The organism is Meiothermus sp., from assembly GCF_026004115.1.
Classification (GTDB): Bacteria; Deinococcota; Deinococci; order Deinococcales; family Thermaceae; genus Meiothermus.
In genome coordinates, this window is record NZ_BPIM01000001.1 from 2,797,978 (window position 1) to 2,854,645 (window position 56,668).

A 56,668-nucleotide genomic window follows, 5' to 3' on the forward strand; every position below is an offset into this window, starting at 1 on the left:
TCAGTGTCGGCCAGGGCGATCACGGGAATACCCAGCTTGCGGGCTTCCTTGACTGCAATGGCCTCCTTGGTGGGGTCAACCACAAAGATTGCGTCGGGCAGGCGGCGCAGCTTGCGGAAGCCGCCCAGGTTCTTTTGCAGCCGCTCGAGCTCGTGTTGGAGCTTGACCTGCTCGGTCTTGACCCGCTCCTTGATGTCTTCCGAGGCGAAGAGGGCCTCGAGCTCGGTGAGGCGGTTGACCTGCGCGGTGATGGTGCGGAAGTTGGTGAGCATCCCGCCCAGCCAGCGCTGATTGACATAGGGCATTCCGGCGCGGTCGGCTTCCTGCTGAATAATCTCCTGGGCTTGCTTCTTGGTGCCTACGTAAAGGATGGTGGCCCCCCGCATGGCCAGGTCTTGCACGTACTTGAAGGTGCGCTCGAGCTCGACCATGCTTTTTTGCAGGTCAATGATAAAAATGCCGTTGCGCTCGGCGTAGATGTAGCGCTTCATCTTGGGATTCCAGCGCTTGGTCTCGTGGCCGAAGTGCACACCGGCCTCGAGCAGTTCCTTGATGCTTACGTTTGCAGCCATGTTTTCTCCTAACGGGACGGTTGGAGCGGGCGTTGATTTGTGCTGGCTGCGCTTTTGCCCTGGGTACCGTTCCCTAACCCCAGGCCGCGCTTGGCACACCCAAAAAAGAAGTATACCCGAGCGATGCCCTTTACGGAAGCCCTGTTCCTTGCTATACTTCTTGGTGCTGTTTAGCGCCTGGGGGCGTAGCTCAGCGGGAGAGCAGGTCCTTTGCAAGGACAAGGTCGGGGGTTCAAATCCCTTCGCCTCCACCAGAAAAGCCTATATTCAAGCAGTTTGACGATAGCAAAATGCGCATTGCTCTGGTAATACCAGATTCTGTTGGTTCGTTGCCGTTCGGTAACGAACCAATCCGACCGAAGGGAGACGCTTTCTTCGCCGACCGACAGGGAGGGGTGTGCCCTAGGATTCAAAAAGTCAACCTCTGGGGCTTTTGGTTTTGGATAGTGTCTTTTTGAGTCCGGCATAAAACCACCCCTTCCTCCCCCAACGGGAAAGGCCAGTTCGGGGCACAGCACCCCGCCAGGTCGCCTACCCATGCACATTTTTTTAGCAATACCAACCGTCTGAAGCGCTCCTGGCTAAGGTTTGCGAGGTTCACGAACCGACCCTGCCATGCCTGGATGATTAATTGGCCCTCCTGGCCTTCATCTGATATACTCTCACCTTGCGTGACCCGAAAGGGTCGCTACATTGTGTTGTACCTGGCTGTATCGCATGCAAAGCTGCGGCAGTGGGTACAACCAAACCAGAAAGGAGGTGAATATGCCGCAGTACGAAGTTAACGTGATTCTCAACCCCAACCTCGATGGGGCCCAGGCAGCCTTGGAGAAAGACATCATCAAAGCCGCCCTCGAGCGCCACGGTGCCCAGATCAAAAACGTAGACGACTGGGGTAACCGCCGCCTGGCCTATCCCATCCAGAAAGACCCCGAAGGCAACGTGCTTTTCTACACCGTGGAAATGGCTGGGGGCAGCAACGCCGCGCTGCAGCGTGAACTACGCTTGCGCGATCATGTACGTCGTGTGACCATCCTCCGCGACCGTCCCGAATGGCGAAACAGCAAGAAGAAAAAATAAGCTGTTTGGCCCAACCTGAGTTCTGAGGCCAGAGACCGTAACGGAACTCAAAGGCTATAAGCAAGTAGCCCAAAGCCAAAAGCTAAAGGCACACTGCAAAATGCCGGATGTAGACTATAAGCAAAGACCGAAACGAAAAAGGACTGATTGATATGGCTCGAGGCCTCAACCGCGTTACCCTCGTAGGCACCCTGACCCAAGACCCCGAACTGCGCTACACTGCCGGTGGACTGGCCGTGATGGAACTCAACCTGGCCGGCAACGATGTGGTTACCGATGAGCAGGGCCAGACCCGTGAACCCGCCTGGTATCACCGGGTTAAGCTGCTGGGTAAAAGTGCAGAGTTCTGGGGCGACACCCTGAAAGCGGGCATGGCCATCCTTGTGGATGGCAAGCTCGAGTACCGCGCCTGGGAGCAGGACGGTCAGAAAAAGAGCAGCCTGGACATCCGCGCTGACCGCATAGAGATTGTGAGCCTGGAAGGCAAGCGGGGCCAGGTGACCGTTACCGATGCCCGTGGACAGGAGCGCCTCAAGGACGGCCTCAACCACGTGATGCTGGTGGGTAACCTGACCCGGGACCCCGAACTGCGCTACACCCCTCAGGGAACCGCCGTGACCCGTCTTTCGCTGGCCGTGAACGAAAAGTTCACCACCCGCCAGGGGGGCGAACAGGAAAAGGTGCACTATGTGGAAGCTCAGGCCTGGCGCGAGCTGGCCGAGTTTGCGGCAGAACTCAAAAAAGGAGACGGAGCGTTCCTAATCGGACGCTTGGTGAACGACTCCTGGACCGCTCAGGACGGCACAAGGCGATACACCACCCGTGTGGAGCTTTCCCGCCTCGAGCGACTTGCCCGTGGAACTGGACAAAGTACAGGTGGAAACAGTTCCCAAAGCGCTGCAACTGCAGCCAAAGGCCGTACGGGTAAGGTAGATATTGATGAAGGCTTGGAAGACGATTTCCCACCTGAGGAGGATTTACCGTTTTGAGCACCAAGAAGATGTCCAACCGTGGTGGCCCCAAAGGCGACCGCCAAGACCGTGAACGGGGTGAGCGCGGTATGCGCCGTGGCCGCAAGCCCAAAGTGGCCGCAGCCGTGGGGGCCTTCGACCTCAACGATTTTAAGAACGTGGATATCCTCAGGCGTTTCCTGTCTGAGACCGGCAAGATTTTGCCCCGCCGCCGTACCGGACTCAACGCCAAGGATCAGCGCAAGCTGGCCCGCACCATCAAGCGGGCCCGCATGATGGGCTTGCTGCCCTTTACCGAGAAGCTGGTACGGAAATAGGGAGAGTGGAAGATGAAAGTGATTCTGCTTGAACCTATGGAGAACCTGGGGGATGTGGGGGCAGTTGTCAATGTGAAACCGGGCTATGCCCGCAACTACCTGCTGCCTCGGGGGATCGCTACCCTGGCCACCGAGAGCAACCTCAAGACCCTGGAAGCCAAAATTCGTGCCCAGGCCAAGAAAGCCGCCGAGCGCAAGGCCGAGGCCGAGCGCCTGAAGGAGCTTTTGGAACCCATCACCCTGACCCTCAAGGTTAAGGCCGGTGACCAGAAAATTTATGGCTCTGTAACCACCCGCGAAATTGCCGCCGCCCTCGAGGCCCAGCACCAGATCACCATCGATCCCAAAAAGCTGGCCCTGGAAAAGCCCATCAAAGACCTGGGCGACTATGCCCTGGCCTACAAGCCCCACCCCGAAGTCCCCATGACCCTCAAGGTCTCGGTGGTGGCCGACAAGGCATAATCTTCCGTAGCCCAAAAGCTGAAAACAGTGCTGTTTATATGCCGCCCGATGGGCGGCTTTTTTTGTCGAACCCTGAAAATACGTCGGGGCGAGATGAGCGCTATCATTTGGATATGGTTTGCTATTCCTCTTAGCGGATTCAAAAAGATAACCATCCAAACCAAAGATCCTCCAGAGGCTATCTTTTTGAATCCTAGAGCACACCCCTCCCGAACGGTCGGCGAAAAAAGCGTTTCCCTTCCAAAGGGGCTTACGCCCTCCGCTACGCGGATAACTTCGGCCCTGTTAGTTCGCCGCCATCCGGCGCAGAACTAACCGAATCTGGTATCAATACCTCGAATCTGGTATGACTTGAGCCAGTCAAAGCACTTTAAGCGATTTTAGACGCTCGGCATAAACAGCACGGGCTCGTTCTGCCAGTGGGGTGGACAGAATCCAGCGAAGCCGGGCGGCATCCGGGGTTTTGTCGTACCAGAGGTTAAAGACCTCCAGCAGCGTTGCGTTCTGGGTGGGGGCTGCTATTTTTTCGATGGATTGACCGCACTGAACCTGGCCCTCCTCGAGCACCCTGGCATAAAACCCTGGACGAGCTGCCTTCCGAAACTTCTTGACGAAACTGGGGTCGCCCATGCGGGCGGCCAGCGTGGCGCAGGGAATGCGAGGGGCGGATACTTCGAGCAAAACAGGGCCCACCTGAAAACGGTCGCCAATTCGCAGCGGTCCCTCGCCAAAGCTCGAGAAGGTCAGGTTCTCGCCAAAAGTGCCGGGCTCGAGCGCCTGGCCCAACTTTTCCACCCACCAGTCGTAATCCTCTGCGCTGTACACGTACACGGCCTGGTCGGGGCCGCCGTGATGCTCTTGGTCGGCCACATAATCGCCCATAAGCCCCAAAGCGGAGATTTGAACTGACTCGACTGGGTTTTTGAAGATGCCCGTGGTGGTGGTATGGGGGCCGACAGGCAAAAGCCGGGGCTGGCCGAGGTGGATGGAGAGCAAATGCACGGTACCCACTCTACACAATTTGTCCCTTGAACGTGAGGGATCTCGGCTCGTAAGAAATGCGTTGTAGGAAACCTGCTTATTTCGTTCCATATGACCTTGGCGAAAAACCTCCTTTTCCTCCCCCAGCGGGGTAGGTCGGGTGGGGGCGGTGCTTATCTATAGCAGAGCCCTCTATCATGCCCTCTTCTTTCGAGCAGCGGCATTTAGGGTTATTCTTTGGAATATTGGGTAACGAAATAAACGGATTTCTTGAATATTTCTTGCATTCTTAACGCACGCAACCGCCCCTTTAGCTAAAAAGCGCGATCAGACCCCAAGCTGCTTCCCGCGAACCAGGAAGATGGCCAAGGCACGCCAAGCCAGCAGCAGTACCAGGGTGGCACCCAGGGTTATCGCCCAAAAGACCAGATAGCCCAGATCAAAGGGTTTTTGCAGCACCATGAAGCGCAGCCAGACCCCGGTGCTGACCGCAATGGCCCAGGTGTAGAGCAGGTTTTGCCAGGTAGGCCGGGTGTAGGTGCGCAAAAACGGTGCAACCAGCCACCAGACCAGCAAGATGGGCAGTGCGTTGCGGACGATGCCAGAAAGGCTTACGGGCTCGCCGTGGCTTTGCAGGCCGATGATGGCGAAAAGCACGATACAAATCGCATCGCCCCAGGCCAGCAGGCGAGCTGTTTTGCGGGTTTTTACGGTGATAGACATACCTGGGAATGAGTCAAGGGGAAGGCACCCTCCCGCCTACTCGGCCTTCACGGCCTCAAAAAACACCTTCTCGGCCCGGTAGGAGCTACGCACCAGGGGGCCGCTGAAGACCTCCAAAAAGCCTTCCTGGTATCCCCAGTCGCGGTACTTGGCAAACTCCTCCGGCGTTACGTAGCGCTCAACCGGCAGGTGGTGCTGGGTGGGGCGCAGGTACTGCCCGAAGGTCACGATATCCACCCCCACCGCCCTCAGGTCACGCATAGCCTGGCGAATCTCCTTGTCGCTTTCGCCCAACCCCAGCATCAGGCTGGACTTGGTGAGCACCTCGGGGCGCACCTTTTTGGCGTGCTCCAGCACCCGTAGGGTCTGGTCATAGCCGGCCCGGGGGTCGCGAACCTTGGGGGTCAGGTGCCGGACGGTCTCGAGGTTGTTGGCAAAAACATCCTGCCCTCCTTGCAACACCGTCTCCACGTCGGCCAGGTTGCCCTGAAAGTCTGGGGTGAGGGTCTCGACCCTGACCGCGGGATCGAGCCGCTTGATCTGCCGAACCGCCTCGGCAAAATGCGAGGCCCCGCCGTCGGGCAGGTCGTCGCGGTCGACCGAGGTGAGCACCACGTACTTGAGGCCCATCTCGGCTACCGCCTGGGCCACATGCAGGGGTTCCAGGGGGTCTACCCAGCCCCTGGGGTTGCCGGTGTCTACTGCGCAAAACTTGCAGGCCCGGGTACACACACTGCCCAGCACCATGATGGTCATGGTGCCGTGGCCCCAGCACTCACCGATGTTGGGGCATAGGGCCTCCTGGCAGACTGTGCTCAGGCGCAGGCGTTTGGTGAGCTCCTTGAGACGCTGGTAGTTGGGCCCGGTGGGCACGGTGGCGCGCAGCCAGGCAGGCTTGTTGCGGTCTACAGGCTCCGGGCGCTCCTGGGCGATACCGTTGGGTATGACCTTGAGTTCTATCAGGCCGCCGTGCTGGAAATCCTCGAGCTGAACGGTTTTGAGTTTGCTCATGCCGGTTCCTTTAGCGTGTCGGGCAGGGCAGGCGGTTGGTCGAAGCTTGTAAACACTTGCGCAAAGGCCGCTACCACCCGCTCCATTACTTCACTCATGCTAACCTCTCGGGCCAGGATTTTTTGGAGCGAGGTTACACCCTTGTCCTTGAGGCCGCAGGGCACAATCAGGTTGAAATCGTCCAGATGGGTGTTCACATTCAAAGCAAAGCCGTGCAGGGCCACATCCTGCTTGACCGCCACCCCAAAAGCGCAAAGCTTTTCTTCGATATCGGGCCAGCTCGCTACGGGCGCGGGTTTGCGAATCCAGACCCCGGCGTAGCCCGGTGTGGTGTAGGTCTCGATGCCGTATGTGCCGGCGACCTGCACGATAACCTGCTCGAGCTGCCGTAAAAATCCCCGTACCTGCCGCCCCACGGGAAAGATGGGGTAACCCACCAGCTGGCCCGGGCCGTGGTAGGTCACGTCGCCCCCGCGCTCGATGCTAAAAAGCTTGATCCCCTGCGCCCGGTACTGCGCCTCGCTCAAAAGCAGGTTCTCCGGTTTGGCCGCCCGGCCTAAGGTGATGGTGCGCGGGTGCTCCAGCAGCAGCAGGGTGGGCTTGCGTTGCCCACAGGCCACCTCGGCATGCACTTTTTTTTGATACGCCCAGGCTTCGGCATAGGGTACAAGCCCGAGTTTTTCCACCTCGAAGGCGGTGCTCATACCCCTAAAGCATACTCCTGGCCCGTCCATCGCACAGGAACGAAGTTACAGAGGGTTGAGTGAGCCAGTACGTGTCGGGTGCATATTGATTGTCGCTTGGAGCTGTACTCGATGATGCTGCCTGCGGCTGTCTTCTTTGCACGCGAATCACCGCACCTGTAGGGCCTGGAAGGCTTCCTCGTACTCCAAGCGGTTCAGGCCCCGGCCAATCACCACCAGGCGCGAGGGGGCGCTGGGCGGCGTCTGGGCGTGCTCGAGGCTAAAAATTTCCCTGACCGACTGAAAAAGCACCTGCTTCTCGAAACCCCGTACGCTCAGGAAGCCCTTGGCGCGGAAAACCCTGTCGGGACGGGATATCAGGTACTGGTCAATGAACTCGTTTACTTTCTGGCGCTCCAGGAGCCTTTCTGCCGTAAGGGTAAAGGTTTGCACATCGGGCGTATGGAGGTGGGTGTGGTGCTGGGGTTTCCAGTCTAAGTCGAAGGCCCGCTTGTGCAGCACCTCTTCGGGGTTGACCTTTGAGCGGGCCGTGCTGTAAATCTGAGCCAGGGGGTTGATTTTCCGGATGAGGTTTTCGGCCTCGGCAATTTGTTCGGGGGTGGCCAGGTCGGTTTTGTTGAGCACCACCGTGCTGGCGTAGGCCAGTTGCACGGCGCCCTCGGGGCCGTCGCGCAGGGTTTGCTCGAGGTTGCGGGCATCGGCCACCCCAATGATGCTGTCCAGTTCGAATTTTGTGCGGGCAAACGGATCCATTACGGTCTGGGCCACCGGCACCGGGTCGGCCAGCCCCGAGAGTTCAATCAGGATGTATTCGGGTTTGTCTTTGCGTCCAATGAGCTTGAACAGGGCCGAGACCAGATCCTCGCGCCCCACGCAGCACAAACAGCCATTGGATAGCTCGGCGATGCCGTCGGTATCCACATTTTCGATGAGAGAGCCATCTATACCGGTTTCGCCAAACTCGTTAACGATAATGCCAAACCGCTGCTGGCCGGTGGCGACGAGATGATTGACCAGGGTGGTTTTGCCCGCCCCCAAAAACCCCCCAACCACACTGACCGGAATGCGCTTTTGAAACTGCGTCATGGCTATACCATACTAAAGCGCGTTACACAGAGCCTATTTACGATTCACATTTGAACGCGCAGTCTAATGATAATATATTATCAAAAAGGAGTCCAGGGTGCAGATCAAGTCTTATCAGGTCATTCGCTTCGAGTATCAGCTCATAATTGACGGCCAGGTGGTGGATCGAAGCCCGGAAGGCCACCCCCTCACCATCCTGACCCACTTTGCACCCAACCTACCCGCGGGCCTGGAACATGCCCTGCTGGGTAAACAGCCAGGAGCATATCGGGCGGTGCTGCCTCCAGAGGCGGCCTATGGCCCCTACGACCCGACCAAGCGGGTGGTGGTGCCGCGGGGTGATTTGCCCGAAGAGCCCCGACTGGGCGGCGCTTTTGCCGCGGAAGACGTGGATGGCCAGGCTTTGCTGTACCGTGTGGTGGCCGTTGAAGGAGATTCGGTGACGCTCGAGGCCAACCACCCATGGGCGGGCAAAACCTTGGAGTACCGCTTTGTCATCCACGCAGTACGCCCGGCTGAAAAGGAAGAGGTGGCCCACGGCCATGTGCATGGTGAAGGAGGGGTGGTGCATTCACCGAGCCCGGAATAGGATGTGGGGCGGCTTTTCGGTAGGGAAGTCCCGGGGTCTAAGCATAGGATAATGCTGTATGGTACAAGTACTGGTAACCGGTGCTTTGGGCCAGGTGGGTTCGGAACTGGTGCCCGCGCTGCGTTTGCAATACGGAGCCGACGCCGTGTTGGCGACCGACCTGCGCAGGGGTTCGCCCCTGCACCCTTCAATGGAGGGCCCCTTCGAGCAGCTGGACTGTACCGATGGAGCCGCTTTGCGGGCGCTACTGGAGCGCTTCCGCATCCGGGTGATCTACCACCTGGCCGCCATTCTTTCGGCCAGGGCCGAAGCCGAGCCCCAGTTGGCCTGGCGGGTCAACATGGAGGGGCTCTACAACGTCCTGGAGGGAGCGCGACAAGTGGGGGCACAGCTATTCGTGCCCAGTTCGATTGCGGCCTTTGGATCCAGTACACCCAAGGACCCCACGCCCCAGGACACCCTCCAGCGCCCCAACACCCTCTACGGGGTGACCAAGGTGGCGGGCGAACTTTTGTGCGACTACTACGTAGAGCGGTTTGGCCTGGACGTGCGGGGGCTGCGCTATCCCGGTTTGATTTCCCACACCGCTCTTCCGGGTGGGGGCACCACCGATTATGCGGTGGAAATCTTTCATCATGCGCTGAAATGGGGCCGGTATAGCTGCTATTTAGCTTCAGACACCCGTCTACCCTTGATGTACATGCCCGATGCTATCCGGGCTAGCCAGGAACTCATGCTGGCCGACCCCGCAAGGCTTCGCCATCGCAACGCCTACAACGTGGCGGCCTTTAGCTGTACCCCCGCCGAACTGGCCGCAGAGATTCAAAAACATCTTCCCGAATTTTCCATAGACTATGCAGTTGACCCCGTTCGACAGGCCATCGCCGAGTCCTGGCCCCGCTCCCTGGACGACCGCGCCGCTAAAGAAGAATGGGGCTGGCAACCACAGTACAGTCTGGCTGCCATGACCACCGATATGCTCGAGAAACTCTCTCAACGAGCGCTTAGGGAGGCTTGAAAATGCCTTTGAACCGCCTGAATCTTGTTTTGCAACAGGCCGTAGCGGCACTGGAAACAGAAGGTCGCCGAAAAGGCCACGAAGCGGTAGTTGTGGGGGTTTTACCACCACTGGGAGAAAAAGGGCCGCGCTATTTGTTGGAGGGATATGGCGATCAGCCTTTTATACGAATGAACTCCAATAGCTACCTGGGGCTATCCAGGCATCTGGCCCTAAAGCAAGCCGAGGAAGAGGCCCTCGAGCGCTTTGGGGTGGGGCCAGGAGCGGTACGCTTTATTAGTGGCACCTATAAGGCGCATGTGGATCTCGAGCTTGACTTAGCCCGCTTTCATGGCCGGGAAGCCGCCATGATTTTTTCCTCGGCTTACGCCACGGTGTTGAGTGTGGTGGTGCCCCTGACCACCGACCAGACGGTTCTGATTAGCGATGAGCTCAACCACAACTGCATTATCAACGCGGTGCGTCTGGCACGCCCCCTGGAAAAAATAGTTTATAAGCACCTGAACCTGGGCAGTCTGGAACAGGCTTTGCAAAAAGCCATCGAGATAGGAACCCGCCGTGCGTTGGTTCTAACCGACGGGGTATTCAGTATGCGCGGCTCGCACGCTCCCTTGGCAGAAATGTCCGCCCTGGTACAGCAATACGATAGCCAGTTCGCCGAGAATGCCCTGCTGGTGGTGGACGACTCGCACGGGGTGGGCGCTTTTGGCCCCACAGGACGGGGCACCGAGGAATACACTGCCGCCAGGGCCGATATCCTGGTTGGGACGCTGGGCAAGGCCTTCGGGGTGAACGGAGGATATGTGGTGGGCCCCAGCAGCCTGATTGCCTATTTGCGGGAAACCTCGCCCATGTACATCTACTCCAACCCCATCACCCCCGGCGAGGCCGCTGCCGCCAGGGCCGCGCTGGAACTGCTACAGGCCCCAGAGGGTCAGGAGCGCTTGCGCCACCTGCAAGCCATGACCCAGCGTTTTCGCCAGGGGCTTCTTTCCCTGGGCTACGAGTCTTTTCCGGGGGCACATCCGGTAGTTCCACTGGTGTTGCGGGATGGAGCCTTAACCAACCGCCTGGTACGCTATCTGCGCGAGCGCGGCGTTCTCGCCACGGCCATCGTGTATCCAGTCGTACCCAAAGGTGAAGACTCCATCCGCTTCCAGGTTTCTGCCGAACACACCCAGGCCGATATAGATGAGGTGTTGGGTATTTTGCAGGCGTTCAAGCAGAATGTCTCAGGCCCATCGTAGCCGGTTTTTGGCGCTTTCCCTCGGACTTAAGGCGTTTGTCAACGGCCTCAAACTATGGATCAACCCCACAGGGACTTGCTCTTGGCCTTCGGCTCCGGTCTCCTGGTCAACAGACCGAACCGACGCCTGCTCGTTTTCGAGCATGGCAAAAAAATAGTGCTTGGCGAAACACATTCAAGGTCACGTAAACCCCCAAAATAGCTGGACAATACGGTGCTAGTTTTTATAGCCCTCTATCATGGCGGCAACTATGGATCGCGTGGCGGTGTTTATTGATGGCAGCAACCTGTACAAAGGTCTGGTTTCCACGCTAGGAACCGACTATCGGCTGGATTTTGTCGCTTTTGTCTCGGCGCTTGCGGCGGGGCGTTCGTTATTGCGGGCCTACTATTACAATGCGCCTTTGCCCAGCGAAGACCCGGCGGCCAAAGCTCACCAGAGCTTTTTGAACTATCTGAAGCGGGTGCCCTATGTCATGGTACGGCTGGGTCGGCTGGAGCGCCGCGGCGAGGGTTTTGTAGAAAAGGGTGTGGATATTCAGATCGCCATAGACATGCTCAAGCTGGCCTATGCCGACGCCTACGATGTGGCGGTGCTGGTTTCGGGTGATGGTGATTTTGCCGAGGTGCTCAAGGTCATTCAGGATATGGGCAAGCAGGCCGAGAATACTACCTTCCAAGTGCTCTCGTCGTACCGCCTGGCCCAGCAGGCTGACAAATATTTTCCCCTGGACGAACTTCCCTGGGAGCGTCTGCGGGCCAGGAGCTTTGAGGCCGAGGCACTACCTTTTCAGGATTAGAGTGGTTCTGTAACTGAAAGTGGTAATCCCGCATTCAAAATGCTGTGCGAACCGGTTGCTGATGGAGATTCGCCGAAAAACCTAGGGAACTGCAATGGAACGCCTTACTTCGGTTCCCAAACCGCGATTACGCTGGGGTCAATGGGGGAGATCAGATGAGGCTGCTGGAGGTGGGCGGCTTCCCCCTTGCGCAGGTGTAGGTAGTTTTGGTCGGGCAGGTCGATTACTACTTCCCCCTCGAGCAAAAGATACAAGCGGGCCTCGCTTACCTGCTCGGGCTGGGTGAGCAGATAGGCGCGAAACCCCTCGAGGCCAGGGAACCGGGCTTCTCCCAGCCTTTTGGCCAGCCGCACAAGATGGAGTTTCATGGTAGGGCAGGGCGTGGCTGGCGGGCCTCAGGCCCCGACCGCTTCCTTACGGGCTTTGCCATACTCCATGCGCAGCTTGAACATGCCCTGGCGGAAGAGCTTGAGGGCCTTGTCCTCCGATTTGCCCAGGGCTTTGGCAACCTCGGCCACGGCTTTTTGCTGTCCCTTGCTGCGGCGAACGATATCGCTCTGTTCGGCGGTCAGGCCCGCCTGGCCGATAAAGCGCTCGAGGTCGGCCCAGGTTGCACTGGGTTGGCTGGGTTTCGTTTTTTTGGCCTTACCTCTGGCTCTGGCTTTCACCTTAGGCCCCTCTCCCTTGCGATCAGCTTTGCTTTTACCGTACTCCATGCGCAGCTTGAACATGGCCTGGCGGAAGAGCTTGAGGGCGGCTTCTTCGGGAAGGTTGAGCTCTTTAGCCACCGCTGTAACAGCCTTCTGCTGGCCCTGGGTGCGCCGGGCTACCTCGGCCTGGTCGGGTGGGAGGCCGAGCTGGGCGATGAGGGGCTCGAGGTCGGCCCAGGAAGCGGGTTGTTCGGTGGATTTTGCGACACGCTTGCCCCTGGCTCTTAATTTGCCCCTGGTCTCACGCTCGGCCCGACGCTCGTTCAGGGCTTGTAGATCGGGGCCGCCATAGCGCTCGCAACTGGGGTTGGAGCAGACTCGCTTACCCGAGCGGCCCTTGGCCATCTCATTCCAACCGCAGATGGGGCATTTCTCAGCTACCAGCGGATCAAAAACTAGGAAGTCGCAGCTCTGGTTGCTGCAGCGATAATAGGGCTTGCCCCGCTTGCTGGTTTTTTGCACCACCTCGCCTGCATGGCACTTGGGGCATTCAATGCCGGTCGAAGGGGCTTCGTCGCGGGTGTATTTGCACTCTGGATAGCGGTTACAGCTAATGAACGTACCATAACGCCCGTGCCGGCGCACCAGTTGCCCTACGTGGCAGGCCGGGCAGGCCTCGCCGATGAGCTCAGGTTCCTTCTTGAGCTCCAGCCGTTCGGTGTACTTGCAATCCGGATATCCGGTGCAGCCCAGAAACTGGCCGAACCTCGAGACCCGCAATTCCAAAGGACGCCCGCACTTTGGGCATAGTTTTTTTGGAACCTTGTGGTAATCCTTCAGGAAAGGCTCGTAGAACTCTCGCACCACCTTGGGCCAGGGGGCTTTGCCGGCCTCGATATCGTCGAGGCGGGTCTCGAGCTGGGCGGTGAAGTCATAGGCCACCACGTCGGGGAAACTCTGCACCAGGTAACCCGTCACCTCGCGCCCCAGCGGCGTGGGTTTGAGCGATTTGCCGGAGCGCTCGAGGTAGCCACGGCGCTCGAGGGTATCAATGGTCGGGGCATAGGTTGAAGGCCGCCCAATCCCCATTTCTTCAAGCACCTTGACCAGGCTGGCGTCGGTATAGCGCGGGGGAGGCTCAGTAAAGTGTTGCTCGGGCTTCAGGTCCAGCAGGCTGGCCGCAGCGTTTTCTCGCAGGGGAGGCAGCAGGTTCTCCGCATCGTCGCCTTCCTCACGCCCATAGACCCGCAAGAACCCGTCAAACTTCAGCACCGACCCCACCGCTCGGAAGACCAGCTCATTGCCGGTCACGTTCACGGTGGTCTGGTCGAAGATGGCAGGGGTCATCTGTGAGGCCACAAACCGCTGCCAGATGAGCTGGTAAAGCTTAAACTCCTCGTCTTCCAGGTGCTTCCGGACGGAATCGGGGGTTCGGGTGACCGAGGTGGGGCGAATGGCTTCGTGGGCATCCTGGGTAGTGACAGCCTTTTTGCCCGCGTAGGTGTTTGGTTTGTCGGGCAAGTAGCCAGGTCCAAAGTGGCTGGGGATGAATTGCCGCACCTCGGTGAGGGCTTCCTCTGAGACCCGTGTCGAGTCGGTGCGCATATAAGTGATAAGGCCAACCGTGCCCTCGGGCAAATCCACACCTTCATACAGCTTTTGCGCAACCCGCATGGTTCGGCTGGCCGTCCAGCCCAGGCGGCTGCTGGCGGCTTGCTGGAGGGTGGAGGTAATGAAGGGTGGGGAAGCGTTGCGTCGGCGCTCCCGTCGTTCAATACTGCTAATCTGGTAGTTCTTGATCGCCCGGGCCTGTTGAGCGACCGCCCGGGCCTGGCTTTCGTTGGTAATCAGGAATTTCTCGCCACTCTGCACCCGCTCCTGTCCCACGCTGTAGAGCATGGCCTTGAACTTCTGGCCCTCCGACTCAAACTGCCCCTCCAGCGTCCAGTACTCCTGCGGCACAAAAACTTCAATTTCCTGCTCACGCTCCACCAGTAGCCTGAGTGCCACCGACTGCACCCTCCCCGCCGACAGCGCTCTGCGCCGAAACTCCATGCTGAGCACCGGCGAAAGCTGGTAGCCTACCAACCGATCCAACACCCGCCGGGCCTGCTGGGCATCTACCAGGCTCTGGTCAATGGGCCGGGGCTGTTGTACCGCCGCCCGCACGACTTTGGGGGTGATTTCATGAAACTCGACCCGTAAGGGGTTTTGGGGATTCAGCCCCAGCAGCCGGGCCACATGCCAGCCAATAGCTTCGCCTTCTCGGTCGGGGTCGGTAGCGATCAGCACCCGCTTACCCCGGGCGGCTTTTTTGAGGTCATCCACTACCGGCTGCTTATCCTTTTTAACTTCATACTGCGGTGCGAAGTCTGCTTCAAGATTAACACCCAACTCACGTTCGGGCAGGTCGGCTACGTGGCCCTTGCTGGCCCGTACCTCATAGCCTGCCCCCAGCATTTTCTGAATGCTCTTGGCCTTGGCGGGTGACTCCACAACAATCAGGGTCGAATCCGGCATACGGCTCAGTATATGGACGAAGGGCTGGTAGTTTGTCAAGGGCAGGAATCACGGGGTGGATTTGAAGTGTAGATGAAAAACCAGTCTCAAACGTCTCTTTTGGCATTTCTTGTGGGGTCTCATACGGGGTTCAAAAAGACAGTTCTCAAATGCAATAAATCCCAGAGGCTGAATTTTTGAATCCTAAAGCACACCCCTTCCTGTCGGTCGGCGAAAAAAAGCGTCTCCCTTCCAAAGGGGCTTACGCCCTTTGCTATGCGGATAACTTCCAGGGGGCGGTATCGCCCTCCGCTACGCGGAGAACTTCGGCCTTGTTAGTTCGTCACTGAAGGGTAACGAATCAACCGAAGCTGGTTCATATGGGCGAAAAACCCGGGAAGCTTTTGGGCAGCAGCCCACGCTCGAAAGCGGCTTTACTAAGTTCTTCGCGGAAGTTGGGGTGGGCAATACTAATAAGGGCTTGGGCCCGCTCGCGTAGGCTCTTGCCAAAGAGTTCGGCCACCCCATATTCGGTCACGACATAGTGGACATCGGCCCTGGTTGTCACAACCCCTGCGCCGGGTTTGAGCAGGGGAACAATACGGCTCAAGGTGTTGTTCTTGCCGGTGCTGGGCAGCGCAATGATGGGTTTTCCACTGTTGCTGGCTGCTGCCCCTCGGATAAAGTCGAGCTGCCCACCGAAGCCGGAGTAGATACGGGTGCCAATGGAATCGGCGCAGACCTGACCGGTGAGGTCTACCTCGAGGGCTGAATTAATGGCAACCATGTTGTCGTTACGAGCTACATTGAAGGGATCGTTAACCCAATCGGCGGGTCGCATCTCGAAGAGGGGGTTGTTGTGCACAAAGCGGTAAAGCCGTTCGGAGCCCAGCACGAAGGTACCCACTACCTTGCCCGGCAGCAGGCTCTTGCGCTGTCCGGTCACGATGCCTTTTTCCAGGGCCTCCATCACCCCATCGGAAACCATCTCGGTATGGATGCCCAGGTCTTGCCGTCCGATTAGGTTGGCCAGCACAGCATCGGGGATGGTGCCAATCCCCATCTGCAAGGTACAGCCATCGTCAATAAGGTCGGCTACATATTTGCCAATTTTGGCCTCGACCTCTCCAAAAGTGTCTCTGGGTAACATCGGTAGGGGAAAGTCCACCTCCACAAAGGCGGCAAATTTGGAGACGTGCACAAAGGTGTCTCCCAGGGTACGTGGCATCTGCGGGTTAACCAGTGCAATGACCCGGCGGGCATTCTCTACTGCAGCCTTTGCTGCAATGATTTCTACACCCAGGCTGACAAAGCCAAACTCATCTGGGGGCGAAACCTGCACCAGGGCATAATCCAGGGGCAAAACCCCCCGCTTGAATAGCCAAGGAACCTGATGCAGCATAACCGGTACATAGTCGGCCCGCCCACTGTTGACGGCCTCCCGGTCGGCGGGACCTACAAATAGCGAACGTCGGCGAAAGTGGCCCTCCATCTCGGGGGCCAGAAAGGGGTCGGAGCCCATTTGAAGCACGTGAACCAGTTCAACGTTCTCCAACTCGCCTTTCCGCTGGGCCAGGGCTTCCAGGAGGGGAGTAGGGGTGGCAGCATTCCCCGAGACGTAGATCCTCGAGTTGCTCTTGACCATTCCGGCGGCCAGTTCTAGGTCAACCAGCTTGCTTTGATAGACCTTTTCTACCTCGCTGCGTCCCAGGGCCTTGCCCGTACGTGAAATGGTTTCCATGAACCCATGCTAGCGCTGCCGAGGCGGGACAGATGACCGGGGAATTGATCAGGGGGTATGGGGCAAGGGCTGGGGGAAAAAATGAGTGATTGATCGTAACGCGAATATAACGCTCGAGCCGCTAGCCTATGGGACATGAAAGAGGAAGTCATGCGCCCGAAGGCGGTGACACTCATTGTTCGAATGTGGCAAGGGCCCGATGGCACCGTGAAGGCATCCGTCAAGCCTGCCGATGGGGGGAAGATAGAGCACTTCCCCGATCTAGCGGCCTTGCTGCACTACCTCGAGCAGGCCCAGCAGGCGTTTGATGATAACCCGGGGGAATCTCGAGGTTTGCGTTAGGTTCCAGATTTAGCTATAGACCTGCTTTCAGCCAGTTGTTTGGCCTTTCCGTCTGGCAAGATAAAGCCGGCGGAGACCACGTACTTCAGCGCATCTTCGATGCTTATATCGAGCGGGATCACGTCAGCTGTTGGAACAATTACGGCCATGCCAGAGGCTGGCACAGGACTGGTCGGAACCAGTACCACGGTATAACCCTCTGGTAAAGGTGACAACCTCTTACCTACCTCTGGACTGGCGATGAAGCAGAGAATATATACGCCCTTTCGTGGATACTCGACCAAAGCTGCTCGCTGAAATTGAACTTCTGGTTGCCCCAACAAGGTCTGAGATATTTGCTGAACCGCGTTGTACACCTCGCGTATAAGCGGGATGGTTTTGATGCTACGATCAATGGCCCCGAAAATTAGACGGCCAACATAGTTGCCCGCTAGCGCCCCTACCAGTGCCACGAGTCCCAGGGTTGCGACAATCCCCAAAATCGGTAAGAAAGGCAACAACCACCGTGAGGGTTCGGCATCTACGGCCCGCAAGATACTTCCGATGATGTTATTCGACCAGTTGTAGACCCACACCAGGACATAAACGGTCACGGCAATGGGAAGCGTGGAAAGCAGACCGGTCAGGAAGTAGCGGCGGAGTCTGACACCCATATTTATAAGAGTTTAAGGCCGGCGGGACTCTTGAATAGGTTTTCCCTCACCGGTACCCTCATACAAGGGTTTTACCACACCTCGAGGTGCGCTGACCGAGTGTTCTGATACCAGATTCGGTTAGTTCGTCGCCGTATGGCAGCGAACTAACCTGACTGAAGTTATCCGCGTAGCGGAGGGCGATACCGCCCCTTGGAAGGGAGTGCTCTAGGATTCAAAAAGATAGCCTCTGGGAGTCTTTGGTTTGGATAATTATCTTTTTGAATCCGGTATGACAGCGTGTTTGCAATGTATCTACCTGCCACAAATGGGGGTACTGTGTTTTGACTCGGCTGAGTAAGCGGGCCTCAGGGATCTGGTCAGCTCAGTCTGGCACAATATCGAGCCCCTCTTCTCATCCAAGGCTGCTACACTCAGGCTCGTGAATGCCTTTGCTGATTGGCTTTTTGTGGTGGTGTGGTTGGTGGCGCTATTGGCCACCTTCATCCCGGTGGTGCCTGCCGGGTTCATCATCATCGGTATGGCCTTGCTGCACGAACTGCTGGTGGGGTTTAGCGAGATTTCCCTGTCGGTCTGGATTGTTCTGGCCATTTTGACGGTCTTGTCTTCGCTGGTGGACAATATTGCGGGTGCGTTGGGGGCCAAACACTTCGGCGGCAGCCGTCAGGGGGTGTGGGGTGCTTTCATCGGGGGTATTTTGGGTATTTTTATCCTGCCTCCGCTGGGGTTGTTTCTGATGCCTTTTGTGGGCGCATTTGTGGGCGAACTGGTAGCGGGTCGCACTGCCGAGGCTGCCTTGCGTGGGGCCTGGGGGGCTGTACTGGGCCTGTTGGGAGGGCTGGCTGGCAAGTTTTTGATTCACCTGTTGATGGGCCTTCTGGTCATCCGGGCTATTTTTTAGGCCTCGGTTGGCTTGGTTGGAGGATTTTGCTTTACGCTCGCACAAGCTTGTTTTGCGCGTCTCAGGTAGAAAGTCAAGTTTTTCTTCGGTCTCGTATTCAGCTTGGGCTTTCGGCAATTCTTCTGGTGTTTGAGATATTGTTCGAGCTTCTTTCCATGTCTTTGGACTGTACGGGCTATACTTGGTCTTCAGATGGGGTATGTACTCATCAGTCGAAAAGGTTGCCACCTCTGCGAGGAAGCCGAGGCCTTGCTGGCGGCACAGGGTATCGCGTATACCTTTCAGGACGTGGATGCGGATGAGCACCTGAAAAAGACCTATACCTTCCGGGTTCCGGTGCTTCTGAAAGAGGGCAAGGTTGTGCTCGAGGGCAAGTTTACTCCCGAGCGCTTATCAAGGAAATTATCTTTATAGCTGGGAGGCTTTGAATGGATCCAATCCTGATCGAAATCGGTTCGCTGCAAATACGCTGGTATGGGCTTTTTCTGGTACTGGCGATTTTTGCTTCCTTTGAGATTGCTAAGCGAATTCTGAAAGGTTGGGGTTTTGACCCCGACCGCTTTGAACAAATTGCCTTTTGGGCTGTAATCTGGGGGGTTATTGGGGCCCGGGTGGGTTATGTAATTACCAGTCCGGGCGATTTTAGCAGCAATCCAGTTTCGGCCCTTTATATCTGGCAAGGGGGTCTTTCCTTCCACGGTGCCATTATTGGTGGTCTGATCCCGTTTATTTACCACCACTACCGCAGTAAAATACCGGTCTGGGCCTATCTCGATGCAGTGGTGCCGGGCATTGCGATTGGTATTGCCGCGGGACGGCTTGGCAATATCATGAACGGCTCCGACACCGTGGGGCGCCTGACCAACTGGCCCATTGGGTTTACCTGGCCTGCTTCGGCCAGCGGATTTCCTGGGGTGTGCCCCGGCATCAACGATATCAGTGAGGTGGTTCGGTGTGCGCCAGAGGCCATTGTTCGCGGCCCGGTTCACTTTACCCAGCTTTATGGGGTCTTGATTGGGGTGGTGTTACTCCTTCTGTCCATCTACTGGTTGCGGCAGAACCGGGCCTATGGCTATGTTTTCTGGCAATTTGTGCTCTGGTATAGCGTATTGCGCTCGGTGTTCGAGGAGACCTTCCGTCTCAACCCGTTGTGGATTAAGGCATATGTGAACGAGCAGGCTGGTATCGGACTTTTTACCGCGACCCAGATTATCTCCATCCCGCTGACGATTGTGGCTATCTTCTTCCTAATGCGATGGAAGGGGCAGCGCGAGAACCCTCCCAGCCCGCCAGGGTTGGTTCCGGCGGGGCCAGCGCCCAAGCCTGGCCCTTCCAAAAGGCATAAAAAACGTTAGAGGCTGTTCTGATTCCAGACTCTCGAGTTTGCGTGACGGGAAAATAGACCCTCGAGCCCCCCTTTTGGCAATACAATCGGAGAGATATGGCACATGCTGTGGTGATTTTGGCAGCGGGCCTGGGAACCCGCATGAAGTCCAAACTGCCCAAAGTTCTGCACCCCTTGCTGGGAAAACCCCTGGTTGGCTACTGCATTGATACAGCGTTTGCCAGCGGCGCCGAAAAGGTGGTGGTGGTCATCGGCCATGGGGCCGAGCAGGTGCGTCAAACCTTTGAGGGCTACCCCAACCTGAGCTTCGTGGTGCAGGAGCAACAACTGGGCACGGCCCACGCCCTGGCCCAGGCTCAGCCTGTGCTGGCTGGCTTCCAGGGCCCCGTTGTGGTAACTCAGGGCGATACCCCTCTCACCCGGGTCGAGACCCTTACGGGGTTGGTGGCTGCCATGCAGGCCGAGGGGGCCGGGATGGCCCTGCTCACCATGTGGCTCGACGACCCCACCGGTTACGGGCGCATCCTTCGAGACGAACAGGGCCAAATTCTGGGCAATGTGGAGCAAAAGGATGCCACCTCTGAGCAGAGGGCCATTCAGGAGATCAACCCCGGGGTCTACTGTTTTGACCCCAGCCTGTGGGAAAAACTAAAGCAGGTTGGGAATCAAAATGCTGCTGGCGAATACTACCTCCCCGACCTGATTCGTATTTACCGCGAGGCGGGTCAGAAGGTTGCATCGGTAGAGTCTAAGGACACGGGTGAGCTGCTGGGGGTGAACTCCCGCGCCCAACTGGCCGAAGTGGAAAGGGTGTTGCTCCAGCGCCTGCGGGCCGACTGGATGAACCGCGGGGTGCGGATGATTCAGCCCGAGACCATCTACATAGAGCCCAGCGTGGAGCTGGCGCCCGACGTAACCCTGTGGCCGGGGGTGATTCTGCGGGGCCAAACCCGACTGGGCGAGGGGGTAGAGGTCGGGGCCTATGCTGTGCTCACCGATACGGTGGTGGAAGCCGGAGGCAAGATTAAGTCGCATACGGTTTGCGACGAGGCCTATGTCTCGAGCGGGGCCGATGTCGGGCCGTTTGCCCGCCTGCGGCCCAGGGTCTACCTGGAAGAGGGGGCCCACGTGGGCAACTTTGTCGAACTAAAAAATGCCCGCCTGGGTAAGCGGGCCAAAGCCGGGCACCTGGCCTACCTGGGCGACGCTGAGGTGGGGGAGGAGTCCAACATTGGTGCTGGGGTGATTACCGCCAACTACGATGGCCAGCGCAAACACAAAACCACCATCGGTAAGCGGGTGTTTGTGGGCTCCAACAGCGTCTTGATTGCTCCCGTAACACTGGCTGACGGATCGTTTATTGCCGGAGGCAGTGGCATCAACCAAGACGTACCCGAGGGCGCACTGGCCATTGCCCGTGAGCGCCAGCGAAACATTGAGGGTTACATGAAACGCAAACGGGGAGAGGGTTGAGGTACCCCATGATCTCCTTGGGTTCCAGAAACTTTTTGGTAGACCCCTTATTTTTTACGCTTTTTTGATGCAGGGTAGATAACCTTTCAGATGAAATTCAACCAACGGAGTAAACTAAGGTTGGGAGTGAGCTATGAACCTGGGAATGACGGAAATTTTGATTATCTTGCTGATCGCCTTGCTGCTGTTTGGCCCGCGCAAGCTGCCCGAGCTGGGGCGCAGCCTTGGGCAGAGCATCCGTGAGTTCCAGCGAGGCGCCAAGAGCATCCGTGAGGAGTTTGAAAAAGCCGCCGACGTGAAGGAGTTCAAAGAAATCAAGGAAGAAATCAGCAAGCCTCTGGAGGAGATCAAGAAACCCCTCGAGGCCAGGGAAGAGCCTAAATCCTGAAGGGGACTGCCATGCGTGAAGCCCCTTTGATGGAACACCTGGAGGAACTGCGAAACCGCCTGATCTGGGCCATTGTGGCCTGGGCCGTGATGACAGCGGTGGCTTTTACCTTTCGGGTACAGATCCTGGAGGCCTTGCGGCGCCCACTGGATGCCTACAATGCAAGCGCTTCGCTCAAAGCCGAGCTTATCGTCTTGAACATTACCGAGCCCTTCCTAACAGCTTTCAAAGTGGCGGCTTTTGGTGGTTTGGCATTGGCCCTGCCCTTTATCGTTTACCAGATCTGGGCCTTTATTGCGCCTGGTTTATACGCGCACGAGCGCAGGCTGGCGGTTCCCTTCATTTTGGGCGCGGGTTTTAGCTTTGCCCTGGGGGCTGTGTTTGCCTACTTTGTGCTCCTGCCCTTTGCCGTGCCTTTTTTGCTGGGCTTTTTGGGGGATGTGGTCACACCCCAAATCTCCATCGGGATGTACATGGGTCAGGTGGTTACGTTCCTGGCCTTAATGGGCATTCTTTTCGAGATGCCGGTGGTGAGCTACTTGCTAGCCCGTCTGGGATTTCTTACCAGCCGCTTTCTGGTGAGCAACTGGCGCATTGCGGTGGTGCTTCTCGTTACCCTGGCAGCCCTCATTACACCTACGGTGGATGTGGTCAACCTTAGCCTGGTTTCCATCCCCCTGATGGTGCTCTACGGTTTTTCGATTCTGCTGGTCAAGTGGGCCGAGCGAGGGCGCCCCAAAGAGGTTGAAGCTGGTGCCGTTTAGCACTGGTTTTGGGTTGCTATAGTCGAACATACATAAGGTCTTCAGGACAGGACTTTTCTGGAGGCTTGCCTCAGTCCGTACAGAAGGGCTTGCCTCAAAACGTTCAGCTTGGTATACCATTGGGTTCATGGATCAGCGCATTCTAGACCTGCGTAAGGAAGTAGACCAGATCAACCGCGAACTGCTCAGACTGCTTTCCGAGCGGGGCAAGCTGGTGAGCGAGATTGGGCGGGTACAGACCGAGCTGGGGCTGGCCCATTACGACCCCAAGCGCGAAGATGAAATGTTGGCCTACCTCACCCTGGAAAACCCCGGCCCCTACCCTGCCGAGACCATTAAGCGGCTGTTTAAGGAAATCTTCAAAGCCTCGCTGGACTTAGAAGAGCAGCAGGACAAGCAGAAATTCCTCTATTCACGGCAGGTCAAGCCCGAGGACACCGCCGTAAAGGTGGGGGATGTGGTTTTTGGGCAAGGTAAGGTGTTGGTAGCCGGGCCTTGTTCCATCGAATCGGAAGAGCAGATGTTGACTACCGCCAGGTTCCTGGCCAGCCATGGCATCAAGGTACTGCGGGGAGGCGCCTATAAACCCCGTACTTCCCCTTATGGCTTCCAGGGGATGGGAGAGCCCGCCCTGAAGCTGGGCCGGCAGGCGGCCGATGCCAACGGCATGGTGTTTGTGACGGAGGTCATGGATACCCGCGATGTGGAGGTGGTCGCCGCAGTATGCCGATATTCTGCAGGTGGGCACCCGCAACGCCCAGAATTTCGCCTTGCTGCGTGAGGTGGGCAAGGCCAACAAGCCGGTTTTGCTCAAACGTGGTTTTGCCCAGACCATCGAAGAGTGGTTCTACAGCGCTGAATACATCCTCTCGCAGGGCAATGCCGAGGTGATTTTGTGTGAGCGAGGCATCCGCACCTACGAAAAATGGACCCGCAACACACTTGACCTGTCGGCGGCCATCCTGGCCAAACAGCTAACCCATCTGCCGGTGATTGTGGATGTGACCCATGCCGCAGGGCGACGCGACCTGCTGGCCCCGCTGGCCAGGGCCGCTCTGGCGGCTGGTCTGGATGGGGTACACGTCGAGGTGCACCCCAACCCCAAGGTGGCTCTTTCCGACAGCGAGCAGCAGCTCGACTTTGACCAGTTCGAGCAGTTCATGAAGGCCATCGAAGATCTGATGCCGAAAGAGACCTCGAGGGTCTAGCGCACTCTGCAAATGTCAGTTTCTTCCCTGGCCCCTAACGCCCATACCCTGTACCCTATTAGCTGTGGGACTTTTTGACAATTTAGTAGGGGCTTTCCTCAAACTAACCGACCCGACGCCGGAATACACCGGGCCGCGCTGCTTGCTCGAGCGCAACAGCGTAGGCGGATGTGACAAGTGCCAGCAGGTCTGCCCGCATCAGGCCATCAACCTGCAAAGTTTTACCGTTGAAATTGACGAGGTGAAGTGCACAAGCTGCGGGCTTTGCACCGCTGTTTGCCCGGGTCTGGCGCTGGAGTTCCCGCTTGGCCCCATTCAGGAGAAGCTACACCGGGGGCGGGGTCAGCTCCGCTGCTCCAAAGCGCCTGGGGCTGGCGATGAGACTCACTGTTTAGGACAGCTCACGCCAGGGGTTCTGGCCGAAGCGGGTTCCCGTTATGGCCCGCTTACCTTAGCTCATGGGGACTGCGCGAACTGCAAAATCGGGGGCCCTACCATACCCGAGCGGGTAGGGTGGGCAGTGGAGGAGGGGAAAAAGTATTTCCCAGGGCTCGAGGTGCATATACAGCAGGATGCGCTGCGTGGGGCGGAGGTGGGGCGCCGGGAGTTTTTTGGGGCCATGTTTGGTGGGGCCAAGCGTTCTGCTGCCGAGCTGGTGCCCAACCTGCCTTTGCCAGAGGAGCCCTACGAAGATAAGCGCTCCGAACTCCCTCCAGAGCTGCGCTTGCGCAAGGTGGCAGCTTATCGGGCCCAGGAGGTACAGTGGCCTCGTATCACTGTGGCTGAAGGGTGCACACTGTGCCCGGTCTGTACCAACGTGTGCCCTACCAAGGCGGTTGAACGCGAGCGCGATACGGTAGAGGGCTTGAGCGAAGAGTACGTCTTGAAGCTGAATGTGTCGGCCTGTACAGGTTGTGGGGCTTGTGTGGAGAGCTGCCCTCCGCAGGTCATCTCACTGGTGGAAGCCACCCGAGCGGAAGTGTTGGGGGGGCCGCTCGAGCTCTACCGGGGTACGCCTCCCTGGTACGACCTTTAGATGCCTAAAGCTGCACTGGGTGCGGGTAAAGATGCCTTTAAAGTACAACATTGACTCTCTAGTGGCTCAGGTAACCAGGAAATCCGGTATGCACGACGATCCCTCTAAATGACCCGCACATTGCAACAATGAGCAATCAACGTGCGTTCAAAATATGCCGCATAACAAGTTATACCGGATGCAAAAAGATAATTATCCAAACCAAAGTCCCCCAGAGGCTATCTTTTTGAATCCCAGAGCACTCCCTTCCAAGGGGCGGTATCGCCCTCCGCTACGCGGATAACTTCGGCCCTGTTAGTTTGCCGCATCCGGTGCCGAACTAACCGAATCTGGTATAACAGCAGTGACCAAAGGTTTGACACATCGCGGCCAGACCCCTAAAATACCGTTTGCTGTCCTGTGGGTTTCGCACCTCATAGGTGGGGGAACCGTTCTGGCCGCTCCGTGCTGGGGCATCGTCTAATGGCAGGACAACGGTCTTTGGAACCGTCGGTCGTGGTTCGAGTCCACGTGCCCCAGCCATCAAACCCTCCGAGCCGTGTTCGGAGGGTTTTTGCTGTCTGGCTTGGCCAGTGTGACATATGGGCGTTACCCTGGCTCCTGGTCTGCTACTATCATGGAATATATGGCGGAAGCTGTGCAAAGTGACAAAGTTTTGGTAGTTACCTCGAGCCCGACCCTGCGGGCCTTGCTCGAGCTGGTTATTGAGGAGCAGGGCGTTGAGGCCCAGTTTTATGAGAAAGCCCAGGAGGGTCTGGATTTCCTCAAAGCGCATACACCCCGGGCGATTGTACTGGATGATGGAATTGAAATTGACCCCTTTTCTATTGCTTCCCGCCTGAAAATGAGCCGCCGCCTGCGGGAAGTGCCTGTGGTGCTTTTCATTGGCGATAGCGATGATCGTACCAAGCTTACTGCCGAATTTGCTCGTGTAGAGCATGTTCTCTCCAAGCCGGTGGATCGCAAGGCTCTTTCCAGCATCCTGCGCAACCTTCCCCAGCAACAGCCCAGCGTGTAGCCGAAGCCTTACCCAGTTGCCGATGGAATAGCCCAAGCAAATAGCGGCCTCCGAAATGACCCATCGAATCTCGTCTGGGCAATATCCCAGGGAAGGGCCTGGTTACCATTGGGCAGAATCGGTATTACAAACACTCTAATCTGCGACTGCTACACTAACTCCCGTGCGTAGATTGCTCCAGATTGTGCGGGTTGTGTTAATGGCCGGTTTTTTGGGGGCAGCGGGAGCTGCAGGGTATGTGGCCTGGCTGCTGCTGCGCGATCTGCCCAGCCTCGAGACCCTCGACGACCTGCGGTTTACCGCAACCTCGACCTTTTATACCCGCGATGGCATTCCCATTGCCGACCTGGCCTCGGTGGAGGATGGACGGGCCATTGCCCGGCAACTGGTGCGTTTGAGCGAGGTTTCGCCTGCGGCGGCCGTCGCGGTGGTGGTCTCGGAGGATCAGCGCTTTTTCAAGCACTACGGCATCGACCTCATCCGCCTGTTTGGGGGCCTGTACTATTCCTTGCGCGGCGACCTGCAGGGGGGCTCGACCATTACCACCCAGGTAGTCAAAAATACTTTGCTGCGCGACCTGGCTTTTGAACGCCGAAGCATTAGCGGCCTCGAGCGCAAACTCAAGGAATTTCCTCTGGCCATCCAGATTGAGCGGCGCTACTCCAAAGAGGAAATCCTGGAGATGTACCTCAATGTGGTGCCCTGGGGGGGGAACGCTCAGGGCATTTGGGCAGCCGCTCAAGCCTACTTTGGCAAGGAACCCTCCGAGCTCAACCTGGCCGAAGGGGCCTATCTGGCCATATTGTTACCCGCGCCCAACCCCCGCTACCTGGACTACCCCTCCACCCGGCGTCGCATGAAGTTTTTGCTTGAAAATATGGTGACAGAAGGTTGGGTCAGCCAGGCCGACGCCGACGCGGCCTGGCGCTACAAGCTGGTGCCCAAGGGTTGGGAAGCAGCCTACGACGACAGTGGCAACCTTAAGAGCGCCAAACTCATAGACCCCAGTGTGCGCATTGTGCCGGAGCGCAATGTGCGCTTGGCGCCCTATTTCGTATATGAAGTACAGCGCTACCTGAAGGAAAAGATTGGCTCTGACAAGCTGCGTGATCAGGGGGGGCTGCGCATCATCACCACGCTCGACCTGAAGATGCAGACCGCCGCCGAAAAGGCCGTAGTGGGCCGCCGCCTGCCCGACCAGGCCCAGTTGGCGATGGTGGGCCTCGAGCCCAACTCGGGCGAGGTGCTGGCCATGGTGGGGGCCCGTCCTGGTACGGAAGGTGAGTTCAACCGGGCGAGCCAGGCCTGGCGAAGTCCTGGATCGGCTATCAAGCCCTTTACCTACGGCGTGGCCCTGGAAGCAGGCTGGACCCAGGCTACTACCGTGCTAGATGCCCCCATAGAATACCCTACCCCGCGGGGGGTGTGGCGACCCAAGAACTTTGATGGGAAGTTCTTGAATCGTCCGGTCAGCCTCCGCTATGCCCTGGATCGCTCCCTAAACCTACCGGCCATTCGCACCGCCGAGGCTATTGGGGTGCAGCGCTTGGGGGATAAGCTGCGGGCTGCCGGGTTCCGCCTGACCGGCAATATGGCCGTACTGGCCAACTCAATTGGCGGGGGTGCTGACATAACCCCTATTGGACTGGCAGCAGCCTACGCCAGCTTTGTTAACGGGGGCTATTGGGTCGAGCCACGCCTGGTCTTGAGGGTTGAAGATAACAATGGCCGAGTAATCTATGAGCCCGAAACCAAAAAGGTACTGCTCTGGACACCGCAAGTAGCCTACCAGATTTGGGACATGCTCAAGGGCTACGTCTACGATGTCCCGCCGGGTTTCCGCAGTAGTTTGGCCGCTGAAGCCCGCATTCCAGGGCGCATTGTGGGCGGCAAGACCGGAACCAGTGACAATGCGATAGACCTGTGGTTTGCTGGCGCTACCCGGGGACTCGTGGCCACACTCTGGGTGGGCCGCGATGACCACAAGCCCCAGCGCATGGGAGGTATCGAGCCGAGCAGCTCAATGGTCAACCCCCCCATCTGGCGCGATTTTGTGGAGCAGGCCTTGCGGGGCCGCCCTACCGGCGACTTTCCTCAGCCCTCGGGGCTGGTTCTGGCCAGTTTCGATCTGCTGACCGGCAACGACAGCTCGAGCGGAGTGGCTGCGCTCTTCCCAGCCCGCCAGGTACAACGTACCCAGGCGATTGTGCGGGACGCCCCGCCCCAGCCTACCTATATCTCGCGTCCTGGCCCGGCGGTTGCCAGTACCAATGCCTATCAAACCATCGCAGTGGACCGGGGCACCAACTGCCTGGCCTCTCCACAGACCCCTACCGAACGGGTGGTATGGCTGCAGGTACCGGATAATCGTATCAACGACTATCGGTGCAACTAGCGCAGGGGTTTTGTAAGCTACCTACCCCTATTGCGTTTGACTTTTGCTGCAGTTGCATTTATTGTTTTTTCAGATGGTTTGGTATACCACCACCACTACCTAGGCGACAGCTCGTTCGAGTTGTCGCCCAAGCCTGCCTACCCTGGCGGGTTTTTTGTTTCTCAGAGGAGATGCCATGAGAATCGGAATTGTTGGAGCTACCGGAGCGGTTGGCAAAGAACTACTGAGTGTGCTTGAAAAGCGCAACTTTCCCGTCTCTGAGCTGCGATTATATGCCTCAGCTCGTTCGGCGGGCAAAAGCCTGAAGTTTCGTGGTAGGGAAGTGAACATCGAGGCACTACCCGAGACCCCCTTGCCGGTGGATGTGGTGCTGGCGAGTGCGGGGGGTGCTATCTCCAAGCAGTACGCTCCCATCTGGGCCAAACAATCGGTGGTGATTGACAACTCATCGGCTTTCCGCTACGACCCTGAGGTGCCGCTAATTGTACCGGAGATAAACGCCCATGCCATACAGGGTCACAAAAACATCATTGCCAACCCGAACTGCACCACAGCCATACTGGTAATGGCCCTTTATCCCCTTCACAAGGCTTTTGGGGCCAAGCGGGTGATTGTTAGCACCTACCAGAGCTCATCGGGCGCAGGTGCGAGCGGAATGGAGGAGCTGCTGCACGGAACCCGGCAGTACCTGGCGGGACAGCCCGTTGAACACAAGACTTTCGCTTACCCTTTGCCCTTTAACGTGATTCCACACATTGATGCTTTTCAAGAAAACGGCTACACCAAAGAGGAGATGAAGGTGCTGTGGGAAACTCAAAAAATTATGGAGGACACGCAGATTAAGGTTTCCTGTACAGCAGTTCGGGTTCCGACCCTGCGGGTACATTCCGAAGCTGTGACGGTGGAGTTTGAGCGCCCGGTGAGCCCAGAAGCAGCCCGGGAAGTGCTCAAAGATGCTCCTGGCGTAGACCTGGTAGACGACCCAGCCAACAAACGCTACCCTCTGCCGCTCACCGCAACAGGCAAGTTCAACGTGGAGGTCGGACGTATCCGTAAAAGCCTGGTATTCGACAACGGGCTGGACTTTTTTGTAGCAGGGGATCAGCTGCTCAAGGGTGCGGCCTTGAACGCGGTGCAGATTGCAGAGCTTTTGCAAAAGCCGGTAGCCGGATAACAACCAGGGCTCAAAAGCTACTCCAGGATTGCATGAGGTCGGATGACCCTCTAAGCTGTGCCATAGCGTGTTTATTGAACCCCTAGAGCTCAACTGCCAAACTGCACCCCACAGGCTCAGTGCCCAGGTATGTTCCGAATAAGGTTATTTTGACAGAAAAACTTTGGAAGCACTCAGAAACCGGCCATCCATCACAGCAACCTGCCAGAAACGACCCGTATACTCATCCCGGAGGTTTTGATTATGCGTAAATGGCTAGTTTTGATGGTTCTTTTGCTCACCCCGGCCTTCGCCCAGAGCGTCCAGATAACCGCCGGTAGCCCTTTTGGGGTTAATGCGGGCTTTCGCTTGCCGCTGGTACCTTTTGTGCTGGATGGGCGGGTGTATGCGGGGGCCAACTTCTTCACAGGGAGCCCGGCCTCCTTGGGTGGTGGTGCCGATGTGTTGGTAACGGTGCCCCTGACCGACCTGTATGCGGGTGCAGGGTTGTTCTATGCGACCGGCACGACCGTATCCTTGCTGGCCCAGGGTTCTACCAGTGGGGGTCTGGGGGCCAGGGGGGTAATCGGAACCTATCTGAACGTGGGTCTGCCCCTAATCGGTATTTTCGTTGAGGTGCATCCGATGCTGTTTTTCTCCGGCTCCAGCACGTTTGGTCTGGGGGGAGCGGTGGGCGTTAACATTGGTTTTTAGTGGTGCATAGAAGCCCAGGGCTGGCCTTGTGCCAGCCCTGGTTTCTTTCTGACGGGAATCGCTTCATACCCGTATGTTGACCCGTGCGCCGCTTTCGAACAGGTGAATCGAGTCAATAAAACGTACCACCTTGGTCTGGTAGCCCATCACGATGGAGTGCGTGCGGGCCCCACCGCCAAAGTAGCGCACACCCTCGAGCAACTCCCCATGGGTGATGCCGGTAGCCGAGAAAACAATCTGTTTTCCGGGGGCCAGGTCGTTGGTGCGGTAAATTCTCTTTTCGTCGACCCCCATGGACCGCAGGCGCTCGAGTTCAGCCTCGCTGCTGGGCAAGAAACGCCCTTGAATCTCGCCGCCCATGCACTTGAGCGCGGCTGCTGCCAGCACCCCTTCCGGTGCGCCACCGCTGCCCATCATGACGTGAACACCCGTACCGCGAATGGCCACCGATACAGCCGCCACCACATCGCCATCGGTAATGAGCTTGACCCTGGCTCCGGCTTCACGCACCTCTCGGATCAGCTTTTCGTGCCGGGGTCTGTCCAAAATAACCACCACCAGGTCTTCCACCTTACGTTGGAGGGCATCGGCAATAATCCTCAGGTTGGCCTCCACAGGGAAGTCCAGGCTCACCTTGCCCGCTGCCGGGGGCCCTACCACCAGCTTCTGCATGTACATGTCGGGTGCTCCTACCAGCCCACCTTTTTCGCTGATGGCAATCACCGTAATGGCGTTGGGAAGCCCTTTAGCGGTGATGGTGGTGCCCTCCACTGGATCTACGGCGATATCCACTTCGGGGCCACCCCGGCCCAGAATTTCGCCGATGTAGAGCATGGGGGCCTCGTCCATCTCACCTTCGCCAATGACCACCCGCCCCTGAATGGGCAGCTCCGAGAGCACCTCCCGCATGGCCTCGGTTCCAACACCGTCGACCTCGTCTTTTTTGCCCATTCCCGCCAGTCGGCTGGCCGCCAGGGCAGCCTGCTCGGTAACACGAGCGATCTCGAGCACCAGCAGACGCTCAATGTCCATTTCGGTTTCCAGTTGCATACCCAAAGCTTACCAAGCTTTGCTCAAGCACTGGCTTTGGTAGCACTTCCAGAACACAGGCTAAGGATAAGCCGGCTATGGCTTGTGCCGACCCCACAAGGTGTGGGCCAGGTCGGTGGGTGTAACCCCTTGCTCGGCCAGCACCAACAGCAAGTGAAACAGCAGGTCTGTTGCCTCCCACTTAAGCTCTTCAGGGTCTTGGTTTTTGGCTGCGATGATCACCTCGCCGGCTTCCTCGCCGATTTTCTTGAGCATACGATCGAGGCCAGCCTGGTGCATTTTGCCCACATAGGAACCCTCGGGGAGGGTGGCTATCCGTTCTTTGATGGTGCGGTACACCTTCTCCAGCGCCTCACCCAGCGATGGGTCGGATGAAGGGGTCAGGGGGTAATGGAAGCAACTCTCGGCCCCGGTGTGGCAGGCCGGGCCGTGCGGTATAACCTTGTATAGAACTGCGTCCTGGTCGCAGTCGAAAATCACTTCAATCACTTCTTGGGTGTGCCCGGAGGTAAGACCCTTAACCCACAACTCGCCCCGGCTACGGCTCCAAAAGGTACTCTGCCGGGTTTTGAGGGTTTGCTCCAGGGCTTCGCGGTTGGCATAAGCCAGGGTGAGCACCTGGCCGGTGTGAGCGTCTTGCACAACCACAGGAACCAGGCCGCTGGCGTCGAATTGCACATCATCAAGATTCATAGGCGTACCATCAGAACTCATTTTCGGGGAGTGGGGAGTGGATTGCCAATACCCCTCAACTGGCCGGTAGGGGGGATTCAATCCGTACTAGAATGCCCTGCTCGGCTAGGTAGCTTTTGAGCTCTGGGATGGGAATCTCACCAAAATGGAAAACGCTGGCCGCCAGGGCCGCATCGGCTACCCCTTCCTGCAAAACTTCGGCAAAGTGCTCTTTACGGCCCGCCCCTCCCGAGGCAATGACAGGAATGCCGACTACCTGCGAAACTGCCCGGCACAAAGCAATATCGAAACCGGCTTTGGTACCGTCGGCGTCCATGCTGGTTAGCAGAATTTCTCCAGCCCCCAGGGCGGCTCCTTGCTCGGCCCACCTAAGCGCATCCAGGCCCGTTGGGGTGCGCCCCCCCGCCACATACACCTCCCAGGAAGCCCCACACCGTCGTGCATCAATGGCCAGCACTACCGCTTGATTGCCGAAATGGTCGGAAAGCTCCTGGATTAGCTCCGGTCGCCTGACGGCAGCTGAATTGACCGAGACCTTGTCGGCCCCGGCCAAAAGCAAAGCCCGGGCGTCCTCGAGGCTGCGAATACCCCCGCCCACCGTGAAGGGAATGAAGACCTGCTCGGCTATCTGGGTGGCCATCTCGAGCAGAGTACCCCGGCCCTCATGCGTAGCGGTAATGTCCAGGAAAACCAACTCGTCGGCGCCGGCCAGGTCGTAGGTTTTGGCCGCTTCTACCGGGTCGCCCGCGTCGCGCAGATTCACAAAGTTGATGCCCTTGACCACCCGACCGGCGTGGACATCGAGGCAAGGAATAATGCGTTTGGCCAACACGAAAACGATTGTCGAAGATTGGGGGGCAAAGTGCAAGGGTGCAGTGCTTCAGTTTTGGCGCGATAACAAGCTCAAGACCTCCACGTGGTGGGTAAACGGGTAAAAGTCGTAGGGCCGAACAAAACGCAACTGGTAGCCTGCCTGCCCGAGCCTGCCCACGTCGCGGGCCCAGGTGGCGGGGTCGCAGGCGATATAGAGAATATGCGCCGGTTGACCCTCTGCCAGACTCTTCAATACTTCCGGTGAGAGGCCGGCCCTGGGCGGGTCTACCATGACCAAATCGGCAGGCAGGTGCTTTGTGAGTACCCTGGCGTCGTCTTGTTTGAAAACCAGGTTTTGTACCCCCAATCGATCCCGGTCGGCTTCGCCGCGCGCCACTGCGCTACGGTTGATCTCGATGGCCACAATTTCTTCAAATAGGGGAGCTAGGTGCAGGCTCAGCACCCCACTTCCTGCATAGAGCTCCACAGCTTTGCGGCCAGGAGCCACAATTTGGGAGGCTTCGCGAAACAATAGCCCCGCCGCCCTGGGGTTGACCTGGGCAAAGCTTTGCACATTCACCGTAGACAGGACGCCGCCAAAATCTTCTAAAAGACCGCTTGCGCCCCCCAGGTGCTGAATACGCCCTCGGAAACGACCCCTGCGGCTCGGCTCACCCCAGATTACCCCGGCGATACCTTCTTGCAGAAGCGCCTGGGCGGTTTTTTTGAAGAACTGGGCCTGCCCGCCGATGATGCCTACCTGCACACTGCCCTCGTAGATGGAGCCGCGCAGCACGACTTCCTCGAGGCTGGAGAGCGGCCAGCCCGACAACAGCGCAAAGGCGGGTTGTAGGGGCTCGGCGATGAGCGGGTCGTGGGGAATCCGAACCAGATCGCTTGATTTGGGCTGGCGATAGGCCAGGCCGCCCAGGGGGTGCAGGGCATACTGGGCTGCCGTGCGGCAGTAAAGGCCCTCCTCGGCTCCGTAGGTTGGGGAGGGCTGGATGGGGAAAACCGCAAAGCTCAGTTTGGCAATCCGCTCCAGTGACTCTTGCACAAACCCCTGCTTGATGGGCAGTTGAGCTGGGTATTCCAGGGGTAGGTCTGCCGAGGGGGGTAACGGCTTAAGGTAACGCGCAGGATGGGGCTCCAGAATCTTGCGAACATGGCCCTCGAGGTGGTTTTTGCGTTCCCGCAGCTCCGCCTCGACCACTTCTCCAGGCAGTCCCCCGCGCACCAGGGCTGTTCCCGAAGGTGTCCGGGCCAGACCCAGTCCCCCGGCCACCAGCTTCTCGATGTGTAATCTCGCCACAAACTCAACTTACCCCATACCATGCAAAAGTTGGCCTCAGAGGTTGACGTCGCCCTGACACTAGGGAATAATCTTTCCGGTTACCAAGGAGGAGAATCAAATGAAAAAAACACTGTTGCTACTGGCCTCACTTGCACTGGCGGGTTCTGCCTTTGCACAAACCTTCATCACCATTGGTTCCGGAGGCACTACGGGCGTGTACTTCCCGGTTGCGACCGGCATTGCCAAGCTGGTCAACGACGCTAATATCGGCGTGCGGGCCAACGCCCGCTCCACCGGGGGCTCGGTCTTCAACATCAACGCCATTGCCTCGGGTGAGCTTCAGATGGGCCTAGCCCAAAACGACATTGCTTTTTATGCTTACAACGGTACGGGCATTGCCGCGTTTGATGGCAAGCCGGTCAAGAACATCCGGGCTGTGGGCATTCTGTACCCCGAAGTGGTGCACGTGGTGGCCCGGGCCGGAGCCGGTATTAACACCATTGCCGATCTGAAAGGTAAGCGGGTGGTCATCGGTGATGTGGGTTCGGGTACCGAACAAAACGCCCGTCAGGTGCTCGAGGCCTACGGACTGGGCCTCAATGACCTGCGCGAAGCCATCCGGGTTAACCCCAACAACGCCCTGGCCCTCCTGCAAGACGGCCGTGCCGATGCTTTCTTCTTCACCGGCGGCCTGGGGGCTTCGGTAATTAGCCAGGCTGCCCAGACCATCCGGGTACAGCTGGTGGAGGTGGAGTATCGCAAGGTGCAGGAACTGGCCAAAAAGTACCCCTTCTATCGCGCCTTTAACATCGACGGCGGCATTTACCGTGGTGTGGACGTGACCACCCCTTCGGTGGCGGTGCTCTCGATGTGGCTGGCGGCCGATAGCGTCAGCGCCGATGTGGTCTACAACATGCTCAAGGCCACCTTCGACAACCCCGAATTCAAGGGCATTCACCCCAACCTGCAGCGCTTCTTCAACGTAAACAGCGCCGCCCGTAACCTTCCCATCCCCCTGCATCCGGGCGCCGAACGCTTCTATCGGGAGAAGCGGATCATCCGATAAGGCCAGCAAGCGCTGGGGCCGGCCCATCGAGTCGGCCCCGGTTTATTTTGCAGCATTACCCTTGACAACATAACCCGTAGAGCCAAACCAAAAATAGACGCCAAGCTGGTTTGGGTGTAAAACTATGCAAGCCGGATCGTTTGATATCGCGCAATTCCTAAGCTTTTTTGTGCAGGAGGTTGTGGATGAGTAGGGAGAGTCCAGAAGCCGAAGCCCAGCTAATGGTAGAAGAGACCGAGTTGGGAGGGCGAAAGCCTACCGACTGGTCTCGCTGGCTGATTCTGGGATTGGCAGTAGGCTGGAGTGTATTTCAGGTCTGGGCCACCTGGTTGGGCTCGCTGGATGCCCTGTTTTTTCGGGCCACCCACCTGGCCTTCGCTTTTGCCCTGGTTTTTTTGGTGTATCCCTTCAATCAACGCAGCCGTCGCGACCGAATTCCACTTTTTGACTGGATTCTGGGTATCACCGCTACCCTCTCGGCAGCATATGTGATGTGGCAATACAAAGACATGATTGAAGTCCGGGGGGGCCTGGCCAATCAAGCCGACCTGGTGGTGGGAAGCTTAACCATCCTGATGTTGCTGCTGGCCGGATGGCGCTCGCTGGGGCCGGCTATGCCGATTATTTCCATTGTGTTCATGCTGTTTGCCTTGATTGGGCCGCAGGGTTTGTTTCAGGGCCAATTACCGGGCGCATTGGGCCAGTTGCACGCGGGGGTGCAGTGGCGTTCGCTGGTGAGCCAGCTTTTCATGAACGCTTCGGATAGCATCTGGGGTACGCCCATCGGGGTGGCGGCGCGTACGGTGTTTGTGTTTGTATTGTTTGGGGCCATCCTCGAGCGGGCCGGGGCCGGGAAGTGGTTTACCGACCTGGCTTTTAGCGTGCTGGGAGGGGTGCGTGGGGGGCCAGCCAAAGCCTCGATTGTTTCCTCAGCGCTTACCGGGGTGGTCTCGGGTTCCTCGATTTCTAATGTGGTGACCAGCGGTACTTTTACCATCCCGGCCATGCGACGGGCCGGTTATTCTGCCGAGAAAGCCGGAGCGGTCGAGGTAGCGGCCAGTTCCAACGGGCAGCTCATGCCCCCGGTGATGGGGGCGGCGGCTTTTATCATGGCGGACTTTTTGGGCGTGCCTTACTCGGCGCTGGTTTTGATGGCCGTTGTGCCCGCCCTGCTGGCTTATACCACGCTGTTTATATTGGTGGATCTGGAAGCGGTCAAGCTGGGTCTGAAGGGCTTGCCCAAGGCCGAGCTGCCCAGGTTCTGGCCCACGCTGCGGGCCGGCTTGCACTATGTGTTTCCCCTGGGCTATTTGCTCTATGCCCTGCTAATAATTGAGCTTTCGCCCGAACGGGCAGCGCTCAACACTATTTTCCTGATGATTGGCGTTGCGCTCGCACAGGAGCTCTACCGGGCCTGGCGAGAAGGGCGTGGGTTGGGTAGTGGTTTGCGTTCCTTTGCGCAAATTGTAATTGAGGGCTTTGCCAACGGGGCGCGTAACATGGTGGGTATTGCCATTGCCACCGGTCTGGCTGGCATCATTATTGCGGTGGTGCTCATCACCAACATCGGTTTCGGTCTCACCGATCTGTTGCAGACCATCTCGGGAGGGAATCTGCTGGCGGCCCTATTCCTGGCCCAGCTCATCAGCCTGGTGCTGGGCATGGGCCTGCCCACCACAGCCAACTACGTGGTGATGGCCAGCCTGGTAGTACCGGTGATTACTAAAATTGCTGAGCAGAACGGCATAGATTATGGCTCGCTGACCTTCTCGGGTATCGAGGTGCCCATCCTGAAAATTGTGGCCCACATGTTCGCTTTCTACTTTGGCATCATGGCCGACTCTACCCCGCCGGTGGCGCTGGCGGCCTACGCGGCCTCGGCCATTGCCAAGGGCGACCCCTTCAAAACAGGTGTACAGGGCTTTATTTACGAGTTGCGAACGGCCCTGCTGGCCTACATGATCTTCTTCAATCCAGGGTTACTCTTGATTGGGGTGGGGAGCGTGCTCGAGGGCGGTCGCATCATCGTAACGGCGCTCCTGGGGCTTACGGCTTTTTCGGCAGCGACGCTAGGATATTTGATGGGGAACGCCAACTGGTTGCAGCGGTTGCTATATCTGGTCGCCGCGTTCATGCTGATGCCCAACAACCCCAACACCGAAATCGTCGGGCTTGCTATTTTGGGTGTGACCTTCCTTTGGCAGTGGTACGCGCGTCGAGCTGCTGCCTAGGGCGGTTTTAGGAAATAACCTTGGGGTATGTGGTGAGCGCTAGCACCATCTGGGAGGCGAGGGGGTGCCCGTTAAGCGGCTAACCTGGGTTTGCAATCTCCATATACCTCGGCTCAAACCGCAAACTGCCCCAATACAACCCTTCGTCTCTGAACGCTAAGGCGAATGTGTGATCTGCTAAAACGGTAGCAAGAGCGCAAGACATGAAGCTTTACTGGGCGGAATTCATGGATTCAAGGTCAGCCCTGGCCTTGCGACGGCGGGGCCTGGTGCAGCTCAGCGGGCTGGCGCTGGCGTTACAAATGACCCATCTGGCCCTGGCCTGGCTGGCTGTACCTACCCTGATGGGGCTACCCCAGTGGATAACCTGGTCTGTGAGTGGTTTTTTTGCCCTCTTACTGCTGATTGTAGTGGTGCTGAAATTCCGTCCAGCAAGCAAGCAATCACATCTTGAACCGGCCCGGCAGGTTTTTTTGGATGCGCTCTGGCTGGGGGCGGCCTGCCTAGCCGCAATTTTTGCGATGCGGATGGGATTTGAGTTAGGGGTGGTGTTGTTTTTGGGGCTTGGGCTGGTGGGCTACGGGATTGCTTTTGGACGCTTGTGGTTTGGGCTGAGCAAAGCGTGACCACCAGGGTTTGCTGAGGGTGGGTTTTTCCAGCAACTGCCGAATGCGGGGCAGGGCTTCCTCAGCGCGTTTGCGCCCAAGTTCGTAGGCAAGTTCGGCCTTGGTGTAGTCGAAGGTCTCGATGGGCGGATCGGCAGCCAGCGAGATTGCTAAATCGGCCTGGGCCAGGGCCATGCTCAGGAGGCGACGGCGTGAGGCCTCACCTGCTTGCAAAGCTGCTTCCAGAGCGCTTTTTGGCTCAGTGGGCGTAACCCGATTGGAAACATCCACGGCTACGATGGGCCCCGCCTGCAAGGCTTTGGCTGCGGTGACCGGCACTTTTTCGGCCACATCGCCATCTACCAACAAGCGCCCGTGCCAGGGAACAGGGGGAAAAATGCTGGGTACGGCGCTGCTGGCCGCCAGCGCCTCAGCTACGGGCCCGGCCCGCAGCATAACCAGCTCGCCGGTGTTGAAGTCGCAGGCCTGGATGACCAGCGGGATGGGGCTATCCTCGATGCGACGCTCGCCAAACAGGGCCCGGTAGCCCTGACGAATTTTTTGTCCTTCGGCCAGATAGGGCCGCCGCACGAAATCGACCAGGCGGGTTACCTGGTACAAGGCTCCGGTTTTTTGCAGGCGCTCGAGTTCGGGGTCTTTGAGCCATTCGCTTAGCTCGGTGTGATGAACGGTGATTCCAAAAGCGTACAAAGCAGCGGCCAGTGCGCCCGCTGAGCTGCCCGCCAGCCCGGCGACGGGGATTTTGGCTTCAGTGAGTACTTCCAGCAGAGCCGTGTGTGCACTGCCCCGCACCCCTCCACCTCCCAGCGCCAGCACGATGCCTTCCATAGCTTGTATGGTAGCAAAAAAGTTATACCAAGTGCAGTGATTTTGATTAAGTTCGGCTATGGGGTGCTCTAATTGCATAAATAGGTTCGAGGTGTAGCGCTTGGTTCAGGTGATATGCAAGCAGGGACGCTCAGAAACTTCGCCGGGATTCTAGGGGTCAAAAGCCCAAGCGCTGTGCTGAACACGATTTGCCCCTGCTGCGTGGGTTGGGTGAAGAAGCTCTAGCGTTGTTCGGTGTGCTTGAACCAATATGAGGCAAGCGCAAAATAAAGTGGCGTGAATCCTATCTGGGGTATCAGAAAATTGTCATGTCGGGCTGTGTTGTAAAAGGGTAGCATGATGCATATGGTTCCAGAGCTATCCAAAGTGCCCGGCGTTTTGGGGGAGATATCCAGGCGGCGTTATGGTGAAGTGCTGAAGCTTGAAGGCCTCCGCTGGACCCCACCCACAGCCAGCCCACCCTCCTTTCAACAGGCTTTGCGTTTGCCGGGTTTATCGCTTGTTGCCGAGGTCAAGCGAAAAAGTCCATCGCAGGGGGAAATCGCCGTGCGACTCGAGGCCGCTCAGGTGGCCCGAGAGTATGCTGCGGGCGGTGCCCGGGCCATTAGCGTGCTCACTGAACCGCACTATTTTGCGGGTTCGGATCAGGACTTGCTCGAGGTGCGGCAGGCGGTGGATCTGCCCATTTTGCGAAAGGACTTTACCGTGCACCCGGTGCAGATCGCCCAGGCCCGGGCACTCGGTGCGTCGGCGGTGCTGCTTATTGTGGCGGTGCTGGGCCCCCTAACTCAGGCCTATCTGGAGCTGGCCCATGCCCAAAGCCTCGATGCTCTGGTCGAGGTACACCACGAGGCCGAGCTCGAGCTCGCGCTGGCGGCGGGAGCCTCGATAATTGGGGTCAACAACCGCAACCTGATTGACCTGAGCATTGACCGCTCGACGGCGCCCCGGCTGGGCCTCTTGGCCCGACGGGCTGGCTTTGCCGGCCTGCTGGTCGCCGAGTCGGGCTACAGCGAGCCGGCGCAACTGGCCGAACTCGAGGGGCTGTTCGACGCTGTTCTTATCGGAACCAGCCTGGCCCGCAGTGGCAACTGGCGGTCTGCGGTAGCGCAGATAACCCGGAAGTGACTGCTTCACGGGGTTAGACTGGTGCTTAGTACTGATATACCGACAAACCATCGCGAGCCTTGCCCAGCAAATACCTACAAATCGAGGTTGTGTGCGATTCGAGCGTGAAGCAAAAGCAAGATAAAGGGAGGAATGGATGGCCCTCTATCTCAGCTTGCTTGGCCCGCCCCAGCTCTGGCAGGAGGGTAAACTGGTCTCGAGCCTGCCGCGCAAAGCGGTGGCGATGGCAGCCTACCTGGCAGTGGTGGGTGGCGTGGTTGAGCGCGGGCGCCTGGCCGACCTGTTGTGGGAGGGAGAGGAAGAAGCTGTACGACGGAATCTTCGCCAGGAACTTTTCCGCCTCAAGAACACCGTTTGGGAAAAGGTATTCGAGCAAAGCCCCCAGCACATCGGGCTGGGATCCATAAAGACCGACCTCGAGGATTTTCTGGCGCAGATGGCCCGGGGGGCCTGGTCGGAGGCGCTGGCCTTGTGGCGGGGAGGGTTTCTGGCCGGCCTCGACCCCAAGGCTTCGGAGGGCTACTGGGACTGGCTGATTCCCGAGCGTGAGCGCTGGGAGCGCCTCTACCGGGAAGCCATGCTGGGTCTGGCGCGCGGCCAGGAAGCAGCTGGCCAGCTTGCCGAGGCCCTCAAGGTCTACCAGAAGCTGCTCGCCGAAGATCCCCTACAGGAAACCGAGCAACAGGCGGTCATGCGCCTATACCTGCAACTAGGTGACCGCTCCGCGGCGATACGGCAATACGAGCAGTACCGGCTATTGTTGCGGGATCAACTGGGTCTGGAGCCCAGCTTGCAAACGCAGGCCTTGGGGGCGCAGGTGCGCGAAGGGCAGCCCTTGCCCCCACAGCAACAGGCGGTGGCCCAAATGTTGAGCGAGCCTCCTCTGGTCGGGCGCAGCGAGGACTGGGCCTGGCTCGAGGCCCACTGGGGGCGGGGCCTGTTGCTTTTGCTGGCCGAATCCGGGGTGGGCAAAAGCCGCCTGGCCCTGGAGTACGCCAAGCGCCAAGTAGGAGCCGGCCCTTCCGAGACCCTGCGCATCCGCCAGCGTGAGAGTGGGCAGGGCATTGGCTTTAGCGGTCTGCTGGAGGCCCTGCGGCAAGCCCTGGAAGCCCATAAGCTGGACAACCTCGAGCCCATCTGGCGTGACGAACTGGCCCAACTGCTGCCCGAGCTGGGCCTTCCGCCCAGCAACCTGCACAAAGCACGGTTCTTTGAAGCCCTGTGCCGGGCCTTGCAGGCCATCGTTCGCCCCGGCGGGGTGGTGCTGTGGGACGATCTGCACTGGCTGGACTGGGCCAGCCTGGAGTTCTTGCCCTACCTGGTGCGCCGCTCCAGCAGCCTGGGTTTTTTCCTGCTGGGCACCGCCCGCCCCGAAGCCTTGCAAAAAAACCAGCCGGCGCGTCAAATTTTGCAAGAAATTGCTCGAGAAAACCGCCTCTTCCAACGCTTGCTAAAGCCCATGGATCCGCCTGCACTGGTGCAGTTGCTACGCCAGATGTCGGGTCAGCGCGAAGGGGGCGAGCGTTTTGCAGAACGCCTGTTTCAGGCTACCGAGGGCAATGTGTTTTATGTCCTCGAGATTCTGCGCTACCTCTTCGACCAGGGGCTCTTGCGGGCCGAAGCCGGGGCCTGGCATACCCCCTTCGACAGCTTCACCTCCGACTACCGTGAGCTGCCGCTGCCCCCCAGTGTGCGCGAGGCCCTGCTGGAGCGGCTCCAGCGCCTGGGTGAGGACGCCTTGCCCATCCTCCAGGCCATGGCACTGGCCGACTTCCCCCTGCCCCCCGAACTGGCCGCGGGGCTGTTGCGCCACCTGGGAACCCCCATCATCGAGCTGGAAAACCTGACCCAAAGCGGGTTTTTGCGCCTCAACCCCAGCGGCTACACCCTGCGACACGAGCTGGTGCGGCAAACTGTGTTGGCCGAGATGAGTCAGTCCCGCCGTCGCTGGCTGCATGCCTGCATTGCCGATGCCCTACGCGAGGTGGCCGGCCCGCTACCGCAACTGGCGGCGCACCTCGAGGCTGCCGGACAGCGAGCCGAAGCCTACGTGGCCCACCTGATGGCCGGGCGCAGCCTGCGCCGGGGGCCGCTGGCCCGGCAAGCCCTGGAACACTACCAGCGCGCCCAGGTGCTGTGCCCTTCCACGGAACCTGACCACGAGCGCTTTCGCATGCTGATTGAAGCGGCGGAAACCCGAATCAGACTGGGGCAGTCGCAGATTCCCGAGCGCCAGGAAATGGCCCGACTGGCCGACAGCTTGGGCGACCATGAGCGCTTTCGCCTGTTCTTGCTGGACGCCGATGCTTCGCTGGCCTCGGGCCGGGTGGTTGAGGGTATCCCGGTGGCGCGGGAGGCCCTGCGCCTGGCCCAGACCCCCTGGCAGCGGGGCCATGCCCTTTTTAAGCTGGCCTGGCTCGAGTACCGCGGGGGTGACCCCGATGTACAGCTCGAGCCGCTGCTGGCCTCTATCCGGGCCTTTCACGACATCGGCGACCAGGCCATGGAAACCCTGGCTTTGCGCAACCTGTCGGGTTACTGGTTCCGGCTGGGCGACCTGTTGCAGTACAGCCAGACCTATGCCCAGGCTTTTAAGTTGGCCGCCGAACTGCGCGACGACCTGCTGCTTCGGCGCTTACGGGCCGATAAGGTCATGGTGGACTGGGTCAAGGGGGACTACGCGGACAGCCTGCAGGTGGCCGAACTCCTGTACCAGGAAGCCCGCGAACGGGGCGACTGGTGGGCGGTGTGGGACGCCCTGCAGGGTTTGCTGCTGAATGCGGCTGTACTGGGTCTGGAACCTGAACTCGAGGCCACTGTCCAGCGGGCCGTGGTCGAGGCCGCCGAGGTGGGGGCCTGGCGCGACCTGGCCCTCCTGCGCTCCGACTACGGCAACGCCCTGATGGTGGCGGGCCGTCTGGAAGAAGCAAAGGGCGAGCTTCAGGCTGCCCTGCGCGACCTGCGCGAGATGGGCGAGCGAGCCCGGCTGGGGCATGCTTTGTTCAACCTGGGTTTTACTTTGCTCGAGCTAGGCGATCTGGAGCGCAGTCGGGATACCCTGGCCGAATCGGTAGCACTCTGGCGAGACCGCAAGGAGTACCGTCACACGGCCCGCTCCCTGGCCGCCCTGGCCCTGGTGCACCTGAGGGCCAACAACCGCAAAAAAGCCCAGCAACTTTCGGAGGAAGCCTACGCCCTGCGCGCCGACTGGGCGCGGGGAATCTACGACCTGCCGCTGGTGCTCTATATCCGGGCCCGGGCTCTGGGTAACCAGCGGGGTGGTGAACTCCTGCGCGAGAGCCAACAACTCCTGCGCGACCTGGCCCACCAGCTCCCGCCCCATCTTGCGCAGCGCCTGCTAAACAACCGCTATGTGGTCTGGGCACTCAGCAAGACCACCGAGGTTTGATACCAAAAAATAACGTCAAAATAACGCGTACCTGGCTATTGTCACCTGAGCTTAGCCCATAACCAACTTGCGGCTGAGTGCGTAAAGGGGGTAGGTGTGAGGTTTATAGCAATGGTTTTCGTACTTGGTCTGCTCCTGCTGGCCTCCTGTGGAAGTCCAGGAAGCAGTGCTGCATGCCCCAACCCTGCGGTTTTTGATAACAGCGAGTGTAAGTTTGACGATGCCAACACCAAGTTTGGCCCGTAGGAGTGTGTATCACGAAAGGAAGTAATCTCAAGTTTTTCGTTTTGGGGGCAGCCCTGGTAGCTTCGGGCTTGTGGGCTGCGGCAGTGACAATTCCCAATACCTTTTTGCGCTGGAGAAGTGCTCAGCGCGGCCAAAATAAACGCCAACTTTGCCGCCATCAAAACGGCAGTAGATGCCCTCGAGGCCGCTCCCTGGCAAGCAAAACCGTGTAAGCGGAACCTGTTCGGAAGGCCGCTATATTCGCTCGGTCAACGCGGACGGCACGGTGATCTGTGGGAATCCGGGTGCATTTGGGCAAGTGCGTGGTGACGGCTCGCTTCGCACTGGGGTAAATGTTGCTGCGGTGACCAAAGGCACAGGCGAGTATGGCATTACCTTTACGGTTCAGCCTTCCCAAGACCAGCTCGAGGCTGCACAAGTCACCCTCGCGGGGGATGTGGGCTCAGGTGTTTTGTTTCCCAGGGTCAACAACGCTCAGGCAGGTTTCACCCTTTCTTGCCCAAATGGCCTCCAGGTTGTCTTAACCACCGCCGCCGGAACCAAGACCGATGGACGGTTCAACTTCTCGGTTCCGCCGCAGTAAATGAGGCCAACTGAAAAAGCTGCGCCAGATTGAGTTTGTGAAATTCCCAAAGTCCATTCCACCAGCTCTACGCTTGGAGTCGCAGTACCTCTATGGACGCTGAGCCGGATTTAGTGACAAACATACCTTAGAAGCACTTAGCCGTGAGGTAGTAGCGTCCAAATTCACTAATACTTTTTTGCAGGTAGGCTCGTTAATTGTTTGTTTATTTTGTGAAACAACCTTCAAAAACCATGCTTTGCCGTGTGCATTGAAAATATCGCCTTGTCGAATCTCAATTCTGTAACGGCAATATAACGCTGGACTTGTTAGCCTCTAGCTACAAGCCGAAACCTACATACCGGCTGAGCTTGGAGGTTTGTATGAAACGTCTATTCTGGCTTCTGAGCATGAGTCTGATACCACTACTAACAGCGTGTCCCGGTGGAGGTGGAGGAACCACACCCACCCTCACGGTTTCCCCCACTACTGCAACACTAACTGCCGGGACGGGAAACCAAACGTTCAACGCAACCCTTAGCAATGCGACCGGCACCATTAACTGGGCGCTCAGTCCGAATGTGGGTACGCTCTCGGCAACCACAGGCACCTCCGTTACCTACACTCCCCCAGCTACAGTAGCTAGTTCTACCGCAGTTCAACTCACTGCGACCTCGGGCACACTAACGGCCACTGCTAACATCACCGTCAATCCGCCTGCAACTATCAATGTCTCTGGTACAGTAATTGGCACCTATCTGCAACCCGTTGCGAGTGTGCCGGTTGTCATTACCTCTGGCGGCGCTAGTTTCAGCACAACCACCAATGCAAGTGGTGTTTTCAGTGTAAGCGGGGTCACCCCCCCCTATGATGCAACCGTTGTTTTTGAGAAGACGGCGCTCATTTACAAGGGGTTGACCCGCACCGATCCAACCCTGGTATTTCTCGGGGTTAATCAAAATCAAGGTGCTTTCAGGAAGGCCTCCCTTAGCGGGACGGTCTCGGGTGGTGCGGGCTTCCCCCAACCGGCAAACCACGTCACCAAAACTGCCTTTGGATCACCCGAGGCGCTTGACAGTGCAACGGCCAACACCGCTACTGGCGCGTACGACATGGGTACGGTAGAATGGTTCGGCCCCACGACCACCACGGGAAATATACATGCGCTCCAGTGGCAGTTCGACGGAACCGGCCTTCCCACCGACTACAAGGGGTATGGGGAAAGGCTCAATGTGGCACTTTCTGATGGCGGATCATTTGCCAGTCAGAATGTAACTATGTCCGGGGTGAGTGAAGCCACTATCTCGGGGTCGGTCACTCTTCCGGCTGGATATAATCTCGCCCTCAAGTACATGGCTGTTGGCTTTGCAGACCGATCGCTCATAGAAGTACTTGATGATTTTGGTTCAAGCACCAACTTCACTTACACCACCCCCAACATTACTGGGGCCACCATACTAATGCGAATTACTGCTCAAAACGCAGCCGGAACTAGTGTTATCACTACCAGACCTGGCCTTGCGGTCAATGCAACCGGTGTTTCGATTTCCCTGCCCGCGGGTTCAGATCTCAGCTTGCCACCCAATGCCGCCACAAATGTAAATAACAGCACCACCTTTTCCTACACGCCCTTCTCGGGGGGGTACACCTTGTAGTATTCAGTGGCCTAGGTACCAACCCCGATTATGTGGTCGTAACTAGTGCGGCTAGCACTACCATTCCCAATCTCAGCTCGGTTGGGCTTGGGTTGCCAGCATCCACAGTCTATTCCTGGAATGTTCAGGGGGCTGCGCCATTCGCGACTGTAGACGCTGCTGCGGGGCCTGGAGGTTGGCTAGCCATGTACCGGGGCACTGCCGAAGGCAGCCGCACTGTATCTTCAAGCCGCACATTTACAACTGCACCCTAAAACATCCAAACGCCGCTGCTTGCAGCGAGGCCGGGGAGCTCCCCGGCCTTTTTTGCTAAAAAGTTCAGTTAGAACCGGCTGGCCACCTTGTCCCAGTTGATCACGTTCCAGATTGCCGCCAGATAGTCGGGGCGGCGGTTCTGGTATTTGAGGTAGTAGGCGTGCTCCCACACGTCAATGCCCAGGAGGGGGGTGTGGCCTTCCATCAGGGGGGAGTCCTGGTTGGCGCTGCTGTAGACGTGCAGTTTGCCGTCTTTGTCCTTGACCAGCCAGCTCCAGCCCGAGCCAAAGCGGGTCAGGCCGGCCTGGGTCATCTTGGTTTTGAGCTCCTCAAACGAACCGAAGGTGGCGTTGATGGCCTCGGCCAGCTTGCCGGTGGGTTCTTTGGCGCCGCCGGGGGTCAGGATGTCCCAGAACAGGGTATGGTTGTGGTGGCCGCCGCCGTTGTTGCGTACGGCGGTACGGATGTCCTCGGGCACCTGGGCAATTTTGCCGAGCAGGTCTTCGATGCTCCAGCTATGGAGCTCGGGATGTTTTTCCAGAGCGGCGTTCAGGTTGTTCACATAGGCAGCGTGGTGCTTGCCGTGGTGAATGTCCATGGTTTGGGCGTCGATGTGGGGCTCGAGGGCATCCTTGGCATAACCGAGGTCGGGCAGCTTGAACGGATAACTCATAGTTGAACCTCCAAAATGTACTCTACGCCTGCATGGTGACGTAAAGCTGTGACTAGGGACTCAAAATTAATAGGGCTAAAAGACTAAAGCCGAATGCCCAAAGCAAAAAAGTCGTAACACCGGGACCACGAGATGCGGCGGCGTAACCCCTTGCGACCGGCACGCTAGTTATGTGTCATCTCGAGGGGAACCACCCACTTATCGAACTCTTCCTCGGTCAGGTAGCCCAGGGCCAGCGCGGCTTCCTTCAGGCTGGTGCCTTCTTTGTGGGCTTTTTTGGCAATGGCGGCGGCCTTGTCGTAGCCGATGTGGCGGTTGAGCGCGGTGACTAGCATCAGGTTCTTCTCGAGGTTCTCCTTGATGCGAGGCAGGTTGGGCTCGAGGCCCACCGCGCAATTGTCGTTGAAGGCAGCGCAGGCATCGCCCAGCAGTTGAATGCTGGTCAGCACGTTGTAAACCATCACCGGCTTAAACACATTGAGCTGAAAGTTGCCCTGCGAACCGGCAAACGCCACCGCTGCATCGTTGCCGAACACCTGCACGGCTACCATCGTCAGAGCTTCGGACTGGGTGGGGTTCACCTTGCCGGGCATAATCGAGCTACCCGGCTCGTTCTCGGGAATAATAATTTCTCCGATACCGTTGCGGGGGCCCGAGGCCAGCCAGCGCACGTCGTTGGCCATCTTCATCAGGGCGCCCGCCAGGGTGCGCAACGCTGCGCTGGTCGTCACCAGCGCGTCGTGCGCGGCCAGCGCGGCAAACTTGTTCTTGGCCGAAACAAAGGGGAACCCGGTCTCTTTGGCAAAGTAAGAGGCGGCCAGGTCGCCAAACCGGGGATGGGCGTTGAGGCCGGTGCCTACGGCGGTTCCGCCGATGGCCAGCTCGTAGAGGCCCTGCTCAGCGTGGCGAACTTCGGCCAGGCAGTAGTCAATTTGGGCAACCCAGCTCCCAATTTCCTGCCCCAGGGTGATGGGGGTGGCGTCTTGCAGGTGGGTGCGTCCCACCTTGACCACATCCTTGTAGGCTTCGGCCTTGGCTGCCAGGGTGTTGCGCAGCTTTTGCACGTTGGGGTAGAGCTGGCGGTGTAGCTCCTCCACCACCGCGATATGCATAGCGGTAGGGAAGGTGTCGTTGGAGGACTGACCCCGGTTGACATCGTCGTTGGGGTGGATGGGTTTTTTGGAGCCCAGCACGCCCCCTGCCAGCTCGATGGCGCGGTTGGCGATGACCTCGTTGGCGTTCATGTTGGTCTGGGTGCCCGAGCCGGTCTGGAAGACCACCAGCGGGAAGTGGTCGTCCAGCTTGCCGGCAATCACTTCGTCGGCGGCTCGCACAATCAGGTCGGCTTTGTCGCGGGGTAGCTCGCCCAGGTCGGCATTGGCCAGCGCGGCTCCCTTCTTCAGGATGCCCATGGCTCGAATGATGGAACGGGGCATCTTGAAGCGTTCTTGTCCGATGGGGAAGTTCTGGATGGAGCGCTGGGTCTGGGCGCCCCAGTAGCGGCTCTCTTCAACCTGCATCTGGCCCATGGTGTCGGTTTCGATTCGGTAGCCCATAGCTTTCCTATTCTAATGGGCTTTGTCAGCCAAGCTAAAGGGAAATTAACCCTACCCGGGTTTTGGGGAGTCTGGGGATTAGTTAGGAAACTCGAGACGAGATCAACAATAGCGAGGTCAGCTCAAGCATGTTCTAGGGTTCCGACCGCAACGGCAGCCGGGCCAAGGCCAAAGGACAAACCCAGGCCGGCGCGCTGTTAGTTGGCAAGCTCGAGATCAAATAGTTAGCAAGCTCAAAAGAGTTGCTCAGCATCTTGTTGTGCGCCCGTAACACGGTTACTGCTATTCAGCGCAGTATGACAATCTCCCTGAGCGAAAATGGGTATCCTCTAGCTCATGTGGGATCTGGTTATTGTCGGGGCAGGGCCGGTGGGGCTGGCTGCGGCTATTGAGGCCAAGCGGGCGAGCTTGAACGCGGTGGTGTTGGAAAAAGGAACCATTGTCCACACCCTGTACCGCTGGCCCAAAGAAACGGTTTTCTTCAGCGAAGCCAAAAATATCGAAATTGGGGGCCACCCCTTCCCCTCGCTCTCGGCCAAGCCCACCCGTCGCGAAGCCCTGCAGTATTACCGCCGTGTTGCCGAAAACGAAGCGCTGGATATCCGTACCTACACCGAGGTTACCCGCATACAACCCCAGTCAGAACATTTCATGGTTGGCTACCGCGACCGCGATGGCGAAGGTCAACTGAAGAGCCGCTTTGTTCTGGTAGCGACGGGCTACTACGACAACCCCAACCGACTGAGCGTACCGGGGGAGGAGTTGCCCCATGTGCGCTACGGTCTGGACGAAACCTTGCCCTACTGGAACCAGCAAGTGGTGGTGGTGGGCGGTTCCAACAGTGCGGTGGAGGCGGCCCTCGAGCTCTACCGCGGCGGTGCCCAGGTGAGCGTAGTCCACCACGGGGCCGAAATTCGCCCCAGGGTCAAGTACTGGCTCAAGCCCGACTTTGAAAACCGGGTCCGGGAGGGGGCCATTAGACTGCTGCTACAGGCCAGGATTGTGGAGATCACCCCCCGCGAGGTGGTGGTGGAGCAGGGGGCCGGGTCTACCCTCCGGCTGCCTAGCGATTTTGTGCTGATTTATATCGGCTACAAAGCTGTGGACAATTTGCTGCGAGCGGCCCAGGTGGCCTACCGGGGTGATGCGCCGGTGCTATCCGAAGCTTATGAAACTAGTATCCGAGGGCTTTTTGTGGCGGGCAGTGCGGGTTTTGGCTCCGACACCCGCACAGTATTCATCGAAAACGGACGGGAACACGCCCAGAGGGCTGTGCAGCAGATTGCCGATCGTCTTAAGGGCTCAAATTTGCATACAACGTCTCCTAGACAAGCTTGAGCAAGGTATCAGGGCTGATACACGCTGGCGAATAGATAACTGAGCTTCTTTGTTGCAAAGAGAGGGAAGGTGGCGAGCTGGCTACTGGGCAAATCTTGACACGGTATACCAAACACCCGTAAACTCTTTCACAAGATGTTTTCGACTGGCAGCCTAATCCTAGTGGTAATGGGCCTAGTAATTACCGGGCCAATGGGGGATTTGGTGTAGCGAAGAGCCAGGAAGCGCATCCTAAAGCCCCCCGAACCAACGGGGGGCAGATTTTTGAGGAGATACTATGAACGGAGCCGCCGCAATCTTGAAAGCCCTGGAGATGCAAGGAGTGGATCTTATTTTTGGCCATCCCGGGGGCACCATCATGCCCACCTACGATGCCCTCTACGACTCGCCCATCCGGCACGTCCTGGTGCGGCACGAGCAGGCTGGCGTGCACGCCGCCACAGCCTATGCGCGGGCCTCGGGTCGGGTAGGGGTGTGCATGGCGACCTCGGGGCCGGGGGCCTTGAACCTAGTGACGGGCTTGCAGGATGCGCTGATGGACTCCACCCCAGTCATTGCTCTCACAGGCAACGTGCCCCAGGCGCTTATTGGCACCGATGCTTTTCAGGAAGCCGATGTGGTGGGCATTACCCAGCCGGTGACCAAACACAACATTCAAGTACGCAATGTCAACGACATTCCACGGATCATCGCTGAGGCTTTCTACATCGCCTCCACCGGGCGGCCTGGCCCGGTGCTGATTGACTTCCCCAAGGACGTGCAGCAGGCCGAGTTTACCGGCACTTTTGATGTGGAAGTAGACCTGCCGGGTTACAAGCCCACCTTCAAAGGGCATCCACGCCAGATTGAGCGGGCGCTGGAAGCCCTGCAAAAAGCCGAAAAGCCCATCTTGATGGTAGGTGGCGGGGCCCAGAACGCGGCCCAGGAAATTATGGTTTTTGCTGAAAAGTCGGGCATTCCGGTGATTCCAACCCTGATGGGGCTGGGGGCCTTTCCCGGTACCCACCCCCAGTGCCTGGGGATGCCGGGGATGCACGGTTCGGTAGCGGCCAACCGGGCCATCCACCACGCCGATACCATTCTGGCCATCGGACTGCGCTTCGATGACCGGGTTACCGGTAAGGTTTCGCGCTTTGCTCCCAACGCCCATACCATCATTCACGTGGACATAGACCCCGCTGAGATCGGCAAGCTGGTCAAGACCGCCATTCCGGTCGTGGGCGATGCCAAGTGGGTGGCGGCAGAGCTGGCCAAGGGCGCCAAGAAACTAAACATTTCCAAGTGGTGGGGACAGCTCGAGGACTGGAAGACCAAGCACCCCTTCGCCTGGAAACCCAAGCCCCACCTGCAAAGCCAGGAGGTCATCCAGGCTTTCTGGGAGGCCACCCGGGGCAAGGCGATAGTAACCTCAGGGGTGGGCCAGCACCAAATGTTTGCGGCCCAGTTCTACAAGTTCGATGCCCCGCGCTCCTGGATCAACTCGGGCGGCCTGGGCACCATGGGGGTGGGCCTGCCCTTTGCCATCGGGGCCGCCCTGGCCCGCCCGGGCGAGCTGGTCATCGACTTCGACGGCGACGGCAGCTTCCAGATGACCTTGCAGGAGCTGGCTACCCTGAAAAAGCTCGATCTTAACGTTAAGATCGTGATTCTCAACAACGGCTTTCTCGGTATGGTGCGGCAGTGGCAAGACCTGTTCCATGCCAGGCGCTACAGCGAGGTGTACCTGGCCGACTCCAACCCCGACTTTGCCAAACTTGCTGAGGCTTACGGCATCAAAGGCATCACCCTGACCGATAAAGCCAGGCTGCATGAAACCGTCAAAGAAGTCCTTGCCCACCCCGGCCCGGTGCTTCTGGAGGCCCGGGTCTACCACGAGGAAGGGGTCTTCCCCATGATTCCTTCGGGTGGCGCGGCGGAAGACATGATCATCGAGAACCCACGGGAGACGGTAGCAGGCGACTAGCGAGGATGTCTCGGGTCGCATGTTGTAAGTTACTGGCCGGCGGATGTTTCCCGGCCCCGACCCAAGACGAAAGATCCGAGATTGGAGACAGGAGAACTATGCGACATCTGGTTTCAGTTTTGGTACAAGACAACCCCGGCGTCCTGCAGCGAATTGCCGGCCTGATTGCTCGGCGGGGCTTTAATATTGAGTCGTTGGCGGTGGGGCGCACCCACCAGCCGGGTCTCTCGCGCATCTCGCTGGTGGTCTCGGGTGACGATGCAGTCCTCGAGCAGGTCGAAAAGCAACTCAACCGGCTTATCGAGGTGATCAAGGTGACCGACCACGCCGAGCCCCATGTGGAGCGGGAACTGGCCCTGGTCAAGGTGGGCATCGCCGGGATGGAGGAGCGGCTCGAGGTCAAGGACATTGCCGAGGCTTTTCGGGCCCGCATTGTGGATGTGGCCAGAAAGTCCATCATCTTCGAGCTGACCGGCGACTCCACCAAGGTAAACAATTTTGTGGAGGCCCTGCGGCCCTATGGGCTTCTCGAGGTCATGCGTACGGGAGCGGTGGGCATGTCTCGCGGCGAGCAGGTACTCAAAGTGCGGGAGAAGAAAGCAGTCTAGGATGGGCGTATGCCCATCTTTTCTTTTGTGTGAAGATGTCGAAGGATTCGCCTTCGGCCTTCGATGAGGAGAACAGAATGAAAATCTATTACGACCAGGATGCAGATATCGGCTTTATCAAGGACAAGACGGTGGCCATTCTGGGCTTTGGCTCGCAGGGCCATGCCCATGCCCTCAACCTGCGCGACTCCGGCATTAAGGTAGTGGTGGGGCTCCGGCCCGGCAGCCGCAACGAGGAGAAGGTACGCAAGGCGGGCCTCGAGGTACTGCCGGTGGCCGAGGCGGTTAAAAAAGCTGATGTGGTGATGATTTTGCTCCCCGATGAGACCCAAGGAGCGGTGTACAAAGCCGAGGTGGAGCCCAACCTGAAGGAAGGGGCCGCTATCGCTTTTGCCCACGGCTTCAACATTCACTTCGGCCAGATCAAACCGCGCCGCGACCTGGACGTCTGGATGGTGGCCCCCAAAGGCCCCGGCCACCTGGTGCGCTCGGAGTACGAGAAAGGCTCGGGGGTGCCCTCGCTGGTCGCGGTCTACCAGGATGCCTCGGGCTCGGCTTTCCCCACTGCCCTGGCCTACGCCAAGGCCAACGGCGGCACCCGGGCTGGCACCATTGCCACGACCTTCAAGGACGAGACCGAGACCGACCTTTTTGGCGAGCAGACTGTGCTATGTGGCGGGCTCACCCAGCTCATTGCGGCGGGCTTCGAGACCCTGGTGGAGGCCGGCTACCCCCCCGAGATGGCCTACTTCGAGTGTCTGCACGAGGTGAAGCTGATTGTGGATCTGATTTACGAGTCGGGTTTTGCCGGGATGCGCTACAGCATCTCCAACACCGCCGAGTACGGCGACTATACTCGGGGTCCCCAGGTCATCCACCGCGAGGAGACCAAGGCCCGCATGCGCGAGGTGCTGCGCCAGATTCAGCAGGGCGAGTTTGCTCGGGAGTGGATGCTCGAGAACGTGGTCGGCCAGCCCACCCTGAACGCCAACCGCAACTACTGGAAAGACCACCCCATCGAGCAGGTCGGCCCCAAGCTCAGGGCCATGATGCCCTTCCTCAAGTCTCGCTTCAGCAAGGAAGAGGTTAGCAGCTAATAGCCTGTAGCTGGTAGCCCTGCGGCCCAACTGCAAAGCGCTATCGGCTATCGGCGAAACCGGAGGTTTCTATGCGGCACATCCGAATTTTCGATACCACCCTGCGCGACGGCGAACAAAGCCCGGGGGTAGCCCTTTCGCTTCAGCAAAAGCTGGAAATTGCCCAGGGGTTGGCCCGGCTGAATGTGGACATCATTGAAGCGGGCTTTCCGGTCAACGGGGCCAGCGAATTCGAGTGTGTCTCGCGCATTGCGGCCGAGGTCAAGGGGCCGGTCATCTGTGGGCTGGCCCGTACCCACAAGCTCGACATTGAACGGGCTGCGGCGGCGCTGGAGAAAGCGGAGAAAAAGCGGATTCACGTCTTTACCAGCGCTTCAAAGGTGCACCTGGAGTACATGCTCCGCAAAACCCCCGAGGAGATTCTGGAAATCTCCGATGCCATGGTGCGCTACGCCCGGCAGTTCACCGACGATGTGGAATTTAGCGCCCAGGACGTGATGCGGGCCGACTTCGATTTCGTCATGAAGCTCTACGAGACCGCTATCAACGCCGGGGCCACCACCATCAACATCCCCGATACCACTGGCTACGGCACCCCCCAGGAGTACGGAGCCTTGATTGGGCGCATCTACAAAGAGGTGGTACGCGGGCGGGATGTGCATATCTCGGCCCACTGCCACGACGACCTGGGCATGGCCACGGCCAACAGCCTGGCTGCAGTGGAGAACGGCGCCACCCAGATCGAATGTACCATCAACGGCATCGGCGAGCGGGCGGGCAACACAGCTCTGGAGGAAGTGGTCATGGCACTGTATGTGCGTCGCGACCACTACCAGGCCCATACCCGCATCAATACCCGCGAACTTTACCGCATGAGCCGGATGGTGGAGCGCTACACCGGCATGCTGGTGCAGCCCAACAAGGCCATCGTGGGGGACAACGCTTTTGCCCACGAGTCGGGCATCCATCAGGACGGGGTTATCAAGAACAAAGAGACCTACGAGATCATGAACGCCGAGCTGGTAGGCCGCCAGGCAGCGGTGCTAGTGCTGGGTAAGCACTCCGGGCGGGCCGCGGTTAAGAAGGCCCTGGCCGACCTGGGCTACAAGCTGGACGATGCCGAGATTGGCACCATTTTTGCCCGCTTCCGCGAGATCGTAGAACGCAAAGGCCCCATCGAGACCGAAGAACTGCGGGCCCTGGTGGAAAGCGAATCGGCTTCGACCCCGCACCTGTTCAACCTCGAGAAGCTCCAGTTTTTCTCCGGCTACGGTATGCTGCCCACCGCTACAGTGAGCCTCGAGACCCCCAAGGGCGTCGTGACCACTACCGCCATTGGCGACGGCCCGGTAGATGCGGTCTACAAGGCCCTCTCCGAGGCCATTGGTTTGAAGCCCGAGCTGGACCTGTACCGGGTGGAGTCGGTGACGGGCAGCACCGAGGCTTTGGGCGAGGTGACGGTCAGACTTAAGCTCGGTGAGGTGATGGCCACCGGCCACGGTATCTCGCCCGACATTATCGAGGCTTCGGCACGGGCTTACCTGGATGCGGCCAATAAGCTGGCCGCCGGGCAGGCCGCGCGGCATCCCCGCTCGCTGGAAGAGGTGCAGCGCTCGGGTCTGGGGAAATAGCGATGATCGAAATCCTCGACACCACCCTCCGCGACGGCACCCAGGGCGAGGCGGTCAACCTCTCGAGCGACGATAAAATCGCCATCGCCAGGCGGCTGGCGGCTTTCGGGGTGCCCATTATCGAGGGCGGCTGGCCGGGCAGCAACCCCAAGGACGCCGAGTTTTTTGCCCGCATGAAGGGGGTGGATCTGGGGTATAGCCAGCTTTGTGCTTTTGGTTCGACCCGGCGCAAAGGAGTCAGGCCCCAGGACGACCCCTCGGTGCAGGCCATGCTGGAGGCAGCTACCCCGGTGGTCACGGTGGTGGCCAAGAGCTGGGACTTTCACGTGACCCATGCCCTCGAGGTCACGCTGGAAGAAAACCTCCGCATGATCGAAGAGACCTACCGCTACCTGGTGGAGGAGGGCAAGCGGGTCATCCACGACGCCGAGCACTTCTTCGACGGCTTCAAGGCCAACCGGGGCTACGCCCTGAAGACCCTCGAGGCCGCCGTGCGGGGCGGGGCCGATACCCTGTGCCTGTGCGACACCAACGGGGGCAGCCTGCCCGAAGAGGTCTACGAGATTACCCAGGTTGTCCGAGAAGCCTTCCCTGAGGTTATCATCGGCATCCATCCCCACAACGACAGCGAGCTTGCGGTCGCCAACGCCCTGGCTGCGGTGCGGGCCGGGGCCACCCATGTGCAGGGCACCATCAACGGCTACGGCGAGCGCTGCGGCAACCTGAACCTTACCAGCGCCATCCCCAACCTGATGCTAAAGTACGGCCTGGCGCTCAAGGGCCTCACGCCTGCCAAACTTACCGAACTGCGTGAGGTCTCGCACTTCGTGGACGAGCGAGCCAACCTGGCCCCCAACCTGCGGGCGCCTTATGTCGGCGACGCGGCCTTTGCCCACAAAGGGGGTATTCACGTCTCGGCGGTGCTCAAAGACCCCCGTACCTATGAGCACGTGCCGCCCGAAGCCGTGGGCAATAGCCGCCGGGTGCTGGTTTCGGATTTGTCGGGCCGCTCCAACCTGCTGGCCAAGCTGGCCGAGTCGGGGGTCAGCGTGCCCAAGGAGATGGCCGGGGCCTTGTTGGACGAGGTAAAGCAGCTCGAGCACGCCGGCTATTCCTTTGAAGGGGCCGAGGCCAGCTTCTACCTTCTGGCCCACCGCCTGCGGGGGGGCCAGATGCCTTTTAGCGTGGAAGGTTTCACAGTCTTTGTGCATGTGGCCGATGCCGACCCCGAGACCCCCACCTGGGCCGAGGCTACCGTGCGGGTCAAGGTGGGCGAGACCCTCCAGCACACGGCTGCTGAAAGCCAGCACGGGCCGGTCTCGGCCCTAGACAAAGCCTTCCGCAAGGCCATCGAGGCCTTCTACCCCGAGATTGCCGAGATTGAGTTGTCCGATTACAAGGTGCGCATTTTGTCCGGTCAGGAGGCGGGTACAGCCTCGGGGGTGCGCGTCATGATCGAGATGCACCGGGCCGGCGAGCGCTGGAGCACCGTGGGGGCCAGCAAGAACAACCTGGAGGCCTCCCTCAAAGCCCTGACCGATGGCTACGCCTACGCCCTGCTCAAAAGCCAGCCTATCCCGCAGGACTAGGCTTTGCTTTGCTCGGGGTTCAGGGCGTTGCTGTATGCCTTCAGGGCTCGCTCCTCGGTGGGAATTCGAACGAGCAGCAGCAGCATGGCGTTCAGCAGGGAAGCCACCAGGGCCGTTATCCAGGCGTTGAAAACCAGGGGTAAGGAGAGCAGTTCCAGCGCCACCGCCAGGTAGTTGGGGTGCCGGAGGTAACGGTAGGGGCCGGCCTCAATCCTTTGGGCCCCCGGCACGATGACGATGCGGGTATTCCAGTACCGGCCCAGGCTGCGGATGGCCCAGTAGCGCAGGCCCTGGGCCAGCACAAACACCGTGAGCCAGAGCCACCAGAGGGGGGAGAGTCGGTTGCCGGCCAGGCCCTCGAGCAGCCACCCCAGCATCCAGCCGATGTGGAGCAGAAAAAATAGTGGGTAGTGTTCCCGCCCATATTCCTGGCCGCCTTGTGAAAGCGCCCAGCGCAGGTTGGCCTGGGCCAGGCGCAGTTCCAGCAGGCGCTGCAGGGCCACGAAAGCCAGCGCCA

At 58.8% G+C, this 56,668-nt stretch carries 51 protein-coding genes, 2 tRNA genes and 1 pseudogene (2 of these 54 running past the window's edge); 36 read left to right on the forward strand and 18 right to left on the reverse strand.

Translation table 11 applies throughout. The annotated features are described in order from the left end of the window. On the reverse strand, positions 1–572 hold the 5' portion of the coding sequence (gene rpsB / locus Q0X23_RS13590) for a 30S ribosomal protein S2 (RefSeq protein WP_119340294.1). The gene continues 175 nt to the left of window position 1, outside the view; only the first 572 of its 747 coding nucleotides appear in the window; the start codon lies at positions 570–572; its stop codon lies off the left edge, out of view. 179 nt (positions 573–751) lie between these two features. On the opposite strand from rpsB, the gene Q0X23_RS13595 reads away from it, so the two are divergent. From Q0X23_RS13595 to rplI, 5 genes are all read left to right on the forward strand, one after another. Then, positions 752–826, forward strand: a tRNA-Ala gene (locus Q0X23_RS13595). Positions 827–1,337: 511 nt separating this feature from the next. Then, positions 1,338–1,652 (forward strand): 30S ribosomal protein S6, encoded by a 315-nt coding sequence (gene rpsF / locus Q0X23_RS13600; protein ID WP_297860781.1) that lies wholly within the window; start codon positions 1,338–1,340, stop codon positions 1,650–1,652. Positions 1,653–1,804: 152 nt separating this feature from the next. Continuing rightward, positions 1,805–2,641: a single-stranded DNA-binding protein gene (locus Q0X23_RS13605; protein WP_297860782.1), complete on the forward strand. Its 837-nt coding sequence runs from the start codon at positions 1,805–1,807 to the stop codon at positions 2,639–2,641. A 71-nt stretch (positions 2,642–2,712) separates the two neighbouring features. After that, the gene (rpsR, locus tag Q0X23_RS13610) at positions 2,713–2,940 is read left to right on the forward strand and encodes a 30S ribosomal protein S18 (protein WP_119340320.1); all 228 of its coding nucleotides are present in this window, start codon (positions 2,713–2,715) and stop codon (positions 2,938–2,940) included. A 12-nt stretch (positions 2,941–2,952) separates the two neighbouring features. Next, on the forward strand, positions 2,953–3,402 hold the full coding sequence (rplI, locus tag Q0X23_RS13615; protein WP_297860783.1) for a 50S ribosomal protein L9: 450 nt from the start codon (positions 2,953–2,955) through the stop codon (positions 3,400–3,402). A gap of 360 nt (positions 3,403–3,762) precedes the next feature. On the opposite strand, the gene Q0X23_RS13620 is transcribed toward rplI, so the two are convergent. From Q0X23_RS13620 to Q0X23_RS13640, 5 genes are all read right to left on the reverse strand, one after another. Continuing rightward, positions 3,763–4,404, reverse strand: coding sequence for an MOSC domain-containing protein (locus tag Q0X23_RS13620; RefSeq protein WP_297860784.1), 642 nt, complete (start codon positions 4,402–4,404; stop codon positions 3,763–3,765). A gap of 306 nt (positions 4,405–4,710) precedes the next feature. Then, on the reverse strand, positions 4,711–5,106 hold the full coding sequence (locus tag Q0X23_RS13625) for a DUF3054 domain-containing protein (RefSeq protein ID WP_297860785.1): 396 nt from the start codon (positions 5,104–5,106) through the stop codon (positions 4,711–4,713). 36 nt (positions 5,107–5,142) lie between these two features. Beyond that, a complete protein-coding gene (gene lipA / locus Q0X23_RS13630) occupies positions 5,143–6,117 on the reverse strand; it encodes a lipoyl synthase (RefSeq protein ID WP_297860786.1) in 975 nt (324 codons plus the stop codon). Further along, complete coding sequence (lipB, locus tag Q0X23_RS13635) at positions 6,114–6,821, reverse strand: lipoyl(octanoyl) transferase LipB (RefSeq protein WP_297860787.1); 708 nt, start codon at positions 6,819–6,821, stop codon at positions 6,114–6,116. The genes lipA and lipB overlap by 4 nt, the downstream gene beginning before the upstream one ends. A gap of 147 nt (positions 6,822–6,968) precedes the next feature. Next, complete coding sequence (locus tag Q0X23_RS13640; RefSeq protein ID WP_297860788.1) at positions 6,969–7,907, reverse strand: GTP-binding protein; 939 nt, start codon at positions 7,905–7,907, stop codon at positions 6,969–6,971. Between the two features lie 97 nt (positions 7,908–8,004). Here Q0X23_RS13640 and Q0X23_RS13645 point away from each other — a divergent pair, with 97 nt between their 5' ends. The 4 genes from Q0X23_RS13645 to Q0X23_RS13660 all read left to right on the forward strand — a co-directional run bounded on the left by Q0X23_RS13645 (position 8,005) and on the right by Q0X23_RS13660 (position 11,560). Then, complete coding sequence (locus Q0X23_RS13645) at positions 8,005–8,496, forward strand: peptidylprolyl isomerase (protein ID WP_297860789.1); 492 nt, start codon at positions 8,005–8,007, stop codon at positions 8,494–8,496. Positions 8,497–8,554: 58 nt separating this feature from the next. Beyond that, positions 8,555–9,514: an L-threonine 3-dehydrogenase gene (locus Q0X23_RS13650; RefSeq protein ID WP_297860790.1), complete on the forward strand. Its 960-nt coding sequence runs from the start codon at positions 8,555–8,557 to the stop codon at positions 9,512–9,514. 2 nt (positions 9,515–9,516) lie between these two features. After that, positions 9,517–10,761 carry a pyridoxal phosphate-dependent aminotransferase family protein gene (locus Q0X23_RS13655; RefSeq protein ID WP_297861231.1) on the forward strand — a complete coding sequence of 415 codons (1,245 nt, stop codon included), beginning with the start codon at positions 9,517–9,519 and terminating at the stop codon, positions 10,759–10,761. Between the two features lie 250 nt (positions 10,762–11,011). Further along, entirely contained in the window at positions 11,012–11,560 is a 549-nt protein-coding gene (locus Q0X23_RS13660) for an NYN domain-containing protein (protein WP_119340281.1), read from the forward strand. Between the two features lie 104 nt (positions 11,561–11,664). Here the strand turns inward: Q0X23_RS13660 and Q0X23_RS13665 are convergent, their stop codons facing one another. From Q0X23_RS13665 to Q0X23_RS13675, 3 genes are all read right to left on the reverse strand, one after another. Continuing rightward, positions 11,665–11,928 (reverse strand): hypothetical protein, encoded by a 264-nt coding sequence (locus Q0X23_RS13665; protein ID WP_297860791.1) that lies wholly within the window; start codon positions 11,926–11,928, stop codon positions 11,665–11,667. Between the two features lie 27 nt (positions 11,929–11,955). After that, a complete protein-coding gene (gene topA, locus Q0X23_RS13670) occupies positions 11,956–14,730 on the reverse strand; it encodes a type I DNA topoisomerase (protein ID WP_297860792.1) in 2,775 nt (924 codons plus the stop codon). A gap of 355 nt (positions 14,731–15,085) precedes the next feature. After that, on the reverse strand, positions 15,086–16,450 hold the full coding sequence (locus Q0X23_RS13675; protein WP_297860793.1) for an acetyl-CoA hydrolase/transferase family protein: 1,365 nt from the start codon (positions 16,448–16,450) through the stop codon (positions 15,086–15,088). A 135-nt stretch (positions 16,451–16,585) separates the two neighbouring features. Here Q0X23_RS13675 and Q0X23_RS13680 point away from each other — a divergent pair, with 135 nt between their 5' ends. Further along, positions 16,586–16,792, forward strand: coding sequence for a hypothetical protein (locus Q0X23_RS13680; protein ID WP_297860794.1), 207 nt, complete (start codon positions 16,586–16,588; stop codon positions 16,790–16,792). On the opposite strand, the gene Q0X23_RS13685 is transcribed toward Q0X23_RS13680, so the two are convergent. Further along, positions 16,789–17,445 carry a DUF502 domain-containing protein gene (locus tag Q0X23_RS13685; RefSeq protein ID WP_297860795.1) on the reverse strand — a complete coding sequence of 219 codons (657 nt, stop codon included), beginning with the start codon at positions 17,443–17,445 and terminating at the stop codon, positions 16,789–16,791. The genes Q0X23_RS13680 and Q0X23_RS13685 overlap by 4 nt on opposite strands. Before the next feature lie 421 nt (positions 17,446–17,866). On the opposite strand from Q0X23_RS13685, the gene Q0X23_RS13690 reads away from it, so the two are divergent. From Q0X23_RS13690 to Q0X23_RS13750, 13 genes and pseudogenes are all read left to right on the forward strand, one after another. Next, complete coding sequence (locus tag Q0X23_RS13690) at positions 17,867–18,346, forward strand: DUF456 domain-containing protein (protein WP_297860796.1); 480 nt, start codon at positions 17,867–17,869, stop codon at positions 18,344–18,346. A gap of 192 nt (positions 18,347–18,538) precedes the next feature. After that, positions 18,539–18,760, forward strand: a complete 222-nt coding sequence (locus tag Q0X23_RS13695; RefSeq protein ID WP_297860797.1) for a glutaredoxin family protein — start codon at positions 18,539–18,541, stop codon at positions 18,758–18,760. A 14-nt stretch (positions 18,761–18,774) separates the two neighbouring features. Beyond that, positions 18,775–19,701 carry a prolipoprotein diacylglyceryl transferase gene (lgt, locus tag Q0X23_RS13700; RefSeq protein ID WP_297860798.1) on the forward strand — a complete coding sequence of 309 codons (927 nt, stop codon included), beginning with the start codon at positions 18,775–18,777 and terminating at the stop codon, positions 19,699–19,701. Between the two features lie 86 nt (positions 19,702–19,787). Further along, a complete protein-coding gene (gene glmU / locus Q0X23_RS13705) occupies positions 19,788–21,164 on the forward strand; it encodes a bifunctional UDP-N-acetylglucosamine diphosphorylase/glucosamine-1-phosphate N-acetyltransferase GlmU (protein WP_297860799.1) in 1,377 nt (458 codons plus the stop codon). Positions 21,165–21,297: 133 nt separating this feature from the next. After that, positions 21,298–21,552, forward strand: coding sequence for a twin-arginine translocase TatA/TatE family subunit (locus tag Q0X23_RS13710; RefSeq protein WP_119342393.1), 255 nt, complete (start codon positions 21,298–21,300; stop codon positions 21,550–21,552). Positions 21,553–21,563: 11 nt separating this feature from the next. Beyond that, entirely contained in the window at positions 21,564–22,316 is a 753-nt protein-coding gene (gene tatC, locus Q0X23_RS13715; protein WP_297860800.1) for a twin-arginine translocase subunit TatC, read from the forward strand. Between the two features lie 127 nt (positions 22,317–22,443). Next, positions 22,444–23,524: pseudogene (locus tag Q0X23_RS13720) on the forward strand (bifunctional 3-deoxy-7-phosphoheptulonate synthase/chorismate mutase). Between the two features lie 64 nt (positions 23,525–23,588). Further along, the gene (locus Q0X23_RS13725; RefSeq protein WP_297860801.1) at positions 23,589–24,560 is read left to right on the forward strand and encodes a 4Fe-4S dicluster domain-containing protein; all 972 of its coding nucleotides are present in this window, start codon (positions 23,589–23,591) and stop codon (positions 24,558–24,560) included. Between the two features lie 448 nt (positions 24,561–25,008). After that, positions 25,009–25,082 (forward strand) — tRNA-Gln (locus Q0X23_RS13730). Positions 25,083–25,185: 103 nt separating this feature from the next. Then, complete coding sequence (locus Q0X23_RS13735) at positions 25,186–25,578, forward strand: response regulator (protein WP_297860802.1); 393 nt, start codon at positions 25,186–25,188, stop codon at positions 25,576–25,578. 199 nt (positions 25,579–25,777) lie between these two features. Further along, positions 25,778–27,973, forward strand: coding sequence for a transglycosylase domain-containing protein (locus tag Q0X23_RS13740; RefSeq protein WP_297861232.1), 2,196 nt, complete (start codon positions 25,778–25,780; stop codon positions 27,971–27,973). Between the two features lie 175 nt (positions 27,974–28,148). After that, positions 28,149–29,147, forward strand: coding sequence for an aspartate-semialdehyde dehydrogenase (locus Q0X23_RS13745; RefSeq protein WP_297860803.1), 999 nt, complete (start codon positions 28,149–28,151; stop codon positions 29,145–29,147). Positions 29,148–29,390: 243 nt separating this feature from the next. Then, positions 29,391–29,840, forward strand: a complete 450-nt coding sequence (locus tag Q0X23_RS13750; protein WP_297860804.1) for a hypothetical protein — start codon at positions 29,391–29,393, stop codon at positions 29,838–29,840. A gap of 63 nt (positions 29,841–29,903) precedes the next feature. Here Q0X23_RS13750 and glpX read toward each other — a convergent pair whose 3' ends face one another. From glpX to Q0X23_RS13770, 4 genes are all read right to left on the reverse strand, one after another. Continuing rightward, complete coding sequence (glpX, locus tag Q0X23_RS13755; RefSeq protein WP_119340934.1) at positions 29,904–30,872, reverse strand: class II fructose-bisphosphatase; 969 nt, start codon at positions 30,870–30,872, stop codon at positions 29,904–29,906. 93 nt (positions 30,873–30,965) lie between these two features. Continuing rightward, positions 30,966–31,583 (reverse strand): bifunctional phosphoribosyl-AMP cyclohydrolase/phosphoribosyl-ATP diphosphatase HisIE, encoded by a 618-nt coding sequence (gene hisIE, locus Q0X23_RS13760; RefSeq protein WP_297860805.1) that lies wholly within the window; start codon positions 31,581–31,583, stop codon positions 30,966–30,968. A 55-nt stretch (positions 31,584–31,638) separates the two neighbouring features. Continuing rightward, positions 31,639–32,415: an imidazole glycerol phosphate synthase subunit HisF gene (gene hisF / locus Q0X23_RS13765; RefSeq protein ID WP_297860806.1), complete on the reverse strand. Its 777-nt coding sequence runs from the start codon at positions 32,413–32,415 to the stop codon at positions 31,639–31,641. 48 nt (positions 32,416–32,463) lie between these two features. Then, entirely contained in the window at positions 32,464–33,708 is a 1,245-nt protein-coding gene (locus tag Q0X23_RS13770) for a class I SAM-dependent RNA methyltransferase (RefSeq protein WP_297860807.1), read from the reverse strand. A gap of 100 nt (positions 33,709–33,808) precedes the next feature. Here Q0X23_RS13770 and Q0X23_RS13775 point away from each other — a divergent pair, with 100 nt between their 5' ends. The 3 genes from Q0X23_RS13775 (at position 33,809) to Q0X23_RS13785 (ending at position 37,613) form a co-directional block, all read left to right on the forward strand. Beyond that, positions 33,809–34,756, forward strand: a complete 948-nt coding sequence (locus Q0X23_RS13775) for a TAXI family TRAP transporter solute-binding subunit (protein WP_297860808.1) — start codon at positions 33,809–33,811, stop codon at positions 34,754–34,756. 185 nt (positions 34,757–34,941) lie between these two features. Next, on the forward strand, positions 34,942–36,987 hold the full coding sequence (locus Q0X23_RS13780; RefSeq protein WP_297860809.1) for a TRAP transporter permease: 2,046 nt from the start codon (positions 34,942–34,944) through the stop codon (positions 36,985–36,987). Between the two features lie 203 nt (positions 36,988–37,190). Then, complete coding sequence (locus tag Q0X23_RS13785; RefSeq protein ID WP_297860810.1) at positions 37,191–37,613, forward strand: hypothetical protein; 423 nt, start codon at positions 37,191–37,193, stop codon at positions 37,611–37,613. Here Q0X23_RS13785 and Q0X23_RS13790 read toward each other — a convergent pair. After that, positions 37,527–38,441: a patatin-like phospholipase family protein gene (locus Q0X23_RS13790; protein ID WP_297860811.1), complete on the reverse strand. Its 915-nt coding sequence runs from the start codon at positions 38,439–38,441 to the stop codon at positions 37,527–37,529. The genes Q0X23_RS13785 and Q0X23_RS13790 overlap by 87 nt on opposite strands. Before the next feature lie 345 nt (positions 38,442–38,786). Here Q0X23_RS13790 and trpC point away from each other — a divergent pair, with 345 nt between their 5' ends. From trpC to Q0X23_RS13810, 4 genes are all read left to right on the forward strand, one after another. Continuing rightward, positions 38,787–39,569: an indole-3-glycerol phosphate synthase TrpC gene (gene trpC, locus Q0X23_RS13795; RefSeq protein WP_297860812.1), complete on the forward strand. Its 783-nt coding sequence runs from the start codon at positions 38,787–38,789 to the stop codon at positions 39,567–39,569. A gap of 136 nt (positions 39,570–39,705) precedes the next feature. Continuing rightward, complete coding sequence (locus Q0X23_RS13800; protein WP_297860813.1) at positions 39,706–42,978, forward strand: BTAD domain-containing putative transcriptional regulator; 3,273 nt, start codon at positions 39,706–39,708, stop codon at positions 42,976–42,978. A gap of 418 nt (positions 42,979–43,396) precedes the next feature. Further along, positions 43,397–43,807 carry a hypothetical protein gene (locus tag Q0X23_RS13805; protein ID WP_297860814.1) on the forward strand — a complete coding sequence of 137 codons (411 nt, stop codon included), beginning with the start codon at positions 43,397–43,399 and terminating at the stop codon, positions 43,805–43,807. 362 nt (positions 43,808–44,169) lie between these two features. Further along, a complete protein-coding gene (locus Q0X23_RS13810; protein ID WP_297860815.1) occupies positions 44,170–45,441 on the forward strand; it encodes a carboxypeptidase regulatory-like domain-containing protein in 1,272 nt (423 codons plus the stop codon). Between the two features lie 322 nt (positions 45,442–45,763). On the opposite strand, the gene Q0X23_RS13815 is transcribed toward Q0X23_RS13810, so the two are convergent. Together Q0X23_RS13815 and fumC are read right to left on the reverse strand one after the other, a co-directional pair. After that, a complete protein-coding gene (locus Q0X23_RS13815) occupies positions 45,764–46,369 on the reverse strand; it encodes a superoxide dismutase (RefSeq protein ID WP_297860816.1) in 606 nt (201 codons plus the stop codon). Positions 46,370–46,533: 164 nt separating this feature from the next. Beyond that, entirely contained in the window at positions 46,534–47,925 is a 1,392-nt protein-coding gene (fumC, locus tag Q0X23_RS13820; RefSeq protein WP_297860817.1) for a class II fumarate hydratase, read from the reverse strand. A 336-nt stretch (positions 47,926–48,261) separates the two neighbouring features. On the opposite strand from fumC, the gene Q0X23_RS13825 reads away from it, so the two are divergent. The 6 genes from Q0X23_RS13825 to cimA all read left to right on the forward strand — a co-directional run bounded on the left by Q0X23_RS13825 (position 48,262) and on the right by cimA (position 56,151). Next, positions 48,262–49,263: a YpdA family putative bacillithiol disulfide reductase gene (locus Q0X23_RS13825; RefSeq protein ID WP_297860818.1), complete on the forward strand. Its 1,002-nt coding sequence runs from the start codon at positions 48,262–48,264 to the stop codon at positions 49,261–49,263. Positions 49,264–49,540: 277 nt separating this feature from the next. Beyond that, a complete protein-coding gene (gene ilvB / locus Q0X23_RS13830) occupies positions 49,541–51,226 on the forward strand; it encodes a biosynthetic-type acetolactate synthase large subunit (RefSeq protein WP_297860819.1) in 1,686 nt (561 codons plus the stop codon). 98 nt (positions 51,227–51,324) lie between these two features. After that, positions 51,325–51,834 (forward strand): acetolactate synthase small subunit, encoded by a 510-nt coding sequence (gene ilvN, locus Q0X23_RS13835; protein ID WP_297860820.1) that lies wholly within the window; start codon positions 51,325–51,327, stop codon positions 51,832–51,834. A 77-nt stretch (positions 51,835–51,911) separates the two neighbouring features. After that, positions 51,912–52,931 (forward strand): ketol-acid reductoisomerase, encoded by a 1,020-nt coding sequence (gene ilvC, locus Q0X23_RS13840; protein ID WP_297860821.1) that lies wholly within the window; start codon positions 51,912–51,914, stop codon positions 52,929–52,931. 71 nt (positions 52,932–53,002) lie between these two features. After that, complete coding sequence (locus tag Q0X23_RS13845; RefSeq protein WP_297860822.1) at positions 53,003–54,562, forward strand: 2-isopropylmalate synthase; 1,560 nt, start codon at positions 53,003–53,005, stop codon at positions 54,560–54,562. A 2-nt stretch (positions 54,563–54,564) separates the two neighbouring features. Further along, the gene (cimA, locus tag Q0X23_RS13850; protein ID WP_297860823.1) at positions 54,565–56,151 is read left to right on the forward strand and encodes a citramalate synthase; all 1,587 of its coding nucleotides are present in this window, start codon (positions 54,565–54,567) and stop codon (positions 56,149–56,151) included. On the opposite strand, the gene Q0X23_RS13855 is transcribed toward cimA, so the two are convergent. Then, positions 56,148–56,668 carry the 3' portion of an isoprenylcysteine carboxyl methyltransferase family protein gene (locus Q0X23_RS13855; protein ID WP_297860824.1) on the reverse strand. Its footprint extends 16 nt past the window's final position, so only the last 521 of its 537 coding nucleotides appear in the window; the start codon falls outside the window, past its right edge; it ends in the stop codon at positions 56,148–56,150. The genes cimA and Q0X23_RS13855 overlap by 4 nt on opposite strands.

Excerpts from the sequence above, each read along its gene's own strand:
- rpsF (WP_297860781.1), top strand. The coding sequence starts at position 1,338 with ATGCCGCAGTACGAAGTTAACGTGATTCTCAACCCCAACCTCGATGGG.
- Q0X23_RS13605 (WP_297860782.1), top strand. The coding sequence starts at position 1,805 with ATGGCTCGAGGCCTCAACCGCGTTACCCTCGTAGGCACCCTGACCCAA.
- rpsR (WP_119340320.1), top strand. The coding sequence starts at position 2,713 with ATGCGCCGTGGCCGCAAGCCCAAAGTGGCCGCAGCCGTGGGGGCCTTC.
- rplI (WP_297860783.1), top strand. The coding sequence starts at position 2,953 with ATGAAAGTGATTCTGCTTGAACCTATGGAGAACCTGGGGGATGTGGGG.
- Q0X23_RS13625 (WP_297860785.1), bottom strand. The coding sequence starts at position 5,106 with ATGTCTATCACCGTAAAAACCCGCAAAACAGCTCGCCTGCTGGCCTGG.
- lipA (WP_297860786.1), bottom strand. The coding sequence starts at position 6,117 with ATGAGCAAACTCAAAACCGTTCAGCTCGAGGATTTCCAGCACGGCGGC.
- lipB (WP_297860787.1), bottom strand. The coding sequence starts at position 6,821 with ATGAGCACCGCCTTCGAGGTGGAAAAACTCGGGCTTGTACCCTATGCC.
- Q0X23_RS13640 (WP_297860788.1), bottom strand. The coding sequence starts at position 7,907 with ATGACGCAGTTTCAAAAGCGCATTCCGGTCAGTGTGGTTGGGGGGTTT.
- Q0X23_RS13650 (WP_297860790.1), top strand. The coding sequence starts at position 8,555 with ATGGTACAAGTACTGGTAACCGGTGCTTTGGGCCAGGTGGGTTCGGAA.
- Q0X23_RS13655 (WP_297861231.1), top strand. The coding sequence starts at position 9,517 with ATGCCTTTGAACCGCCTGAATCTTGTTTTGCAACAGGCCGTAGCGGCA.
- Q0X23_RS13660 (WP_119340281.1), top strand. The coding sequence starts at position 11,012 with ATGGATCGCGTGGCGGTGTTTATTGATGGCAGCAACCTGTACAAAGGT.
- Q0X23_RS13665 (WP_297860791.1), bottom strand. The coding sequence starts at position 11,928 with ATGAAACTCCATCTTGTGCGGCTGGCCAAAAGGCTGGGAGAAGCCCGG.
- topA (WP_297860792.1), bottom strand. The coding sequence starts at position 14,730 with ATGCCGGATTCGACCCTGATTGTTGTGGAGTCACCCGCCAAGGCCAAG.
- Q0X23_RS13675 (WP_297860793.1), bottom strand. The coding sequence starts at position 16,450 with ATGGAAACCATTTCACGTACGGGCAAGGCCCTGGGACGCAGCGAGGTA.
- Q0X23_RS13680 (WP_297860794.1), top strand. The coding sequence starts at position 16,586 with ATGAAAGAGGAAGTCATGCGCCCGAAGGCGGTGACACTCATTGTTCGA.
- Q0X23_RS13685 (WP_297860795.1), bottom strand. The coding sequence starts at position 17,445 with ATGGGTGTCAGACTCCGCCGCTACTTCCTGACCGGTCTGCTTTCCACG.
- Q0X23_RS13695 (WP_297860797.1), top strand. The coding sequence starts at position 18,539 with ATGGGGTATGTACTCATCAGTCGAAAAGGTTGCCACCTCTGCGAGGAA.
- lgt (WP_297860798.1), top strand. The coding sequence starts at position 18,775 with ATGGATCCAATCCTGATCGAAATCGGTTCGCTGCAAATACGCTGGTAT.
- glmU (WP_297860799.1), top strand. The coding sequence starts at position 19,788 with ATGGCACATGCTGTGGTGATTTTGGCAGCGGGCCTGGGAACCCGCATG.
- Q0X23_RS13710 (WP_119342393.1), top strand. The coding sequence starts at position 21,298 with ATGAACCTGGGAATGACGGAAATTTTGATTATCTTGCTGATCGCCTTG.
- tatC (WP_297860800.1), top strand. The coding sequence starts at position 21,564 with ATGCGTGAAGCCCCTTTGATGGAACACCTGGAGGAACTGCGAAACCGC.
- Q0X23_RS13735 (WP_297860802.1), top strand. The coding sequence starts at position 25,186 with ATGGCGGAAGCTGTGCAAAGTGACAAAGTTTTGGTAGTTACCTCGAGC.
- Q0X23_RS13740 (WP_297861232.1), top strand. The coding sequence starts at position 25,778 with ATGGCCGGTTTTTTGGGGGCAGCGGGAGCTGCAGGGTATGTGGCCTGG.
- Q0X23_RS13745 (WP_297860803.1), top strand. The coding sequence starts at position 28,149 with ATGAGAATCGGAATTGTTGGAGCTACCGGAGCGGTTGGCAAAGAACTA.
- Q0X23_RS13750 (WP_297860804.1), top strand. The coding sequence starts at position 29,391 with ATGCGTAAATGGCTAGTTTTGATGGTTCTTTTGCTCACCCCGGCCTTC.
- glpX (WP_119340934.1), bottom strand. The coding sequence starts at position 30,872 with ATGGACATTGAGCGTCTGCTGGTGCTCGAGATCGCTCGTGTTACCGAG.
- hisIE (WP_297860805.1), bottom strand. The coding sequence starts at position 31,583 with ATGAATCTTGATGATGTGCAATTCGACGCCAGCGGCCTGGTTCCTGTG.
- Q0X23_RS13775 (WP_297860808.1), top strand. The coding sequence starts at position 33,809 with ATGAAAAAAACACTGTTGCTACTGGCCTCACTTGCACTGGCGGGTTCT.
- Q0X23_RS13780 (WP_297860809.1), top strand. The coding sequence starts at position 34,942 with ATGAGTAGGGAGAGTCCAGAAGCCGAAGCCCAGCTAATGGTAGAAGAG.
- Q0X23_RS13785 (WP_297860810.1), top strand. The coding sequence starts at position 37,191 with ATGAAGCTTTACTGGGCGGAATTCATGGATTCAAGGTCAGCCCTGGCC.
- Q0X23_RS13790 (WP_297860811.1), bottom strand. The coding sequence starts at position 38,441 with ATGGAAGGCATCGTGCTGGCGCTGGGAGGTGGAGGGGTGCGGGGCAGT.
- trpC (WP_297860812.1), top strand. The coding sequence starts at position 38,787 with ATGGTTCCAGAGCTATCCAAAGTGCCCGGCGTTTTGGGGGAGATATCC.
- Q0X23_RS13800 (WP_297860813.1), top strand. The coding sequence starts at position 39,706 with ATGGCCCTCTATCTCAGCTTGCTTGGCCCGCCCCAGCTCTGGCAGGAG.
- Q0X23_RS13805 (WP_297860814.1), top strand. The coding sequence starts at position 43,397 with ATGCCCTCGAGGCCGCTCCCTGGCAAGCAAAACCGTGTAAGCGGAACC.
- Q0X23_RS13810 (WP_297860815.1), top strand. The coding sequence starts at position 44,170 with ATGAAACGTCTATTCTGGCTTCTGAGCATGAGTCTGATACCACTACTA.
- Q0X23_RS13815 (WP_297860816.1), bottom strand. The coding sequence starts at position 46,369 with ATGAGTTATCCGTTCAAGCTGCCCGACCTCGGTTATGCCAAGGATGCC.
- fumC (WP_297860817.1), bottom strand. The coding sequence starts at position 47,925 with ATGGGCTACCGAATCGAAACCGACACCATGGGCCAGATGCAGGTTGAA.
- Q0X23_RS13825 (WP_297860818.1), top strand. The coding sequence starts at position 48,262 with ATGTGGGATCTGGTTATTGTCGGGGCAGGGCCGGTGGGGCTGGCTGCG.
- ilvB (WP_297860819.1), top strand. The coding sequence starts at position 49,541 with ATGAACGGAGCCGCCGCAATCTTGAAAGCCCTGGAGATGCAAGGAGTG.
- ilvN (WP_297860820.1), top strand. The coding sequence starts at position 51,325 with ATGCGACATCTGGTTTCAGTTTTGGTACAAGACAACCCCGGCGTCCTG.
- ilvC (WP_297860821.1), top strand. The coding sequence starts at position 51,912 with ATGAAAATCTATTACGACCAGGATGCAGATATCGGCTTTATCAAGGAC.
- Q0X23_RS13845 (WP_297860822.1), top strand. The coding sequence starts at position 53,003 with ATGCGGCACATCCGAATTTTCGATACCACCCTGCGCGACGGCGAACAA.
- cimA (WP_297860823.1), top strand. The coding sequence starts at position 54,565 with ATGATCGAAATCCTCGACACCACCCTCCGCGACGGCACCCAGGGCGAG.